The organism is Neobacillus niacini, from assembly GCF_031456445.1.
Classification (GTDB): domain Bacteria; phylum Bacillota; class Bacilli; order Bacillales; family Cytobacillaceae; genus Neobacillus; species Neobacillus niacini_I.
In genome coordinates this window covers 1-57671 of sequence record NZ_JAVDUQ010000022.1, presented here as the reverse complement: position 1 = coordinate 57671, position 57671 = coordinate 1, and the positions used below count along the sequence as shown (strand labels likewise).

The following is a 57671-nucleotide window of genomic DNA, read 5'->3' as shown; positions in this document are numbered from 1 at the left end:
ACTTAATGAATGAGATACCGAACAGTATTTATCCATGGAGAGCTGGATGGCTCGAAGGACCTTATCTTCAGGAAGTTCTCCTTCTAATGCATAATGAATATGAATTTCAGTAAATTTTTTCGGATGGTCATCTGCCCGCTGACCTTCGACTTCCATGTAAAATTTAGTGGGATTTAACCGCATTTTTGTCAAAATGGAGATAATATCAATCCCCGTACACCCGGCAACCGCATTTAACAGTAATTCTGTCGGTCTTGCTCCACTATTTGATCCTCCTACCTCTTCTGCAGCATCCATTTTGATTTGATGACCTGATGGTGTCGTACTGGAAAACGCCATTTTCTCTGTCCACTCGATTTTTGTCTTCATTAGTTGCTCTCCCTGTTTTCAAAATATTTAATCATTTACCATAATAGTACAATTCATATAATAATGTCCCAAACAAGCTTGGATTTTAATCTTTTTGTTCATAAAAAGAAAAAACAACTGCGAATGCACCGCAGCTGTTTAATCATTTTTAAGCCCAAACCAAAAGTTTGTCCAGATGTTTGTTATCCTTGGTTTCAACTTTTCTACACCGTAAAAGGATAATTCAATAAAAATCCCGTCAATTAAGCAATAGAAAGACATGATAAAATCCTCAATGTTCCCTTTGCGAATTTCCCCTTTTTCCATCCCTTCCTTAATAATCGACCGAAGAATATCAGACATTTCTTCTTCCGAACGGAAAAATTGATGATGTAATTGTTCCTTCAAGGCCACAGGTGGAAAAACCATTGCTCGGGTTATAGAGTGACAGTATCGAATAGTCAAACAATTCTTTAAAACATTTTCAACATTCCAATAGTCTTATAGGAGCAATATGTCAATTTTCCTAAAAAAATGAAGGAATTTGTAAATTTATGAGGAATATATTATAAGAATTTAAAAAAGGAGGAAATTATAATGAAGAAGTTTTTAACATTATTTATGGCTGGTTTTATGGTTCTATTAATGTTTGTTGTTCCGGGGAGTCCGGTGAAAGCGGAAGAACCAGATTGTCATTGTGAAGATGTCACACCTATTATCGGTGCCGAAAAGAATAAGATTGTTGCAGATTTAATCAGTAAGGATGAATTTAAGCATGTAAAATTGGAGGCTATACATAGCGGGTATACGTATCAAGGGGTTAGTAAAATTGAAGTTTTATCGAATTATTTTTATGGTGTAACTATAGTTGGAGTTCCTTTTGTTAATTCTGAAGGAAACGTAGAAATGTTTGTTTTTATTGATGGCCATTTTAAAGGAAATTCTCCTATGTAGAGTTTTTCCAAAAGGTGTAAAAGAACAAATCTTTTACACCTTTTTCTAGAACAAACTACCTTTTGATTTGTAAAAATAACTCATCATATTTTTTCGCCAAATCAAAATCTAAGTTCGTTAACCCCTTCGCATGCCAAGAGGTAATCCTTAACGTAACCATTTTATAGTCGATTGAAATAAACGGATGATGATTGACCTTCTCAGACAGGTTCGCCACTTGCTGAACAAATTCCAAACCATTTAAATATTCATTGAAACGATACTTTCGTTCAATCCACTTTGAGTCTGTCAGCTTCCAACTAGGCACAGTAGTTAATTTCTCTTGAATTTCCTGATCCATTAATTTCTCCATTTCCCTCTCCCCCTTAAAGATAAAAGACACTACCTTATAAAAAGAAAGCAGTGTCTTATTTTCTAGCTGATTTGTTCTTCATTATTTTCTAAATTTATTAATAACCGTTTATTTTGAATCTGCGTGAGATTCGCCTTTTTTAATAAATAGGATAAATGTTCGACCGGCATGGAACCTCGACCTTTGTTTTCTCCAAGACTAAATTGGACCGTAATTCCGTTATTACTGGTAATGGTCATCGTCTCTGCGTAATTGAAATTACCTTGGATTCCTTGAGAAATTTGATATTTTGTTCCTTCTTCTATTAGCATTTGATAACTCCTTTAGCTCATTTGCTAATAGTATGCCTCAGCCAAATTTATACATACATAATTTTACCATATTCGGACACAACCTTCTCCATATAATAAATTATCTTTTTCTGATAATTATGTTAGATTTTTTGAAAAACCTATCAATTCCCAGCTTTTCCTTTTAGGTTTCTGTGTTATAATGTTTTTCGGCATAAGTATAGAATTATACTAAATGCGGGTGGGAGAGGGAGAATACGAAAGTGTGATAAAAAATGAAGGGAGTTTTCAAGCTTAAAGAACACAAAACAAATTTGAAAAAGGAGGTTATGGCAGGGTTTACATCATTTTTTTCCATCGTCTATATTATTGCAGTAAATGGACATATTTTGCATGATTCAGGAATGCCTTTGGAAGCAGGAATCATTGCAACCATATTTGCCTCTCTTGCAGGATGCTTGCTCGCAGCTTTTGTTCCGAATGCACCATTAATGATTGTTCCTGGAATGGGAATTAATGCCTTATTCACGTATACCTTTGTTGGGTCGCTTGGATTAAGTTATCAGGAAGCCTTAGGGGCAGTTGTCGTTTCCGGAGTGTTATTTGCGATTATTGCTTTTTCCAAATTAGCTGCGATCATTTCAAGATCGATTCCGTCGTCATTAAAGGAAGCAATCACGGTAGGAATTGGCTTGTTTATCGCCTTTATCGGTCTGCAAAAAAGTGGCCTGATCGTCGAAAACCCAAATAATTTCGTAGCCTTGGGTGACTTGTCGTCTCCAATTGTGCTGGCTTCAATTATTAACTTGGTGATTACCTTGTTTTTATTTTTGAAAAAGGTGCCAGGGAATTTTTTGATTAGTATCATTTTGGGTACTTTGACGTCCTATTTTTTAGGTGTGATTGATTTTTCCCATATGGACAAAGGGTTCATTTCGTTAAACGACTATCGAAATGTATTTTTGAGCTTTGACTTTGGAAAAATTGCCACGATCCCATTTTGGACTGCAACCTTCTCATTAACACTGGTATTGGTGTTTGAGAACATTGGGATCCTGCATTCACAAGTGGATGGCATGCTTAAGGCACCCGAGAAAAATGGTAAAGCATTGCGTGCAGTCTCCATTTCTGCGATTTTGTGCGGACTTTTAGGTACCAGCCCTCCGGTTTCAACGGTTGAATCGGCTGCTGGAATTACTGCTGGTGGAAGAACAGGTTTAACCTCTGTAATAACAGGAATCCTTATTTTAATGTCCCTTTTCTTCCTGCCTTTGATCAAATTGGTTCCAAATGCGGCGATCGCACCCATTTTGATTATTTTGGGCGGATTAATGTTAACGAATATTGTAAACATCGATTTTACGGATTTCACGGAAGCATTTCCTGCTTTTTTAATCATCCTGATGATTCCGTTAACCTTCAGTATCGTGGACGGAATTGCCTTCGGGTTTATTGCCTATCCGTTAGTCAAGCTGTTTACAAATAAACACAAACAGCTTTCGATACCAATATTTATTATTTCTTTCTTATTTTTAACGAATTTTTTGCTTCATTCGGTTGGATAAGATAAATCGAAAAGAGAGGGTATGCCCCTCTCTTTTTATTCTTCTTCGTCCAATATTTCCTCAAAAGCATATGAGACTTTAGTAAATTCTTCATCGCTTTCAATTGCAGATAAATCACCGTCTTCATCCACTTTTAAGAAGAATATATCGATATCTTCATCGGTGTCCTGCCTTACATCTTCAACAAAACCGACGGCTACATAGTCCGTGCCTTCAATAGTTAAAACGCCAAGTACCTCTACTTCTTGCTCCTCGTCATTGGCATCACCAATTGTAAAAACTTCGCCTACTTCAACTTTTCCCATTCCAATATTCTCCTTTCATTTTCCAATTTGCACCTAGCAACAGTATCCCAAAATAGGAGATTTTTCATGCTAAAATTGTCCTTTTTTGTATTTTCTTTCACTAAAATTGTCAATTCTTGCGCTTTCCCAGGAAAATATTCGGGAAATTTTTTTAAAGGAAAGGAAAATAACTCCGTCGAATAGTTGAAATATGAAGTTTTTTATCTTGGAGGTGTTTTATGCCTTCATTGCAAAATAAAATCACAATATATTTTCACCAAACAATGACTTGGATTCCAAGTTATTTTTTATTCCTTCCAAACCACTCACCCTGCTCTAATTACATTCCATAATTATAGAAAACATAAGTAAAAAAACATTAATAATTAATATGCATCAATTTTATGCATATTAACAATTAGAAGTTATGTAAAAAGGGGAGTATGATATAAGAGTAAATAAAAACATATGAGGTATTCAGATGGAATGGGATCAAATCAATTATTTTCAAACCGTAGCAAAAGTCCAGCATTTTACAAAGGCTGCAAAACTACTATCCATATCCCAGCCGGCGCTCAGTCGCTCCATTGCCAATCTTGAAGAAGAACTAGGTGTTCAGCTTTTTGATCGGAAAGGCAGGAATATATATTTAAATCGATATGGAGAAATGTTCTTAAATCGCGTGGAGCAATCCATCAAGCAAATTGAAATAGGCAAACAAGAAATATGGGATGAAATCCACCCAGATCACGGATCTATTGCATTGTCCTTCTTACCTTCACTTGGCACGAGTGTGGTACCTGAGATTTTAAGTTCTTATCAAAATAAATTTGCCCATGTTAAATTTCAATTACATCAAGCATCTAATCAGCAAATTATTAATCAATTAAAATCGAGAAAAGTGGATCTCGCGCTCATCATGCATTTACATGATGATAATGAGCTAATCTACGAGCCGCTTTTAACCGAGGATTTATTCCTAATTGTTTCAAATGATCACTGGCTGGCTGACTATAAGGAAGTAGATTTAAAAATAATTGAAAACGAACCGATTATCTCCTTTAAAGATGGATATGAATTACAGGCAATTATTCATCATTTATGCCAGAATGCGGGTTTTTCACCCAATATTGTGTTTGAAGGAGAGGATGTGGGTACGGTTTCCGGATTAGTTGGTGCAAAATTAGGTGTTTCCCTAGTGCCAGATTTACAGGTTTTGGATAAGAGCAAAATCAGACTTATACGCGTAAATAACCCTATATGCAAGAGGGAAATAGGGATTGCGTGGTTAAAGGATTGTTACAAATCCCCTGTCGTCGAACGTTTTATTCCGTTTGTACAGCGTTTATTTAAAATCAAATAAAGGAGTATCCATAAAAAATGAGTTATATTCAGCGTGGGACACGAACTTTTAAAATGGTCAATTTGGCTTTATTTGCCGGTGGTTTTAGCACCTTTGCAATCCTTTGGGGCACGCAGCCTCTGCTACCTGATATCTCAAAGGAATTCCATGTTTCGCCAGCAGTATCTAGTTTAAGTCTTTCATCTACAACCATTGCGCTATCGATTAGTCTTTTAATTGCCGGCTCATTATCAGAAGTTTTTGGACGCAAATCAGTTATGACAATCTCTTTAGTTGTATCATCCATTCTTGCGCTTTTAACGGCCTTTACGCCAAATTTTCATCTATTACTGTTAGGAAGAATCATCCAAGGAATCTCACTTGCTGGTTTACCGGCTGTCGCCATGGCATATTTAGGCGAGGAAATCGAACCGAAAAGCTTAGGCATGGCGATGGGTTTATACATCAGCGGGAACTCGATTGGCGGTATGGCAGGCCGGATTATCAGCGGGATTTTAACCGATTATTTTAACTGGCATGTGGCATTAATTGGGATTGGAATCATCAGTTTATTGGCAAGTATGGTTTTTATATTGATTTTGCCGCAATCAACCCATTTCCAGCCGCAGAGGTTTGCAATGAGACCACTGGTTCACTCCTTGTTTAGCCAATTTAAGGAACCAGGACTCATTTATTTATTTCTTATTGGCTTTTTGTTAATGGGAAGTTTTGTTTCATTATACAACTATATTGGGTTTCAGTTAATTAAACCACCCTATTCCTTAAGTCAAACCTTGGTTGGATTTATTTTTATCGTGTATATCGTCGGAACCTTTAGTTCAACGTGGATGGGAATGCTTGCAGATCAGCATGGAAAAAGAAAAATTTTACAGTTATCCTTGTTAATATTATTAGTTGGGGTCTGCATCACATTAAACACCCATTTATGGGTGAAAATTTTCGGAATCGCCATCTTTACTTACGGCTTTTTTGCTGCTCATTCAATCGCAAGTGGCTGGGTCGGTAAGACGGCAACTCACGATAAAGCACAGGCTGCTTCCTTATATTTATTTTTCTACTATGCGGGATCAAGTATTGGTGGAACCCTAAGTGGGATTTTCTACAGTGATTTCGGCTGGATTGGGGTAGTCTCAATGATTGGAAGTCTTGCGATAATTTCTATTCTGGTATCGATTCGTTTGGGAAATATTTCAAAAAGAAATTACCGGTTTCGACTCCTAAACAATTGATGAAAAGCAGTTAACGGGCAAAACCACTTTTGGTTTACCCGCTTTTATTTTTATTAAATAACCGTAAATTGGCGCCATTCCTTCGGTAAAAGCATTTGGTACTGTGGCTGAATAAACCGGTCATCGACAAGAACAATTGTTCCTTGATCCTCCTCTGAGCGAATCAACCTGCCGCCAGCCTGCAGTACCTTGTTCATACCAGGAAATACATACGCGTATTCATAACCGTTTTTCTTTTTGTTAGAAAAATATTCCTTGATTAGATTTCGTTCAAAACATAGCTGCGGCAGCCCCACTCCAACTACTACCACACCATTTAATCGCTCACCTTTTAAATCAACACCTTCGGAAAAAATTCCGCCCAAAACAGCAAAGCCAATCAAGGGTTCTGGTTGGTTTGGCTGGAATGCCTCTAAAAAACCTTCTCTTTCTCCTTCCGTCATTCCTGTTTCTTGGAGAAGAGTTTTGTACCCCCCATCGATTTCTTTAAAGCGTTCGTAAACAGTAAGCAGGTATTGATACGAAGGGAAAAAAATTAAGTAGTTGCCGGGGCGTTTTTTGATTAAGGATTGCAGCATCGAAACAATTGCCTCTTTCGTTCTTTCTCGGTCTCGATATCGGGTTGATAATGGTTTTATAAAAACATCCACCTGCTCTACTGAAAATGGCGATGGAAGTAAAAGGCTGTAGTCACCCTCCCCGCCGCCAAGGATATCCTGATAATAGGTCATCGGCGAAAGTGTTGCAGAAAAGAATAATTTGGAGCGGAAGCCTTTTCCCATTTGGTTTAGAAGCTTAGATGGGTCGATACAAAATAATTTTACGGTAAGATCGTTTCTATTTTTTTCGCCATAAATCACATAATGTTCATCTAATACGTCAACGATTTTTAAGAAATTCAACACCTTAAAGTAAGCATCCAAAAGTGGTTGGCTGGCAATGGAACGTAAAAGAGCTTGCTCGGCAGCTTTTTCAAAAAGATGAAGTTGTTCTAAAAGTTGTGAATTAAGTACCTTTAAAACAAACTCATTTTGTTCTGGATATTCTTTTTTTATAAATATGAATGCTGAATTTATTTTTGAAGTTGCTTCATAAATTGCTTGGTCTTTCCCTTTGAATTCTTTCTTAAGCTGAGGAAGGATTCTTTATTGATCGCTGAAGAAAACATTTCCCGACCGCGGTCCACTAGATTATGTGCTTCATCAATTAAAAGTGCTGTTGATTTTTTTTGTTCTTCAAACAGCCGTTTTAGTGAAACACGCGGGTCAAATATGTAATTGTAATCACAAATGACCACATCAACGGCATAGGTCAAATCTAGCGAAAATTCAAATGGACAAACAGTATACTTACGGGCATAGGCTTCGATGACTTCACGGGTCAGACTTTTTTCATTTGTGAGGATATCGAGTACAGCATCATTGATTCGGTCATAATAGCCGCCCGCAAATTCACAATAATCCTTCTGACAATTGGTTTCGTCCTTAAAACAGACCTTATCTTTTGCAGTAATGGTGACCGATTTGAGGCAGGCGCCGCAGGTTCGCATGCGCTCAATCGCTTCTTCAGCGGTTGTTTTGGTTGTTGTTTTTGCGGTAAGATAAAAAACCTTTGCTAAGTGACCTTCTCCCATGGCTTTGATAGCTGGAAAAAGTGTGGAAATGGTTTTTCCAATTCCTGTGGGTGCATTCACAAATAAAGTTTTTCCCTCTGAAATCGTTTTATAGACAGCCCCGGCCAATTTCCGCTGTCCTTCCCGATAGGTTTCAAACGGGAAAGGAAGCTCCCTGCTGGTTTGATTCCGTTGGTTTAGATGATCATGATGGAGTTTTGCATAGGGAGCATAGCCTTTTACGACTTCTTGAACAAATGTTTCGAGATCTAAGAAAGTATATTTCTTTTTAAAAAATCTTTTAGCTTCCGTTTCAACATGGACATAGGTTAATTGTACGAATATCTCCTGCAAGCCATGATCCTTTGCGTAGATATAGGCATACATTTTTGCTTGCGCCCAGTGGACAGGATAGCCGTCTCCTTCTATATGTTCTAAAGGATGTTTGGATGACTTGATTTCGTCAATTAGGACTTCATCATCGCGAAACAAAAGACCGTCACATCTGCCATCAACCTTAAAAATAAAGAGATCAAAAGGAATTTCCGCACTCAGGTAAACTTCCTTTTGATCACACTCTTGGTAGGTTTTCTGGATTTTTTGATGGATCCGGCTGCCATCCAAAAGTGTGGATTGGGAACGAAAACGGTTATCGATACTGCCGCTGCTGAAAACGTATTCGACCAAGGAACGCACTGAAATTTGAACTTCATTCGACAAAAAATCACCAGCTTACTGATTAGGGAATGTATGTTTGTATTGATTATAGCAAATTTTGATAGTTTCAACTAGTTCCATCCCTATAAGCGTTGGATTTTTGTGTAAAATTACACTATGCCATTGAGTTGTAGCGGTTTATTTGCGAATCAAACCACTTTATTTGCGAATTGAGTCAATTTATTTGCGAATTATTCAAGTTTATTTGCGAATTGCACCAGTTTATCTGCGAATCGAAAAATTTAGACTCGAATCTGTCCCGTTCCCAGCACCAATGCTTTTGTTGTTGTAATCGCCTTCAGCCCCATTGGCCCGCGCGCATGAAGTTTTTGTGTACTAATGCCAATTTCTGCCCCATAGCCAAACTGTTCCCCATCGGTAAAACGTGTCGAGGCATTATGATATAAAACAGCTGCATCTACTTGCTTGAAAAATAATCCAACATTTTCATTGTTTTCACTGATGATCGCTTCCGAGTGCTTCGTTCCGTATTGATCAATATGGTCAATGGCTTCCCCCACATCTTTGACCAATTTTACAGATAAAACAGGACCTAAAAATTCTGTACCCCAATCTTCCTCCACGGCCTCCTTGACAAAAGAGTATTCGCTGCATAACCGCTCATCGCCTCTTAACTCAACACCTTTTGCATGTAAAACGTTCATAAGTTCGGATACAAATGGCCATTTTTCGTGAATTAATAGCGATTCTGCTGCATTACAGACAGATGGACGGTGCAGTTTCGCATTTACCGTAATTTCAATCGCCATGTTTTCTTGGGCTGTTTCATCCACAAACACATGGCAGTTACCAACGCCCGTTTCCAGCACAGGCACTGTAGCATTTTGAATGACAGTTTGAATTAATCCAGCCCCGCCACGCGGAATGAGGACATCCAAGTATTGATTAAGCTTAAACATTTGAGCAGCCGTTTCCCGGCTTGTGTCCTCTAATAATTGAACAGCATCTGCGGGAATCTTCGAGCCGGCAAGAGCCTTTTGCATGACCTCTACTAATGCCTTATTGGAATGAAGTGCCGAAGAACTACCGCGTAACAAGACCGCATTTCCAGCTTTTAGACAAAGGCTTCCAGCATCAACGGTCACATTCGGTCTTGCTTCATACACCATTCCTACGACGCCGAGTGGCACCCTCACTGTTTGAATCTGCAATCCGTTCGGACGCTCCCATGATTCAATCGTTTCCCCAATCGGATCCTCTAAATCGATTAACTGACGAATTCCGGCAACAATTCCATCAATTCGATCTCCTGTTAAAAGCAAACGATCCAACAAGGATGAGGACAATCCTTTTTTCCGGCCGTTCTCTATATCCTTCGCATTCTCCGCCAAAATGAACTCTTTATCGTTTGTTAAAAAATCAGCCATCCTTGCCAAGGCATCGTTTTTATCCTCAGTCGACAGCCCTCCTAAGGTTTTCGCAGCGTTTTTAAGTTTTCTAGCTTTTTCGATTAGTTCATTCATCGTTCTAATTCCTCCTTTAAAATTGCCACCCAATTATCGCGATGGATGACCTCTGCCCGTTTATTGATCGAAAAACTTTTAGAATAATCTCCTGACAAGCCTTTTACTTTTTGTAAAACTTCAGAAGAATAATAGATTTGCCCTTTGCCAACGATTTGCCCTTTAGGATTTCGGACAATAACTACATCAAAAGGGTTAAACTCACCTATGACCTTAGTCACTCCTACTGGGAGAAGGCTTTTTCCAAGCTGAACAATTGCTTTTTCCGCACCTTCATCGATTTCAATTGTGCCTTTGACTTGAGAATGATAGGCAATCCATTGTTTTCTCATTTGCATTTGCGTTTGGAACTGGCCGCCGATATAGGTTCCATCACCTTTTCCTGCTAAAATATCCACAAGCTTTTCTTTTCCTTTGCCAGTACCGACAAATACACTGACCCCGAGCGACAAAGCTTTTTTCGCAGCCAGGAGTTTGGATTTCATTCCGCCGGTTCCGACCGATGAGCCCGAGTCACCTGCTACCCCAAGCAGTTCGTCGGAGACTTCGGCAATAAAATGATATTTTTTTGCGTCCTTTGATTGCTTCGGATTTCCATCATAAAGGCCATCCACATCGGTTAAAATCATTAAGGCATTGGCATGTAAAAATCCACTGACGAGCGCTGACAACATGTCATTGTCACCGAAGGTTAATTCATCAATGGAAACCGAATCATTTTCATTGATGATTGGAACGGCACCTCTTTGCAGTAATTCGTGTATGGTTGAAAAAAGATTGTGGAAACGTTCTTGGCTGTAAAAATCTTCACGTGTGATGAGAATTTGTGCGGGTGTTATTTGAAACTCTTGAAATAATAAATGATAATGCTGCATTAATAATCCTTGCCCGACAGCGGCAGCAGCCTGTTTTCCAGCCGTATTTTTCGGGCGGACCGGATAGCCGAGGGATGAAAATCCAGCCGCAACTGCACCGGATGAAATAAGAATCACGTCATGACCTTGTTCTTTTAAAAAGGCGAGTGCCTGAACATGATCATACATTTTTTCTGTCGAAATCCCCCCGGATGTATCTGTAAGCGAGCTGCTCCCAATTTTCACAACAACGAGTTGTTTTTTCATACTTCTTCGACCTTTCTTTTTTAAAATAAAAAAACGATTCTTCCGCCCTTAGAAAAGGACGGAAAAATCGTTTCCGCGGTACCACCTTTATTGGTGCCAAGCACCCAACTTTAACCCCGTAACGAGGGACACGGCTTATGTTTGCATAAGCAGCCTACTAGGGCAGGTTCAATCCTTTTTCCGTGAGAAACCTTCCAGCCAGTGGGTTTCACTCTCTAACACGTTCCAAAGATTTACTAGTCCCATACTTTTCCGATTTCAAGATTTACTAGATATTATCCAAATGAAATCGCAATTTGTCAAGATATTTTTTTGAAAATTTTAATTTATCCTTTTCTTTTAAAAACTTCCTTGAGGATGTATCGCCTTTTTCCTTCTCCATTACTGGTCATCACTTTCCATTTCGAGTAATGATTTCGCTGTATACTGATCAGTAATAAGAGTATTAGCATAATGACCAGTAAGAGCCCCATAAATCCCGTCAATTTTGGATGCTCCCCCTGCCAGCAGAATTCCATATTCTTTCTCAGCTAAATCTGTGAGTTCAATTCCGATGGTGCGATCATTTAAGGTTTCATTGCATACTTGCCCGTTACGATCAATAAACCGTGAACAAATATCCCCAACCGTCTTGTTTTCCCTTAAAATTTCAATATCAGAATCGAAAAAATAGCCCGCATGCATCAGTGTCGATTGGTCACCCGGCTCACCAACTGTAAAAATGGCAATATTGGCTTTTTTACCTAACTCCAGCAATTTTTTCACATGCCGGTCTGCCACAATCGCTTGTCTGACAACCATTGAATCTACAATGGCCGGTACTGGTAAAAAATGTGGTGTTGTATTAAAAGCGTTGGCCAATCCATTAACAATTTCAGCTGCATACGTATTGGACTCTGAATAACTTACCCCGCCGTTTAACTGGACAATGGTAACATCCTTTACGTTCTTCGGCTGCATTTTTTTCACAAGCTGATAGATCGTGGTTCCCCAGGTAATCCCGATTGTATCGCCACTTTCAACAATCTTATAAAGATAATCAGCCGCTGCTTCACCCAGTTTTTCCTTTATTGTTGGATCTTCAAAGTTTGCTACGGGCGTAACAATGCAGTCTTTAAGCTGAAATTTTTCCTTCAATTGCCTTGCAATTTCTTCAACATCTTCAGCCGGATTAAAAATCTTGATTTGTACTATGCCTTCTTGTTTTGCCTGGACAAGAAGTCTGGAGACGGTTGGGCGGGAAATACCTAGTTTCTGTGCAATTTCCTGCTGGCTATAGTCTAATTGATAATACATTTTAGCCACTTCTACCAAGCGAGAAATTTTTTCATCCGCCATAAGCAATTCTCCTTAATTTTATTGGGAATTTTTCAAAGAAAATGTTTACATACAATCCAAAAAAATTCTTCATTTTAGAATTGAAATTATGTAAAATAAATTTTGAACTTTTGCTAATTTTATTATAACCTACCATTTTTTACTGTCAATTACATCTATCAAAAAATTCTGGCATTTTTTAAAATGAAGTGTTATGGACAAAATTCCTTCGTTTGTGGGTGAACAATTTATAAAATTGCGGTTTAGTTTTTGCACCAAAAAACACCCGTAATCTGAGGATTACGAGTGCAAGTTCATAACTTAAACTAATTTATTTAGAGCATCCGTTAACGTTTTAACGACAAACTCTAAATCTTCCACTTCAATATTCAATGGTGGTGAAAGAGTTAGAACGTTATTATATCCGGCAACTGTTGCCCCGTTTTTACCAATCAATAAACCTTTCTCCTTACACCTTGCAATGACCTGATTAACAAAAGCAACATCCAGTGGTTCCTTTGTTGCCTTATCCTTTACTAATTCAAGACCGATTAAAAGCCCTTTACCGCGGACATCTCCAACATATGGATGGTTTTGCAGCAGGTTCTTTAAGTCATTTAATACCTTAGCTCCTAAATCACGGGAACGGTCAAATAATTTTTCATTTTCCATGATTTCAAGATTTTTTAGTGCCAATGCACAAGCTGCAGGGTTACCGCCAAATGTGTTTACATGACGGAAATAATCATATTCTTCCGTGCCTTTAAACGCTTCGTAAATTTCCTTACGAACAGCTGTTGCAGACAATGGAAGATAGGCACTGGTAATACCTTTTGCCATCGTAATGATATCAGGTTTCACACCATAGTTCATAAATCCAAACGGTTTACCGGTGCGGCCGAATCCGCAAATGACTTCATCTGCAATTAATAGGGCACCATGCTTTTCACAGATTTCTTTTGCTGCTTTCATATATCCTTCCGGCGGAACAAGAATTCCTCCCCCAGTAATAATTGGCTCCATAATCATCGCCGCAATTGTTTCACTTAACTCCCATGTCATCACACGGTCAATATCCTTAACAGATTGCAATTCATGCGGATTTGATACATTTGTATCATCCCGATAAGAATCCGGTGGAGCAATATGAACAAAGCCAGCAGAAAGCGGCTCGTATTTGTATTTTCTTTGTGCCTGGCCAGTTGCTGCCAGTGCTGCACCCGAGTTACCATGGTACGCACGGTAGCGGGAAACAATTTTATAGCGATTGTGGTCGCCTTTTTGCTGGTGGTACTGGCGGACAATTTTGAATGCGGTTTCATTCGCTTCCGAACCGCTGTTGGAAAAAAAGATTACATACTCATCTCCAAGCATTTCATTAAGCTTTTCTGCTAGTTTAATAGCTGGTACATGGCTTTGGGAAAGCGGAAAATAGGCCATTTCCTTTAATTGTTCATAAGCTGCATCTGCAAGCTCCTGTCTTCCATAGCCAACATTCACACACCATAGCCCTGCCATGGCATCTAAATAGCGATTTCCGTCTGTATCGGTAACCCATGAACCCTCCGCCTTCTGTGCCACGATGGTTGCATTGGGATTATAAGGCTTCATCGCATGCCAAAGATAACGATCATCCTGTTCGAGTAATGTTTCCTGTGATCCACTAGTTTGAACCATTTTATCAACACTCCAATCATGCTTTATTAATAGTATATTCTTCCATATTAATGATGCGTCAAGTGGCCCCTGGTGAAAGCCCCAAATCAGCACGAAAGCTTATTAAAAACGGGAAGTAATCATTTTTTTACGAGTATAGAAGTTTAAGCCATCTTTTCCGTTAACATGAAGATCACCATAGAAGGAATCCTTCCAGCCTGAGAATGGGAAGAAGGCCATTGTTGCAGGAACACCTACATTAATCCCAAGCATACCAGCATCTGCTTCTTCACGGAATTGACGAACCGCTTTGGCATCATTCGTATAAATAGTTGCTCCATTACCAAATCTTGATTTGCGGATATATTCCAACCCTTCATCTAAGTCTTTTGCACGAAGAAGACTTAAAACAGGACCAAAAATTTCTTCTTTCGCAATCGTCATATCCGGTGTAACATGATCAAAAATAGTGGGTCCTAAGTAATTTCCTTCCGCAAGATCATTCATTTCTCTGCGCCCGTCTCGGATTAAATCAGCACCCTCTTGAAGCGCCTTTTCGATATAACCAAGAGCTTTTTCTCGTTGTTCTTTACGAATAACAGGAGTCAATAACACTTCGTCATCCATACCATTTCCAATGATTATTTCATCTGCTTCCTTCTTTAATGCCGCGATAAATGGTGCATTATCACCAACAACGACCACGGCACTACATGCCATACAACGTTGACCAGCACTTCCAAATGTGGAGCTGATAACATTTTGAACAGCCTTATCTAAATCAGCATCCGGCATTACAATATGATGATTTTTCGCACCGGATAATGCTTGAACTCTTTTGCCTTCTGCAGCTGCCCGCTCATAAACATATTTGGCAACCGGCTGAGAGCCAACAAAAGAAATAGCGGCAACATCTTTATGTTCAAGTAATCCATTTACAACATCGTGTGCACCGTGCACAACGTTTAAAATTCCTTTTGGGGCCCCTGCCTCAGTAAATAGTTCTGCCAAGCGATTGGCTAAAAGTGGTGTACGCTCTGATGGTTTTAAGACAAATGCATTTCCGCAGGCAACAGCCATTGGGAACATCCAAAGGGCAACCATCATTGGGAAGTTAAATGGCGTAATCCCGCCCACAACACCTACTGGATAACGGAACATTTCCGAATCAATATTTTCTGCAATTCCGGATAGTGTTTCTCCCATCATTAAAGTCGGTGCACCTGCAGCAAATTCAACACATTCAATCCCGCGCTGCACCTCACCATAGGCTTCCTTGTAGGCCTTACCATTTTCCTGAACAATCAATTTAGCAAGCTCTTCATGATTGTCAGATAAAAGAGTGTGGAATTTAAATAGAATACGAGCTCTTTTTGGAACCGGTACGTTTTTCCACTCTTTAAAGGCCGCTTTTGCAGCTGCTACTGCTTTTTCTACATCTTCCTTCGTTGAAACTGGAACTTTCGCCAAAACCTCATTTGTTGCTGGATTTAGCACATCAAGTGTTTGTTCACTGTTAGAGTTTATCCACTCACCGTTAATATAATTTTTTAAAACAACTGTATCATTTTTTGTCACGCTCATGTTTTGTCCTCCTTATTATTTAACCTAAGTTTTTTGAATATTGGAAATCCCTATGTGTTAATTATCGCTCATAATTAAAAGGCTTTCATTAGACAAAGTGTAAAATGGCTAGCATTATTTTTTCGACATTGTGAACACTCTTCTAAAATATTGATTAAATCTTGAAGACTAACGAGCCTTGAATTCCTTTTTTTGCCCCGAGGGAGCTAAATAATCATTTACGAGAATCATAAATTCAATGGCTACCCGTTTTTCATGCTCCATAAAATCATTTCCCAATAGGTTTTCAAGCTTTTGGAGACGATGATAAAGGGTCTGTCTTACGATAAAAAGTCTGTTTGAAGTTTCCTGTTTCGACCCATTACATTCTAAATAAGCTTTTAAGGTTTCAAGCAGCTTTCCATTATATTTTTGGTCATATTGTATAACGGGCTGTAAATATTCCGTAACAAGCTCCTGTAGATCAATATGTTTATTAATTTGGGAAATGAGTCGATACAAATGTAAATCCTCATAAAAGCTGTAGAGTTGCTTTTTGGTCATTTCCTGATGAATTCTTACCGTTTCTTTTGCGGTAAAATAGCTTTTATGGAGTTCGCTTAGTGACTCGACAAACTTGCCAGTTCCAATGAACATTTTGGCTGTACTTTGTTTTTTCATGAACTCAGACTCATGGATGGACTCAATTGCCTTTTTGATTCGTTCCTTTAAATTCTTTTTTGTTCGATTATTCAACAAAATAAACACCAGGGCATTTCGTTTTTCGACGGAAAAAACAGCAAAACCATTTTGTTCAAAAACAGAGCGGAATAATAGTTTTAAGTAGGTAACATCTTGACTGGATTTTTCCTTTACAGCTGAAACCTTTGCAATTAAAACAACGGCATCACTGGTTTTCGGCTTGATCCCCTGCTCAAGTAAATATTCGTTAATCCCTTCCTCTGAATGTTCGCCGTCGAGCCACCCCTGAAGCCATTCAAATTCTTCAACGCGTTTTTTTTCCTCCACATACAAATCCCTTAACAAATGCTGTGCCAATGCCGTTGCGGTCCGATCCAAAATCAATAAATCAAACTCACTGATGGGAAGTTCAGTTGAATACAGATAGAGCTCAGCGTATTCCTGTCCAAACAAATAAATCGGTGCATAAGCAAATTGATTGTTCGTGCCGGTTTTTCCAGCTTCCAGCTTTTTAATGAAAGACTTTTGTTCATCTCCATTGATTTCTGGAATAAACTCATATTCCTGATTTCTCAGGCGGAAAATAATTTGAACATCTAAAGACGAAAAAATAAATTGGAGGATATCCTCATACGTTTCAATGGATAGCAGCCGTTTATTCAAGCTTTGCGAATAGTTTTCTAAATCAGAAATCATCCGGTATTGTTGATTGATCATGACGGAATGGATATCCTGGGTAATCTCAACAAATGGAACTTCTTGTTGAAAAGCGATGATGGGAAATTGATGCAGATTGGCAATTTCAATGACTTCAGCCGGAATTTCAGTTAAATAGGTTCCAAGCTCGATGCATAGTCCTGCCGCCTGAATTTCAATTAATTGTTCAACCATTGTGAAAAATAGATGGTCTTCTTTCCAGGCAACACCTGTTGATAATATAAGTTCCTGACCACTCAGCAGGTTACGGATACTTTTTACTTCAACGACATGGACCCATTTGACGATTCGCTGCAGTCCCTCTGCTCCTGCCACAACCAAGGCATTTTCAAAGTGCTTACGCCGTAAAATATCGGAGACCTTAAGCTGGAAATTTTCTTTCATGTATCTGGCCCCTTTTTATGTAAAATTTAATTTCAAAAAGGATTGGCATAAAAACCAATCCTTATTTTATATCAGCCTTGATTCTGTTGAATAAGCAAACTTGAAAAGTATTTTCTTGCATTTGCATTTCCAATCAGAAGTGTTTCTGTTTTATTTTCTTCAGGATGAACAAAATCTACGGTTGAACCATTTAAATGTTCATTGACTCCATGTATCCGAAAACCTTTTTGAATAAGAAAATCGATTTTATCCCGTTCATCTAGAAACTGATGATATTCTGACATGGTATCCCCCCTTTATTTCATTCTACATATAACTTATTGTTTCCTTCCGAAAATATCGAATCAGCAATTGTTTAATAAAACAATTGCTGATTCGTAGATGTATTTTAGTTAATCGGTAATGATTCGCTTTGAATGACAGGCGTATTGTATTTTGCTCTCTTTAAAAATTGACCTGATCCTGGTTTTGCAACCAACTGCTTATCGCGGACAATAAATTCGCCACGAACCATTACGGAAACCGGTTCACCCGTAACCTTCATGCCCTCAAAGGCATTATAGTCAACAGCCAAATGATGGGTTTCAGCAGAAATCACGCGTTCAACAATTGGATCAAAAATGACAATATCGGCATCTGCCCCCACTGCGATGGTTCCTTTTTTCGGGAATAAACCAAAAAGTTTAGCAGCCCTTGTGGAAGTGAGTTCAACAAATTGGTTTAGGCTGATTCTGCCTTTCTTCACACCTTCAGAAAATAGGATGGAAAGACGGTCTTCAACGATTGGTCCACCGTTTGGAATTTTCGAGAAATCACCGCGGCCTAATTCTTTTTGCCCTTTAAAATCAAATGAGCATTGGTCAGAACCAAGTGTTTGCAGCTCGCCATTTTTCAAAGCATTCCAAAGCACATCCTGATTCCACTTTTCTCTTAGAGGCGGCGACCAAACATACTTTGCTCCCTCAAAATTTGGTTTTTCCATATAACTTTGATCAAGGACTAAGTATTGCGGGCAAGTTTCACCCCAAACATTAAAGCCCTTTCTGCGTGCTTCAGCAATTTGCTCTACTGCATCAGCACAAGTAACGTGCACGACATACAATTGAGAGTTTGCCAGTCCGGCTAACTTCGCCGCGCGCCCGGTAGCTTCACCTTCTAATTCTTGAGGTCTTGTTAACGCATGATAAATCGGATCGGTATTTCCATCAGCCAGCGCCTTTTTCGTTAAATAATCGATAACATCACCGTTCTCGGCATGAACCATAACAAGTGCGCCATGTTCTTTCGCGAAAGCAAGTGTCCTGAATAAAGTTTCATCATCTGCTTGTAAGACATTTTTATAAGCCATGAAAACCTTAAAGGAAGTAATTCCTTCTTCATTAATGACTTGTGGGAGCTGGGCAAGAACCTCGTCATTAATCTCGCCAATCATTAAGTGGAAGCCATAATCGATGACTGCTTTATCGTCCGCCTTTTCATGCCAGGTTTGGATAGCATTTTTTAATGGGACTCCTTTGTCTGTTAAGCAAAAATCAATAACGGTTGTCGTCCCGCCAAAAGCCGCACCAATTGTCCCTGTTTTAAAATCATCCTTTGTAACGGTACCGCCAAAAGGCATGTCGAAATGAGTATGAGGGTCCACCCCGCCAGGGAATACGTAACAGCCCTTTGCATCAATAACCTCAGCTCCAAGGGTTGGGAGGTTCGTCCCAATTTGTGCTACTTTTCCATCTTCGATTAAAATCTCCGCTTGAAAGATATCGGAAGCTGTGACAACTGTTCCATTTTTAATTAATTTTTTCATTGGAATAACCCTCCTATTTTATATCAACCTTACATTCAGTAGCTGCATTTAGTGCTGCTTGGCGCTGGTTCCATGTCATTGGCGGCAGTTCGTTTGGAACCTCAATCATGTCGATTGCTCCATCAACCGGGCAGACAATCGAACATAAATTACAACCGACACAATCCTCTTCACGTACTTTGAGATAGCCCTTTCCATTTGCATCAGTCAGCATATCGATACATTGGTGGGATGTATCTTCACACGCAATATGGCATTTATTACAGTTAATACAAACATCAGTATTAATTTTTGCTACAATATTATAGTTAAGGTCCAAATTACCCCAATCCGAATATTTTGGAACTGATTTACCAACAATTTCTGTGACGGAGGAAATACCCTTTTGATCTAGATAATGACTCAAGCCCTCAATCATGTCTTCAACAATTCGGAAGCCGTGATGCATGGCCGCTGTACATACCTGAACACCTGTTGCACCCATGAGCAAGAACTCTACAGCATCCTGCCAATTTGAAATTCCGCCGATTCCGGAGATTGGTACGTTGATTCGAGGATGGCGGGCACATTCCGCCACCATGTTGAGGGCAATTGGTTTAACAGCAGGACCGCAATAGCCGCCGTGAGCACCTTTACCGGCAACATGCGGAATCGTATTCCAAGTGTCGAGATCAACCCCAGCCAAGCTATTAATGGTGTTAATCATACTGATGGCATCAGCACCACCCTGAACAGCTGCTTCAGCCGTTGCCGTAATATCGGTAATATTCGGCGTTAATTTTACAATGACTGGTGTTTTTGCAACCTCTTTAACCCAGAAGGTTTGCTTTTCCACTAGGGCCGGTACCTGTCCGGAAGCAGCCCCCATTCCCCGCTCTGCCATACCGTGGGGACAGCCGAAGTTTAGCTCAAGACCGTCCACCCCAACATCCTCGACACGCTTGACAATTTCATGCCATTTTTCCTGTTTTGGCTCGACCATCAAGGAGGCGATGATCGCATGATTCGGGAAGCGTTTTTTTGTTTCATAGATTTCTTTTAAATTGACGTCCAATGGCCGGTCGGTAATTAATTCAATATTATTAAAGCCTGCGACTCTTTGCCCGTTAAAGCTAACAGCCGCAAACCTGGAAGATACATTCAAAATCGGGTCACCTAAGGTTTTCCAAACAGCTCCCCCCCAACCGGCTTCAAATGCCCGCTGTACCTGGTAGCCTGAATTCGTAGGAGGTGCCGAAGCAAGCCAGAACGGATTTGGAGACTTGATCCCCGCAAGATTAATTCGTAAATCTGCCATCCTTTTTACTCCCTTCCATTTCCAAATAATATCAACCTATTAAACTGTTTCTACTACAGTGAATTGTTTGTGAATGGCGTAAGCAACCTGTTTTCCTTGCTGGGCCGCTGTAACAACCATCGCATCGCCTTTTCCTTTACCGAACACAATATCACCGCAGGCAAAAATATTTGCTTCAGAGGTTTGGAAGGTTACCTGATTGACTTGAACGACTCCGCCTTTATGCTCAAGTCCAAGCGACTCAATTAACGGTAGATGTCTGGTTTGTCCAATAGCTTTTACTACCGCATCAACCGGCAGGATAAATTCAGAGCCTTCGATTGGAACAGGGCGGCGGCGCCCATCTTTTTCCGGTTCACCAAGCATCATTTTTATGCACTCAATACCGGTTACCTTCCCATTTTTTCCAAGAATCCGGTTCGGTGCTGTTAACCAGCGGAACTCGACTCCATCCTGTTTGGCAAATTCATATTCGAAGTCATAAGCGGTCATTTCCTCTTCCGTTCTCCGGTAGAGAATTTTTACATTTTCAGCGCCCAAACGAACGGAACAGGTTGCACCATCAATGGCGGTATTCCCCGCCCCAATGACCACTACACGCTTTCCAACAAAGTCATTTTTGAGCTGTCCGCCCTTAGTTGCCTTTACAAATTCGATTGCATCATGCACACCTTCGAGTTCCTCTCCTTCAATACCAAGGTTCGGAACATGCGCCATTCCCGCTGCTAAAACAATCAGATCAAAATTTTCCTTTAAATATTCTGGTGACACATCTCTGCCCACCATCGTATTCGTCTTGATTTTGACATTCAATTTTTCAACTTGATTGACTTCCCAGAAGGAAATGGATTGTGGCAAACGGAAGGAGACAATCCCAAAGGTATTCAATCCGCCCGCTTTTTCTGCTGATTCGAAAATCGTTACATCATACCCAAACCGGGCAAGTTCCCTGGCAGCTGATAATCCCGCAGGACCGCCGCCGATAATGGCAACTGATTTCCCGTTAGACTCACCAGGCTGGAAGAGAGTTTGTTCATTTTGAATCGCCCAATCGGTCGCATATCTTTGCAGGTTGCCAATCATAATCGGCTTTGTAGAATGATTTAAGACACACGCACCCTCACAAAGCTCCTCTGTAGGACATACCCTTGCACAGCTAGCGCCAACGGGGTTGGAGGACATAATCGTTTTCGCTGATCCAAGCAAATTTCCAGAGGCAATTTTTTTAATAAATGTTGGAATATCAATCCCGGTTGGGCAGGCCTTTATACACGGAGCATCATAACAATAAAGGCATCGGTTTGCCTCTTCAATTGCTTCACGGTTTGTTAGGGCTGATTCAACTTCTTGAAAGTTTTTTTCAAGATTGGTTAAGGAAATACGCTGCATGTTTTCACTTGCCAATGAGAAACCCTCCTTATATATGAATAGGATTCTAGTAAAAATGAAAGCGCTTTACAAAATAACGATTGGTTTACTAGATTTGAAAAATTCAGCCCCCTTTTCCAAAAAATACTACAGAAAATTCTGCATCTTAATTCTATTTTACAGACCTTAAAAATGCATTTCATTACACAATCTGTAAAATAATGTAAGCTTTTTATTAACCAATATGTAAAATGAATTTTCTGACTAAAATGAATGAAAAACGAGTAAATGATGTTAAATGTGCAGGTTTAGAAATGAAAAACAAAATTTGTGAGGTGATCGTACTTTGTACTCTTTCGAATACTATATCAATTTATCATAATCAAATTAAAAAAAATGTAAAAATATAGCGAATAAATTTATTTAATCTCTACTTTTGAGCAATAAACATTTCGACATCGTCTAAAAAAATGTCGAAAACAACAAAAAGTGCTCTAATCAACTCAGAGCACTTTTTGTAAAATTCCATTGATTTGCTTTTTTAACCCATTCCGCAACCGTAACGGTTCGTTTTGCTTGATGTTTTCCTGCGGCCAGTACATCTTCCAGCATGTTTCCGTTGTGGTCATGACTAAACAAGAAGTTTTCATTCTACAATTGAATTTGAAATTGATCCAGTAAATAATTTGCTAATTTCTCGGACTCCACGCGAGCAGCAACAAAAGGCGGTCGAACATCTATGGCTCCTTCAAATGGTACCCCCAGCCATAAAGTATGTTCATCGATCATCAAAAAAGGGAAGGAAGGACTGTTCATGAACCATTCATTAGGTTGTAGATTTGCCCACTGCCGGGGAGATAAAATCGTCAATCGAACATGGTTATTACGGTTCATTAATTTCTTCTGCCAATGTTCAGGCAGAACGGTATGCGCCGGTAGCGATAATATAATCGAGCTCTTTGCACTATCAAGATCCTGAAAAATCTTCTCCAGTTTTAATGCATGTACCCACTGTAGCCGGGGAAGCTGATGTTGAATCCATTTCCCAATCTCTCTTTGCGTTACAGTTTGATTTTGTTTTACCTGATATTCAACAAGCTGCCTTAAGGTTTTCCCATGATAAACATGTTTACGGATAAACATCTGATTACTCACATGTATGAATTTCCCTTTTGTCCTTGTTATCGCAACATTGATGAGCCGTTCACTATCCTTGCCAATTAACAGCATTCCAGACCGTTCCTGCGGTCCGCCATCAACGGTATCAAACACCATTACATCGCGCTCGCTTCCTTGAAACCGATGGACAGTGGCAGCGATAATATCAGCGGTCATCCGTTCATTTTGATACAAATCATCCAATAAAAGCTCCATTAAATTTGCCTGAGCGCGGTATGGAGTCACATAACCAATTGATTTTGCTCCTGCTAAATAGGATTCATGAATTAATTGGAAGGAAAGCAAAAGCTGCCATACGTTCATACGAGAATTTGAGGTCCGGTCCGTCATACAGTAGTCTCCTGTAAAGCTTGTGTCTACCATAAGCGATGCTTTTTGCGGGAATGGTGCTTTTTCAACAATTTGATTGCGGCTTTTCTGAACACTTACATGATCCCCGACCAGCGACTGATAAATATAGCGATTGGTAAATGCCGAAATATCCGGATGCATTCGTCTTTGTTCTTTTAGTAAAAATAAATGAGGATGAAGCTCCCCTTTTTTCACCCAATCCACGATACCTGCCCGATGAAACACATCCTCTCTCAGCCATTTCTCGACTAACGCATCACGGCTAGAGGCAATTGGCGGCAATTGTTTAAAATCACCGCAAATAATCACGCGTTTTCCGAGCGTTGCAGCAAATGCAGCTTGAGGAACATATGCCATACTTGCTTCATCCAGAATGACCACATCAAAATCTTTTTCATAAATAGAGGCATCACTGGCTGCTTTCGCAAGTGTCGTACCGACAATTAGTGCATCCTTGACAAATTGCAATTCTTTTTGACGAATCTTTTCTAATACCTTGGCAATTTTTGTTTCAAGCTCTAAAAGCTGATTGGAATCTCGTTTACTAAATGAACGAGCTAAGTCCTGTTTCAACATCCGTCGTTCTTCCAATAAGAAGTTTTTATTCTCAGCTAGTCCAGGGTCCTGCTTTTCAATTAACTGGCTAGTGGTCAGAACTTCCCCATCAGGCAGACCACCCCCTGCTTGGAATCCATAGCGAAGGACATCCCCCTCCTGAAAGAGCTGCTTTTTTTTAATAAAACGAGAAATTTCACTAATTAATACATTCACAGCTTGATTGCTGTGCGAAAGGATCAAGACTCTTTTTTTCTGAAAATATTTATTTGCCGCCACTCGAGCAAGCGTGTACGTTTTGCCAGTCCCAGGCGGTCCCCAAACAAATGTTACAGGATTGTATTTAGATCGTAACACCAATTCATGGACATTACTTTTGATTTTTTCAACTGGATGCTTGGCGGGCATTGAAGGGTCCATTAGCCTTCTTACTCTAATACGTTTTTGCTTGCTTTTTTTTATTCCATCCAAGCGTTGAATAAGCTGTTCCAATAGTTCCCACGGATCATGAAATAAAAAAGCCTCCGGAATCAAATCTCCCCAAGCTTGTTCTAGGGCAATGATGATTCCTCTGCCCTCTGATGATAAAATCCGCCCGTTTTGTTTTAACCCGCCCCACTCTATTTTTATAGATGACCCCACAGGAATTTTTAATGGGGTTGATGTATCAAAATAATAAGTAAAAACATGGTCGTTTGTTAAAAAACGCCCGTTTGAAACAATATGCTTATTACTGCCGAATTTTTTTAAATAATTGATCTCATTTTGCAGTGTTTGCTGCCATTCTTTTATTAATGTAATGGTTGAATTCATTAAATCCTTCCTTATAAATTATTATCTAAATACGAAAATTCCGAGGATTCCTGCCATGATAATCACAATCGACGGATGGAGTTTTAAAAATAGCAGAGAACATAAGGATACCGCAAAAATGATGAACATACGCAGCATCTTTGTTGAAAAATCAAAGGCAATAACCCCATTTGAGAGCGCAAAATTGATGGCTGCATAAATAATTAAACTGGTAACAATCGGACGCAGCCCATAAAAGGCTGAAGTAATGAGTGGATGATCTTTCACTTTTTCATAATTTTTAGCCATCACGAGAATGAAAATTAGGGATGGAAGCGTAATCGCCAGAGAAGAAATCAGCGCACCGTAAATCCCTCCAATATGATACCCTACGGATGTCGCACTATTTGAGGCAATCGAACCGGGAGCCATACCGGCTAATCCAACAAAATCGGTAAATTCAGAGGTGGTCAGCCAGCCGCGCTGTGTCACTTCCCGTTCAATAATAGGGATCATCGCATAACCGCCGCCAAAAGAAACAGCACCGATCACGAAAAATAATAAAAATAATTCCAGTAACATGCCATTCCCTCCTACCCTGCTTTTTTACCGTTTTGTGGATCCTTTATTTTTTCTAATCGAACAGCGATCCCTAACCATTTTTTCGCTTTGATAATCATCATTCCGGATAATGCTCCTAAAAAAAGCGCGATGATGGGATGTATTTGGAAAACCAACATCATCACAACCATGCCTGCACAGAGGATAAAAGTTGATTTATCCAATAAGGCTGTTTTTGATATTTCGATGGCAGCATAGACGATTAAAGCTACTACAGCGGCACGAATCCCCAGGAAAGCTGCCTCAAAATAGGAATGACCTTTAAATAAAATAAAAAAGATGCTGAGAAAACATACAATCAATACAGTTGGTAAAAGAATACCCGCCAATGCTGCGATGGCGCCCCATATCCCTCCAAACCGATAACCAATAAAGGTGGCACAATTCACGGCAATCGCCCCTGGTGCTGTACCGGACAAAGCAAAGATATCGGAAACTTCCTTCATTTTCAGCCATTGTTTTTTAAGAACAAATTGCCTTTCAATTAACGGAATCATTGCATACCCTCCGCCAAAGGTCACGGGGGCAATTTTAAAAAAGATCCAAAATAATTCAATTAATAATTTCCAATTTGGTTTCATCACAAGCCAACTTTCCTGAATAAGCATTGAGATTACTTTTCTATTATAATATAAAAAAGAAGATTCCTTTTGTTATCAGAAAATTGTCATTAGGTTCATAAAAAAAGCAGTCGTTTGTAATAACGACTGCTTTTTTCTTAGTTTAAATACTATGTTGTGCTAACTTTTCTTCTCTCTCAGCTTCCTGCCATCCTTTGCAAACATCTACCCAGCCTTTTGCAAAAGAATATTGGAATAATTCATCGATTGCTAATTCGATGGCCGAGTTGGAACTTCCGCAAGCCGGGAACAGCGTATGAAACCGTTTCATCGAAACATCCAAGCACACATCCAAATCATTAGCTAATCCGAAAGGGCATACCCCTCCAATCGCATGTCCCGTTTGTTCGAGCACTTCGTCGGGATTAAGCATCCTTGCTTTAAAGCCAAAAGTTTGGCGAAATTTTTTGTTATCAATTTTTGCATCTCCTGCCGCAACAATTAAAATTGCTTTTTCCTCATCGCCCCTAAAGGACAATGTCTTTGCTATTCGAGCGGGAATCACACCAATGGCTTCAGCAGCCAACTCTACTGTAGCGCTTGAAGTTTCGAATTCCATAATATCCTGCTCACGATTCCATTGTTTAAAATGGACCTTTACACTTTCAAAAGACAACGTATTTCATCCTTTCCCTATCACTTTTATGTTGAATAATATCACAATTTAAAAAATAAACATAAGAATAGGCACACGGTTCCATATAACCCATGTGTCTTTTTCGTTATTATTCTGCTAATTACAATTTAATCTTTGTAGTAATATTTTGGAATCGCCATCCATTTCCCCTGTGAATATAAATAAGAATACCAGTAATTTTTTCAATTTTCCTTGGACATACTTATGAAGTATCTTTGTGAAAAAATACGAAATTTATGACAAGGAGGTCCAAAATGAACCACGAAAATCAATTCAGTGATTTTATAAATGAGCTATCTTTACAAACCAAAATGGAAAATGTTTGGCTTAATACATGCGGTTCATGGCAAAACTGCACCGAATCAACCATTCAATCGTTTTTATCCCAATGCTTAGAATACAATATCGATCCACAGTTTTGCATGAGCTGGGTTGAACAGCATAAAAATGAAATCCCCAATTGGTCAGCCGTTTCCGAGATGTCTCTTGGCTGGGTAAATGAGCATACCTCGTCGGGGTCCCCATTTTCCATTCAAGATGAAGGACTTAGCTAAAGAAAAACAAGTCTTTGCGAATTGCGCAAAGACTTGTTTTTATAAATGAATGATTTTATAAAGCTTTTCAAGGCCATCCAATAATCGAGGTGACGGCCTGCAGTACAGTTCTTCTTCCAAAATTAGAATTTGGCTCTCACTCTTAAAATCTAGCTTTTCAAAGCCTTGACGCTTGGTGACCACACTTTTCTGCACCTTAGACTTGCGGACGCCAACCCAGGCAAGGCAAATAAAATCCGGTTTTCGAGTCAAAACATCTTCCCAATCCGTTTGAACACTGGCAAGTTCAACATCGTCAAAAATGTTTCTTGCTCCGGCTATTTCAGAAATCTCCGTCAGCCAATTGATTTTTCCCGGGGTAAAAATTGGTTTTGGCCACCATTCCCAATAAAGTGCCGGTCGATCTTGGGTCATCAAACCTCTTTCTTTAACCTTTTCTATTCTGTACCGAAATCTCTTGGCAGCTTCGATACCGCATTCTCTTTGTTGAAGAGCTTCAGCCGTTTTCATCAAATCTTCTTCAATATCGGATAAGGACTGCGGATTTAACACAATATGGGGGATTCCTCTTTCTTTAAGTGCCTCCACGTTTTTTTCCATCCCGGGTACACTTAAAGAGGCTAAAACCATATCCGGTTTCAATTCTTCAACCAGATCCATATTAATTGACAAATCCGGACCCAATCTCGGAAGATTGGCCATCGAAACCGGCCAATCAGAAAAATCATCAACTCCAACCAATAAATTTGATAATCCTAGGAATTCCATAATTTCTGTATTACTGGGGCACAAGGAAATAACTCGCACAGTTTCACCTCTCTCATGGTTTCTATAAATTTACCAGATCACTTGATTTTTTCAACCAGCTTAACTAAAAATTGATGGATGAGCTTATAGGCCTCACCAATAGATAAAGCCTCGTCGAATCCCTCTACATAGTTCAGAGCAAAATTCAAATCCCAAAGTCCGTCCTCATTGCTAAACAACAAATCGAATTTAGCGTCATTACCTTTTAAGTTATGATTTAACTCCTCTTTTAGAGCATTACCAAATTTCTTTTGAAGCCTTAATCCCAACATCACGTCATAGGTACCGAAAACATCATCCGCCTCTAAAGAAACCGCATCAACATGAATTTCTTCAAAGTGTTTGGACTCTATGTATAAAAATTCCTTGTTATTTTTTTTCAAGTAATCGAGGGGGTGGCTTAAAAATGAATGGGTTTCTTTAGCAATCAGTTCTTCTGTTTCTTTATTACAGCGTTCAATATAGGCATCTTCGAGTAGTAGTTGATTAGACATAAAAATCCTCCTCATTTCTTATAACTATATTATCCCAATAATAAGCCTTTAATAGCAACTTTTAAAATAACACAACCAGGGAGCAACGATTTAATATCGTTACTCCCTGGTTTCCTTCTAATTAATTTTCAGCTAATTTGGTGACAACCTTTTTGTCAGCTGCTCCCTGATGCGGATTCCCTGCCGGTTTAACCCTTTTAATAAAGAAGGCAAGAATCAGTGCAATACAGGCAATTCCAACAGAAACTAAGAAGGAGTCATTAATTCCTTCAAGCATCGCTTTCATAGCAATTTGTTGTTTCATTTCAGCTAATGCCTCTGGAGTTGGCTTTCCAGTCAAATGCTTCATCGCTGAAGCTGCCAAGTCTGTAGCATGCGTTTTTGTACGATTAGACATGATGGTAACTAATAATGCAGAGCCAATCGCACCGGAAACTTGCTGCAATGTACTGTTCATTGCTGTACCATGCGGATATTGATGGGCAGGCAATTGGTTTAATCCATTCGTCATAACCGGCATCATCACCATCGACATCCCGAACATCCTAGCTGAGTAAATAAGGATTAACTCCGTGTAAGATGTATGAAGTGTTAAGGTGCTTAAGAAGTAACTTGTGATAATCATAATGGATAAACCAATAATAGCTAATACACGTCCGCCATATTTATCAAATAATTTGCCGGTAATAGGTGACATAATCCCCATTAATATAGAACCAGGCAGCATAAGTAATCCAGATTTGATTGGCGAAATTCCGCGAATGGATTGAACATAGATTGGTAAAAGCAGCATCGCAGAAAACATGGCCATCGTGATGACAATTGAAATCGCCGATGATAATGTAAACATTGGATACTTGTAAATTCGGAAATTAAGCATTGGTACTTCAAGCTTTAATTGACGCCAAATGAATAGGACTAAAGAGATAGCTCCTACGATAATCGTTATATACACCTGCGGACTGTCCCAGCCTTTATTCCCCGCAGAACTAAAGCCGTACAATAAACCGCCAAAACCTATACTTGATAATAAAAAGGAAAGAAAATCAAGACGAATTTCCATATCTTTCTTTTTATCTTTTAGTAAGAAAATAGCAATCAAAACGACAATTGCAGCAATCGGTGTGACGAAATGGAAGAGCATTCTCCAGTCATAGTGTTCAATTAACCAACCTGATAAAGTAGGTCCAACTGCCGGAGCGAAGATGAAGACTAAACCGAAAAGCCCCATCGCTGCTCCCCTTTTTTCAGGAGGAAAGCTTGTTAACATGACGTTCATTAATAACGGCATCATAATCGCAGAGCCAGAGGCTTGAATCATCCTTGCCACTAATAAAATTGGAAAGGATGTTGCGAAACCTGCAAGAATCGTCCCTAATAAAAATAAACTCATGGCTGTTAAAAATAACCGCCTTGCCGTATACTTTTGAATTAAAAAGGCTGTTGCTGGAATCATGACTCCATTTACGAGCATATATCCGGTTGAAAGCCATTGAACCGTTGATGCGGAAACATCCAGGTCTTTCATAATGGACGGTAATGCTACATTTAAAAGTGTTTCATTTAACATGGAAATGAAAGCCCCAATCATCAGGATGGCAAGAATCCCGTATGGCGGGCGATTTGTCTGTTGAACAGATTGCTCCAAGGTAATACCCCCTATAAACTAATAGTTCATTTTTTTGAACTGTTATTTCACATAGACAATATCATATACCAGCAGTTCAATTTTTGCAATAAGAAAATTCCATGTTTTTCACAGGGTTTGTTTTAACAAAGAAAATAATGTACTATAGAATTATACAAGGGGTATAAAGTGAAACTTCAATCAGTGGGGGTTTTTTCCATCTCCCACTGATTGTTAGTTGAACCAATTGGGCTTTTACGAGCAGTTACCCCTCACTTATATCTTCAAATTTTAAAGCTTCGAAGAAGGGGTCATACTGCCCGTTAAAGCGGGATAAATTGAATTCAAGGTGATATTAATGAAAGATCGAAAGCAGCACGTGATTGAAAAAGCACATCAATTATTTATTGAGAAGGGATTCCAAGCAACGTCTATTCAGGATATTTTAGATTTTAGCGGAATTTCAAAAGGAACCTTCTATAATTATTTTTCTTCGAAGAACGAATTATTAATAGCCATTTTTAAATCCATTTTTAAAAACATGGACAGGGAGCGGAATGAGTTACTGATCGGACAAGACCCGTCTGATATTGAAATTTTTATTAAACAAATGGAAATACAAATGCGGTCTAATAAAAAGAATCGGCTTTTCACGCTTTTTGAAGAAGTAATGTTCTCGAATGATGCTGAAATGAAGGAATTTCTCAAAAGAGGACAATTTTTCATGCTCCGCTGGCTCTATAACCGATTTATTGACTTATTTGGCGAAGATAAAAAAGCCTATTTAATGGATTGCGCTATCATGTTTATGGGAATTTTGCAGCAAAACATCCATTTCGATCACCTTGCTAATGGCACAATTACAAATATCAGCAAGGTCGTCCGATACAGTGTTGAGAGGATGGTAGGCATAGTTGGTGAGGTTTTCGAATCAGGAAATTATTTAATCGGACCAGAACTGCTAGCAAACTGGATTCCTGAGTGTAAAGAAAATGGACGGGAGCTAAAAGACCAGTTGATTCAAATTAGGTCTGATTTAAAGAAAATGATTACAAAAAACAGCCCGAATGAAGAGGATCAAGAAAAATATCTCGAATTATTAAATTTTATTCAAGAAGAACTCATGCATATTAGATCACCACGGAAATATCTAATTGAGAGTGCCCTCGCGACCCTAAAATCGGAAATATCATATTATGCCGAAAAAGAACTCAACCAACTGGAAAAATTAATTTCCGATTACCGGTGACAGGTACCGCCCGTGGAATTTTTTTCTTTTTGTACGTGTGGGGTGGACACTTTAACCAATAAAAATGCAGTGGAATTTCAACTTAATTGATATCCACTGCTTTTTTTATATGCACTTATTTGGTTATAAATGAACTAGGCATAACAACAGCGATGACTTCGCCGCGGGCACAAAGTTCATCGTTTGCAAAGACTTCTGCATCCACTTTCCACTTTTTCGGATGAATTTCAGTAACCGTACCGACTGCTTTTAACGGGATCCCATGCGGTGTAGGTTTAAGAAAGTCTACCTTTAAGGAAGCGGTTACAAATCGAGGCGGCTCCGCTCCATCTCCAGCCTCATGGCCATTTTTTCGATGTAAAGCTAATGCAGCCGAACCAGTCCCGTGACAGTCAATCAGAGAAGCAATAATCCCTCCATAGACAAATCCAGGCAGGGCTAATTGGGCTGCTTCTGGTGAATAAATTGTTACAGTCTGATCACCTTGCCAACCGGTGCGAAAATGATGCCCCTCCTCATTCAAGCGGCCACAACCATAACACCAGGCAAAGTCATCTGGATATTCATCTTGAATCGCTTTGACAATTAGTTCTTCCACATACTCTCCCCCTTTTTCAAAAAAATTATATCATAATTTTTACCAAAAGGCTTTTTGGAAGCTTTTTCAGTTTCGACCTTCACCTCAACCAGCCAATAATCGCAGGTGTAATAAAAGGCTCGCCCATTTTAATATTAGCGAGCCAAAACCTATACATCTATACCCACCACATAGATGATGGTCTTTCCTCAATCAATACCGCTTTCAAATTACGAACTGCCCGCCTGAATCCTTCCTCAATTGACATTAACGGATCCTCATGTTCAATGCTGACCACATAATCATAGCCATAGGTACGTAAAGCACTCATCATATCAGACCAATCCTGAAGACTATGTCCGCAGCCAACGGAGCGAAAGGACCAGGCTCTAGTCTGCACACTTCCATACGGCTGCATATCAGTGAGACCATACATATTGACATTCTCCTGATCAATATACGTGTCTTTTGCATGAAAATGATGAATAGCCTGCTCTCTGCCAAGAATTTTAATCGCAGCAACCGGATCAATCCCCTGCCACCATAAATGGCTAGGATCAAGATTGGCACCAATCGCTTTAGAGGTTTCCTCCCTTAGCTTTAAAAGCGTATAGGGGGTATGAACGAGAAAACCGCCATGGAGCTCTAGACCAATTTTTACATTGCGGTCTTCAGCATATTTCCCCCATTCCTTCCAATATGGAATGAGCTTTTCTTCCCACTGCCATTTTAATACCTCACCATATTCATTTGGCCATGGGGCAACAGGCCAGTTTGGATATTTTGCTCCTTCATGGTCGCCCGCAGTTCCGGAAAAACAGTTTATAACGGGAACCTCCATCAATTCCGCTAGTTGTACGGTCTTTACATAGGTTTCATGTGATGTCCTTGCTAATTCTTTATCTGGAGAGAGTGGATTTCCGTGGCAACTAAAGGCACTTATAGTCAATCCACGCTTTTCTAACTGTTGCAGATAAACTGCACGTTTCTCCTTATTTTCAAGCAGCCCATCAAGGTCACAGTGTGCATCCCCCGGATAGTTCCCCGTACCAATTTCAACAGCAGTAAGACCGGATTCTTGGACATAATCGAGCATTTCTTCAAACTTCTTATCGGAAAACAACACCGTAAATACTCCAAGCTGCATAAATGATCACTACCTTTCTATTAAAATTTAATTCCGTTGCCAGATAGGCTGCTTTGATAAATCGCTTCAATAATTTGAGAAACCCTAACCGCTTCCTCTGGATTCACCACCAACTCAGCATGACCGAGACAAGCTTGGATAAAATTTTCTGCTTGTGGCACGTCCGGCTTATCCTCCCCTGGGATCCACGCAGCTTGGCTATTAAACAACATGCCATGTTTTGCATAGTTCAAGGTAAGCGGAAAAACCTCTAATCCACCTTTTTCACCGGAGATACTGACATTTTCAACCACATCTTCTTTAATATTATTGGACCATGATGTTTCAAAAAGCATCGATGCACCGTTTGAAAATTTGATATAGGCAGTAACATGATCATCGACATCAAAGGTTTGATGATCAAAAGACCCCCACTGGTTTACCTCTCCTTCTGTTTTGCTTAAGGCATTGTAGGTAGACCCGGAAACCTCAATCGGTTCCGCATTCCCCATTAACCAAAGGGCCAAATCGAGAAGATGACAACCATAATCGATTAAACTGCCGCCACCCTGTAATTCTTTATTGGTAAATACACCCCAACCTGGCACCTTGCGCCGGCGCAAGGCCTGCACGCGGACCACAAGCGGGTTCCCGATGTCCCCGGCTAAGAGGACTTTTTTAGCGGCTCTGGCCTCTTTCATAAAACGATAATGATAGGCAACAGCTAGAACTTTTCCTGACCTTTTTGCCGCCTCTGCCATTTGCCGGCATTCTGAAGCGGTCAGTGCCATTGGTTTTTCACATAGGACATGGATTCCGGCTTCAAGGGCAGCAACGGTAATTTCAGCATGGAACTTATTTGGTGTACAAATAACAATAGCATCGACATTTCTGAACATTTCTTGGTAAGATGGATAAACTTTTAAAATATTAAACTGGGAGGCAACCTGTTCGGCACGTACCTGATCAATGTCATAAACTCCCTCAATCGAGGCCATCACATTTAATTGTAAAAAGGTTGGGATATGGCGGTTGATAGCAATTCCTCCGGTACCGACAATCCCAATCCGCAGTTTACTCATAAAAACACCTCATTTAATCAATGCCTTTGTATCCAAATTCACAATTTGTTTCGTTTCATTGGATTCAAGAGCAGCTAAAATAACGTTTAAGGACTTCATTCCTTCTTCCCCGGTAATTAGCGGTTCAGTATCATTTAGAATGCAATCGACAAAATGCTCAATTACATGGGAGCTTTGCTGCCCCCCTTCTTCATTTGACTGAATTTTCCCCAGTTCATATTTTACGGTTTCACCATTTTTATAGTGAACAATCAATGAGCATTGCGGGTCTTCCTCCAGCCGAAGGATCGAATTTTCTCCGTAAATAATGGTAGAATTATCCTCCTTTGATACATAGGACCAGCTTGCCGCAAGAGTACCGACAATACCGGATTCAGTTTTCAGAATGCATACCGCGTTGTCATCGACATCACTATTGGTTTTTGCACTTGTTTCAACAAACGAGGCAACCTCAACAACTTCCTCCCCAAGTAAATAGCGGATTAAATCCGTTTTGTGTACACCGAGATCTCCCATTGCGCCAATAAATGCTTGCTCTTTTTTGAAAAACCAGCTCCGTGGTCCATCAGCACTCCATGTTTCTGGACCGGGATGGCCAAATGCCGTTCTAAAACTGTAGATTTTCCCTACTTCCCCGGTTTCAATTAGCTTTTTTGCCTTTTCATGGGAACGAACAAAGCGTTGATTGTGGGCAATCATCAGTTTTTTCCCGTTCGATTTTGCAGCAGCAATCATTGCTAACGCTTCCTCTTTTGATGTCGCCATTGGCTTTTCACAAAGCACATGTTTGCCTGCCTTTAATGCCGCAATGGAAATCGGTGCATGCAAATAATTGGGGGTACAAACGGAAACAGCATCAATATCTGCATCTGTAAGTAATTCCTCAAATTTCGTGAAAACTTTCGCCCCATACTTATGGGCAAACTCTTCTGCTCTTTCCTTCACAATGTCACAAACGGCGGCAATTTCAACATGTGGATTTGCTGCATATTCAGGGAGGTGACGGTGTTTTGCGATACTCCCACAGCCGATTACGGCAATTTTTAATTTACTCATCTCTTCGTTTCCCCCTTTTTCGTTATTTCACAGAAATCGCTTCTAATGGCTTAGCATTCCCATAAACTGGTCGGTTTCGTTTCACCGGTTGTGCCCATTTCACCGCATTCGTGATGACCTTTTGAATATCAGGATGATAATAGGTTGGATAGGTTTCATGACCAGGACGGAAATAGAAAATCCGCCCGTTTCCACGCTGATAGGTGCAGCCGCTGCGGAATACCTCTCCGCCTTCAAACCAGCTGACGAAAACTAATTGGTCTGGAGCCGGAATATCAAAATGCTCCCCATACATTTCTTCCTTTTCTAGTTCAATTGTTTCCCCAAGACCATCTACAATCGGATGACTTGGGTCGACCACCCAGATTCGTTCCTTATCATCCGCTTCCCGCCACTTTAAATCACACGAGGTCCCCATTAATTTTTTAAAAATCTTCGAAAAATGACCGGAATGAAGAATAATTAAGCCCATTCCATCCAAAACCCGTTGATGCACCTTATCAACAATTTCATCCGCTACTTCATGATGTGCGAGATGTCCCCACCAAACGAGAACATCCGTATTGCTGAGAACTTCGTCGGATAATCCATGTTCCGGCTCATCTAATGTCGCGGTTTTCACATCAAGTCCTTTATCCCCCAAGAATCCGGCAATGGCACCATGAATTCCCTGCGGATAAATTTCTTTGACAACAGGATTTTTTTGTTCATGGCGATTTTCATTCCAAACAGTAACCTTTACCATTGTTGTTCATCTCCAAATCTATTATTCTTTTACAGAACCAGACGTAAGTCCGGAAACAATTCTTCGTTGAAAAATAAGAACCATAATTACGAGCGGGATCGTCACAATCACTGTTGCTGCCGCAATTTCACCCCATGGAATCGTGAACTGCCCTTGGAACATGGCGATTCCAATCGGCACCGTTTTATATTTTTCATCCGTATTGATGGTCAGAGCAAACAAAAACTCATTCCAAGCCGCAATGAAGACAAGGATGGCGGTTGTAAAGATTCCCGGAACGGCAAGCGGCATGATCACCTTCCAAAAGGTTTGCATTAAGGAAGCTCCATCAATTTTAGCCGCTTCTTCCAAATCCAGGGGTATCTTTCTAAAGAAAGTCACCAGAATCCAAATAGAAAGTGGCAGTGTAAAGGTCGTATACGGAATAATTAACCCTAAATATGAGTTCGTAAGACCGACGTTTTTTAAGAAGATATAAATCGGTGAAATCGTCGCAATTTGCGGAAACATCGATACAGACAAAACGATTCCAAGGATAACGGTTTTTCCTTTAAACTGAAGCCTGGCAATTGCATATGCGGCAAACGAAGCCACAATAATGGTATAAACAGTTGTAACAGCAGCAACCACGGTACTGTTCCATAAATAATGTAAAAACGGATGCTTGGTAAAAACAGATATGTAATTCTCCAATGTCGGATGGGTCGTATAGGGAGTAAATGCCCTGTCTCCAAATAACTCTGAAGGAGGCTTTACAGAACTGATGAGCATCCATAAAAATGGAAACATGACAACAAATACAAACCCAACTAGAAACACATAAAAGAATGGACTCGCTTTTTTCTCCATGTTATCTTTCCTCCCCTAAAATTTGCTGTTCAATGAAATCTCCCTTATCTATCATTTAAAAGATCCCTGCCTAAAAACTTGATATAAATCATCGATATGATCACGACAAAGATAAACACAATGACAGAGAGAGCTGAACCGTGACCAAAATTCGTCTGAGAGAACATGACCTTATAAGCAAGAATTGAAATTGTCTCCGTAGAGTTGGCAGGTCCTCCACCGGTGAGAACATACACCAAGTCAAAAACACGGAAGGCATCAAGCGTTCTGAACAAAAGAGCAACTAGAATACTAGACTTTAAAAGTGGTAAGGTAATTTTAAAAAACTGCTTCCATTTTCCGGCTCCATCAATCGAGGCTGCTTCATAGAGGGAGGACGGTATCGTCTGCAAACCGGCCAATAGCAACAAGGCCATATAAGGAGTCGTCTTCCAAACATCCGAAAAAATCACGGAAAACATCGCCCCTGTATCTGTTACAAGCAGCTTTTCCATTTTATCTACCAACCCGAAGGTTTCAAAGAGCTTGGCAACGACACCATTTTGGCCATCATATAAAAATTTCCACATGAGAGCCGAAACGGCTGTTGGAATCGCCCATGGAATCAAAATACTTGCCCGAATGAGTCCTCTTCCAATAAATGCTTTGTTGATTAAAAGGGCAATGGCCAGTCCTAAGACTAATTCCACAAAAACGGAAATAACGGTAAAGGTGGTCGTATTCCCAATAGCCCTCCACATGCGCGAGCTTGTTAAATCATCCTTATAATGTTTTAACCCGATATAATTCGGTTCAATGATTGCATCACTATACCCGGAGGCTAAACCAAGGAGCTTTTTTTCTTGGGTAAATGTCACCGTTTTAGAGATTTGGAGTAGGTCACTACTCACAGATTTAGCTGTTTTCTTCAATTCTTCAGCAGTATTTTTGTCAATCTTTGCAAAACTAAGATCATCAGGCACCTGTTCAAAATTCATCAGTTTATCATTTACAGCTTCATATTTCTTTTTGAGGTTGGAATCACTTTCGAGTTTTTGGTCTAGTTTTTGCAGTTTTTCTTTGATGGTTGTAAGTTTGTCCGGAGCATTCCCTTTTTTAATTTCAGTGTCAATGGCCCCAATAAAGAATGGATAATTATTCAGATACCGTTCAAGATCCACCTGGTAACTTAAATGTACTTCCGATTTAGCCGGATTGTTTAACTTTAAATCAAACAAACTAAAATAAAAGGATTGGATAACAGGCCAGATGGCAATCAAGAAAATTAAGATCATAGCAGGTGCTACCAGATAATAGCCTGCTGTTTTTTCTGTAAACATGCCTTTTCGTTTTTTGGTAGTGGTAGCAGATGTTGTGATTTGGTTTTTTTGGGGTTCAGTATCAATTCTCAGGGCTTATCCCTCCCTCAGTTTTCTTTGAAGAAATGGATTAGCCTTCAAATATAAAGGCTAATCTCTATTTTGCCTTATTTATTGTCCAAGCTTTTCCTTCATTTCTTTTTCCATATTTTGCGCTGCCTGTTCAACCGTTTGCTGTCCGGCAATTGCTTTTGAAACGTTTACTTGAATAATTTCTGAAATTTCAGGATAGTTTGGTGCAACAGGACGGGAAATCGCTGCACTTAAGCCATCAACAAAACCTTTGTCTGCAAACGTTGGATTGGCTTTAAGAATTTCCGGATCTTGATAAAGCTTTGTGATGGTTGGTGCATGTCCTCCGTAAATCGCGTCGATTTTTTGTCCTTCCGCACCTGCCATAAACTTTAAGAATTCCCATGCTTCTTTCGGATGCTTGGAATACTTGTTGATTCCAGCCATCCACCCGCCTAATGCTGCTGCAGAACCTTTGTCACCTGCCGGAAGCGGTGCTACGCCGACCTTACCGGCAATTTTTGAATTCGTTTTATCGTTTGCACTGGCATACTCATATGGCCAGTTACGTAAAAATACGGTTTGACCTTCAATAAACGCTTGGTCAGATTCAATTTCTGTAAAGGTTGTAACGTTCCCAGGTACAACCTCTGATTTCGCAATCTCAACCATTTTCTTAAGACCTTTAATGGCTTGAGGACTATTTACGGCTACTTTACCGTCTTTATCAATAAAGGCGCCGCCGTATGCACCAACGAATTCTACAGCGTTACATACAAGCCCTTCATACTGTTTGGATTGGAGCACATATCCAAATTTAGTATTGCCTTGTCCCTTTTTCGCCTTCGCTTGTTTCAAGAGGTCATCCCACGTTTTCGGTACTTCATTTGGCTTTACTAAATCTTTTCGATAGAATAGTAGACCCGCATCGACAAATTTAGGCAATGCCCACTGCTTCCCATTAAACTGGGCTGCACCTAATGCCCCCTGATTGTATTCACTTAAATCAATTCCATCCTGCTGGATAAAGCGGTCAAGGGGAAGGACATAGCCTGCTTGGGCAAATTCGGCAGGCCAAATAACGTCCATATCAATGACATCAATATCAGAAGATTTTGCGTTAAAAGCCGTAATATAGGCATCATGCTGCTGTCCGGTATCGGAAGGCATTTCCCGGAACTCTACATCAATATTTGGATGTGATTTTTCAAATGCTTCGACCATTTTTGTTGTTCCTTGTGTAACATCTTTTCCACGGGCATAAACAAGTTTTACTTTTTGCTCTGCAGCTGGCTTATTTTTATCGGTTGCCGGCTTTTCTTTGGTGGTAGAGGCTGAGTCTGAACTACAAGCAGCAAGTGCTAATGATAATGTGGCAAATACAGCTAAAAGTTTGGCCTTTTTCGACTTTTTCATTGTTTTCCCCCTATTTTGAAATCGATTTCAATTTCGACATGGTTGAATCTCTGATTACCAAATCAAACGGTAATAGAATTTCTAGGTGGTTTTCTTCATGTTTATGGGCAATGGCATCCATCATCACATCCATTGCGGTCTTTCCCATCTCTTCAATCGGCTGTTTAATCGTTGTCAGCGCCGGTTTTACAACACGTGCAATCGGCTGATCATCAAAACCAATAACGGCAAAATCTTCAGGGACTTTTTTTCCGAAAGCTTGAGCAGCCATAATCATTCCGGTTGCGACTTGGTCACTTCCTGTAAAAACGGCTGTAGGTGCATCTTTCAAATTCATGATGGTCCTTAACACCCTTTTACCATCCTCCAAGTCGAATACATTCGAATACAACCATTCATCACGACAAGGTAATCCATATTCTTCCAACGCTTTGCGATAGCCTGCCTGTCGATCCTTTGATAAATTACTTTTATCACCGCAAGTACAAGCGATTTGTTTATGACCTTGTTCAATCAAATGCCGTGTCCCTATGTAGCTAGCCTCAAATTGATCCATTCGGACGACCGGCACCTTTGTTTGTCTTTCATATTCATTGCATAAAACCATGGGACCAAGTTCTGCATAAGGCTCAATTTTTTTCCACTCATTTTCATATGAGGTTAAGATTAATCCATCCACCTGCTTTGTTCGCAATAACTCGAGAAAATCCAGTTCCTTCTGTTTGCTATATCTCGTTTGGCAGATGAGTAACTGAAGATGATTCTGAGTTGCTACCATATCCATTGCTTCCAGTAAATACGCAAAAAACGGATTGGTCAGGACTGGAACTAAAATGGCAATGGTATCTGTTTTTTGATTCCGCAGCCGTTGAGCGGTTGTGTTTGGGACATAGTTTAATGCCTCCATTGCCTCACGAACCAATCTCTTTTTGTCCTCCGTTACATTTGGATGATTGTTGAGCACCCTAGAAACGGTGGCTCGTGAAAGCCCTGCTCTCTTTGCTACATCTGCAATTGTTGCCAAACAAATCCCCCCTTCTCCCCCCTTTATTCAAGTTGGTTTGAGTTTTGAAATCGATTTCAATCAATCGATACAATTACACTTTAGCCCATTTTGAAATCGATTTCAATATATTTTTCAGAAAAATTTTTAAATTAAGAATTGTTTTGAATTGCTAAATAAAAGTCTGGAGCAGAATTTTTTCACATGGTGCCAGGCACTTTGTTGATTAGCCAAATGGTTTCATGATTCTTTTTCTCTTTTCGATGGTGGCAATTTCGCTTATCCCTTTTGCCAGTAGGATGGACTAACACTGGTTTTAAACGATAAAACATTTCTTTATCTTTCAACATATATTGGAGTAAAAGGAGAATTCAAAACAGCTCTTAAAAGTTAATCAAGTAATTCTATAATTCATATATAATTGCTTGGATATATTAGGGGGATTAAATGATGGGTATTGGTATAGCGGTTATGGGATTGTTTATTGGCTTTTTAGTTGGTTTAACAGGTGTAGGGGGAGCTGCCCTTTTAACCCCTGTACTTATAATCGTAGGGATTCATCCTTCTATTGCAGTAGGAACGGATCTAGTTTATAACTCCATTACGAAATTATTTGGGATCTTTCAACATTGGAAACAAAAAACGATCAATTTCAAATTAGCAAAATATCTTGCAATAGGAAGCGTCCCAAGTGCAACTGTGGCAATAGTAATCCTGCAGTTTCTTAATTCTTATTATCATAATCAAGAACAAATTATTAAACAAACACTTGGTTACGTTCTTATTTTGGTCGCCGTAGCTATCTTGATTCGAACCTTTATGGATGAAAAAATAAAACCGAACCGCTGGCAATTAAAATCGGTTGAAGAAAAACGCGGTTTAACTATATTGATTGGTGTTGTTTTTGGTTTTATAGTAGGACTCACATCCATTGGATCTGGTTCTTTATTTGCTCTAGCCATGTTATATCTATTCCGTATGAGTGGATCCGAATTAGTTGGAACAGATATTGCCCATGCTTTTTTATTAGTAACCGTTGCAGGATTGCTCCATGCAACTGCTGGAAGTGTAAACTTTGTCCTTGTTGGAAACCTTTTAATTGGATCGATTCCGGGCGTTCTTTTGGGGAGCGCTTTATCAGCGAAAGTTCCTACTAAACCTCTTCGTATAGTGGTCGCTGCAATTATTATTATTAGTGGAATTAAACTTATTGGTTAGCCAAAAAAATAATTTAAAAAATTTGCGAACAGATAATTGAAGTTTACTTGATGAGAATAACTAAAGATAAAATTAAGGTATCGGACCCTCCTCTATCAATCGAGAGGAGTTTTTTAATTTAATTATATATTCCGTTACGTCATGATTTTCATCCTAAGCAACTTTTGCAATATCCTGGTTCATAATTCAAAAGGGCATCCCTATAAATCAGTAAATTGCACTGAAAAAATTGAAACCTCGGCTTGTGGTTTGCCGAGGTTTTATTAAAGGGCTTATCTTAGTATCGTCAGAGTTCAAATCCAGCCAACTTTAAAAGGAGTAATTGTATTCACAAATTTTGTGTATACAATAAAAATCATTTTATATGGCAGCCTAAGTTAAATTTTCGATTCAAGTATCGCTGCAGCCCCAGCAACAGCCAAAATTAGAAAAATTGGAAATGTAATAGGAAAATAGAAATAGATAATCACAACAAATGTGGTGCTCCAAATTCCTGTACACCAATAACAGCTTAAAAGTGAACCAATAAAATGACGGATACCCGTACCTTTTATTTCAATATGTTCCTCTAATTGTCCATTAGGATTCTCAACGACTGTAACTGATAAAAACGGTCTTCTAATAAAAGTAGCGATTTGGTCATAAACAATCAAATGTGTTAATCGAAAGGATGCTAAAGTAATTATAAAAATGTCGATCCAATTCATATTAAACATCTTAAACACCTCATCCCTTCAAAAAATTCAATACATTGTATGTAAAGGGATGAAAAAATGTGTTTGCCCTAATGAGATTCGTTTAAACATATAAAGTAACATCTATTTTATGTTACCACCAAGAAATATGAACATATGGTATATTACATATTTTAAAAAGGAGGAAATCCTATGACACATACAAAATACCAGAAGGATAAGCCGTTAGTCTGTTCCGTAGTCACTGAACTTCAAGCAGCACAAGTGGGCAAAATTTGTCAGGATTATGGAATCCAAGCCGTTATCAAAATGAAACCGTTTGTGGACGTATCACAGTTAAAAAAAGCTGTAAGGGCCAAAATGCGTGAAAAAATATATGATCCATGCCATTGTGGCAGTGGAAAAAAATTTAAATTTTGCTGTTATCAAGATGAAGCAGAAATTAATCTATAATCCTAGCTAGCAAGGATTATAATATCAGAATGTCCGGCGCCAATTTTATTGGCGCCGAATTTTATCATTTTAGGAAGAAAGTTTGTCGGCACTTTGAAGTAAAGATATGCGACAATGTGGAATTGAGCGGAAAGGAAGGCATAAAAAATGCCCTGGGAGATGGCAGTCTCTTCAGGGCGTTTGTAACATCAAAAACACAATGATTATATTAGAATATTTGGCTCGTACTATCAAGGGGTATATGGCCTTATACCAAATGTACCTCATCTGTATCTAATACCTTCCTCATCTTACCATATAAAATTCAGAATAATTTCAAATTCTTATTAACCTTCCAAGTTTGCTCAATAATCCTTACTCTATTAAATGGCCCGTTTATTTTTTAAAAAAGCCTTTTGCTTTTGATAATTTTTTTGACAAGTTTCTTCTATTGTATTTTGATACTTTTCGATTCTCTTTAGTATTCCTTAACAGCTTATAAAATATACCATCACGCTGCCTTTTTCGAATTCGGTTGCGTTCGTCTTCTGCCATCCAAGAAAGAATTTTTAAATTATTTAAGCAGGAAAAAGGTAATGTAAGCCAATCTAGTAAGACCATTGCAACATTAATTAACCTTTGAATTTTTATTGGCATAAAATTAACATCCTTTTACATAGACCTTTCCTTTTTATTAATATATCTGACAATTCAAGCTTTATGTGAAAGCTATTCTTTAACTGCCACGCTAGGGTAATCCCAGCGTCGTTGGTTTTTGCTATACCTTTTTTATTATATTATATTCATAAAAAGGGAAATTTTAACTTTAATAATCTACCTGAACAAGAAAGGGAGTTTAAGGTGTGAATTATTGCCTTACTCCGATATAATTTAAAAAGGTTTTTACAAAATAGGCTTATGCATAAGACTAATAACCCAAATGCAATAATATATATACTGACCTTCAACCATTATGTTTCGTACCTTCACAATTACATTGTGACTAAGCCAGGAGAGATCCTGGCATTTTTATTTTGTAAAATTAGTTCATTTTAATATTTGTCCCTTCCAAGGTTCAACATTTATAATATATAAGGTAAAACTAAGTATTCCAAATTCCCCCAATTCTACTTAAATTAAAGGTGGAGTACGACGAGGCCACTTCCCGTTGAAAGCGTCATTTTTGGCGCTTTTTGTTTGTAATTTACAGCATTAAATAATCCAATTTTAATTAATTACATACCTGTACATTTCGACATATATCACTTTGCATAAAATATAATACCTCTAGATAAAGGTGGTGATTCATAGTATATGGTTACGGTGGATCAAGTTTTGTATTAATTATTTTACACTATATACAAACGAACGTTCCGTATGAATATAAAAAATAGCTCCATTCATGGAGCCCAATTATTAGATTTAAATGATTATGTTTTTTTGCTGTCTTTTATTTCTAGAACTTTTACCATCACCTTGGTGAATTGTTTATCGTATCCTTTTGGAACTGGAATAGGTTTACCATTAAATAGTTGCCGAGGAGTTTGTATTTTTTTACAAGAACACATAATAACACCTCACTTTCTTTATTATCCTATGAAATGGATTTTTTGGTGCTTGTACTATGTATTAAAACAGGCAAAATAAAAAACGCCACCGGTTAAGTGACACCATAGTTATCTTTTTATCTTCCGTGGCTTATAAAGCTTCCCAGTTATCTGATTTAATGCGGAATACTTCTCATGTTGATTTATTAGCTATTCCTTCGATAAGTGCGTATACAGTAAAACCATCCGTAAATCAAAGCCCGAACAAGAACACTGTAAATGCCGAATATCTCCGCCTGATTCAAGGAACATTGTCGCAGCAGTATGCCGGAATAAGCGCGGATGAACATCTTTGTAATGCCGGCTATCTTTGCGTATTCATTTAATTTATTGCGGAAGAGATCCCGTGAAACTCGCTCTCCATAGTTAGTGAGGAATATATATTCGCTATCAAATTCCGCCCTGTTCTCCGCAATCAGTTCCATCAATAATCTTGCCGTTACCGGTTGCAAAGGGATTGTCCTCGCTTTTCTACTCTTCGCAATAGTGGCCGGAATTGTCACAATCTTTGCGTCTAAGTCTACATCTGAATGACGCAATCCTAGCGTTTCACTAATGCGGCTCATTGAATCGATTAAATAGTACATTAATACATAGATAGTCACGAAACTCTGCGTAATGTCGCTGATTAGGTAAGTTCAGCAACCGTTTTAATTCATTCGCAGTAAGTACAACGATTTATTCTTCTGGCTCGCTTACGTTTTTAATTCCTTCCATCGGATTGCGGTCGATTATCGCCTTAAACGTCTGAAATAAAGTATCGAGATTTTTTTAGGATTTTCGCAATGTCTCTCACTTCAGCAAAAATACATTTGAAGCATTTTTCTAATAAAAATAAAATTAGTGGCGATTATAAAAAATCGGAGGGGCGCGCAGTCGGCACGCTGACTTAATACGAGGATAATTACGAGTATTTTATCGAATACTTTGACCGCAACAATAGAAAGCGAGCTATGAAGGAGATTATAAAGGAAACTACTCGCGATTATTTAGTCTACATGCGAGATAACATTGCGGGTCGTTTAAGTGTTTGAGCATAGGCACTTTCACTTAAGACAGACTCTCTCACTAATAAGAAATCAGCAAACTCAATGCGCAAGATACTATTAAAGTCCGGCATAACTCCGCCCTCCTTTCAGAAAAGCTTCAAACACACCGGAAGGTGCTGGTACCGCTATTGCGTATTCCCGTAAACGCTCTATATCAACTTTTGCATAATGCTTTATTGCGTTTGGATCCGTATGTCCAAGCACTTTACGTACAACATCATATGGTACTTGATCATTAACCATGGAGCTAGCGAGAGATGACCGGAATGTGTGTAAACCATGCTTTTTATCAGAAATGTCAATACCGGCTTTTCGAAAATATTTTGTTGTTGCAAATCGAATGGCCGAAGTGGTTATTCCCTGATAAGGAGCATTCTGGCGGAGAAATATACGATATTCATCATTAACTGTCGGACGTGCATTTTCAATGTAATTCATAATTGCATCTTTTATTTCTGGGAGTAGTGGTAATTCTAGCATTTGAAGGGTCTTTTCCTGAACTAGGTGAATAGAATTTCCCTCAAAATCTATTTCATCAAAAGCCAAGCCTGCGATATCTCCAGAGCGCATTCCAAGCCGAGTAGCAAGAAGCAGCATCGCATAATCACTTATTCCAATTTTACTTGACCGATCTATAGCGTTTTCAACCTTGAGGATTTCATCCTCCGAGTAGGTGGTAGGGATGATAAATGGTCTTGTATAATGGGGGACAATGGTGGAATAATCGTATCCAACTATGCTTTCTTTGTAAAGGTATTTAAGAAACATTCGAATAGCAGCCCATGCATCCTTATTATCAATGATCACATGCTTTACATATTTGCGTGGAACCTATATTTCCTATGGAATTAATCCCAACGACATCAAGAAAATCAGAAAGTCCACAAAATTTCCTTTTTCCTTTAATGGTCAATGCTTCAATTGGTTGATTCCACTTTTCCATAAGATTACCTCCTATACAATATTGTGTATGGTTACACTTTCATTGTATAAGAGAAATATGATTATTCGAGAAAAAAGACATGGAATAAAGTAATTAAACAACTTTTCGTATTTCTTCTCGGATAATCGATCTTCTTGGATAATGCGCCTTATCCGAGAACTTAGATAAGGCGCATGTTCGTCGTTATTGGCTGAAAGCGGACAGCAAAATGGTCGAATTGGTGTGAAATATTGTGATGATTTATACCGACTCGAAAGGAAATTTAAACATTTGTCTCTAAGTAGGCGCAGAAAAAAACCCCAAAAATACTCGAAGCCAATCGTGGAGAAATTCCTTAACTGGGTTGAAACATCACCATTCTACGGAAAAAATGCCCTCGTAAAGGCAGCTGAATACACTTTGAACCGAGCGAATGGACTAAAAGTATTTTTAAACGATGGTCGTATTGAGATTGATAATAACCAGCCGAAAACGCTATCCGTCCCAATGTCATTGGTCGAAAAAATTGGCTTTTTTCGGTTAGCGAAGCGGGTGCAATAGCAAACGCCATTTGTTTGAGTATCGCAGAAACCGCCAAAAGTAACAGTGTGGATTTCTACGAATACATAAAGAAACTTTTGGCGGACCTACCGAATCTCGGCATCCATCAAAACCCTGAAATTTTAAGTCAATACATGCCCTGGTCAAAAATGATCCAGGTCGCATGTAGAAAAAAATAAAATAAGCGGAATATTCGATCAAAAAAATCGTGATATACGACTATTGGCATGCATACCAGGAAGGTGCGCTTTTTGTTTATAATTCGTGCTTACGGTCTATCCAATCGGACGGAACTTTAGAATATATATTCTACAGATGGGAGTATCAATAGTCCTGTTTTTGTGTAATTTCTAAACTTTACTCGGTATTTTGTTCTCGGTTCTAGAAAGATAAACTTCTTATTTACTTCTTTTATTAGAACCTGTTACTCCTTAACTCAAAGCCTTAAGAGTTATGATTAGGTTGGATGCAGGTACATCAATGTGTTTCAAAACTAGTATGAGTCTTTCACTCCATTTTAAAAAGTGGGAAAAGGGATGGTTTATGCGTCCACTAATCAGGGTTCATCAACTTGGATGATCAAAAATATCATGGATCATAAAAACGGGATATTTTATTTATATTAAAAGGTGCCTGGAAAAATGATGTGGAAAAAGACAAAAAGTAGGCCATCAGGATTCTTTCAATAACATGTGTAATTGGTAAACTAATCACTTTATTAGTCCAGGATTGAGGTTACATCTGCATAATTATACGATTTGTGCACAAATGACAAAACCGGATAGTGTGAACTGTAGATTACCTTGTCCTTCTGCTCGAAAAATCCATTGATTAGGCGGAGACCCAACAGGTTGCATTTGAGTAATTCTTACTTGAGTGCCTCCAGTTATAGTAAATCCAGCAGAAATCGCAATATTATTAACTGGACAGGTAATAGTAAGAGTCGCTACACCAGCTGTTGATGTTACACTTTGTGTCACGATTTGAAAACCAGTTAATCCAGGTCCTTGTGGTCCTTGTGGTCCTTGTGGTCCTTGTGGTCCTTGCGCACCTTGTGGTCCTTGTGGTCCTTCAGGTCCTTGTGGTCCTTCAGGTCCTTGTGGTCCCTGTGGTCCTTCTGGTCCTTGTGGTCCTTGTGGTCCTTCAGGTCCTTGTGGTCCCTGTGGTCCTTCAGGTCCTTGTGGTCCTTGTGGTCCTTGTGGTCCTTGTGGTCCAGGAGGACAATCGCATGTTTGCAATTTTGGAATACAGCATCCAGTTGAAACAGAATTAGGCCAAGAAGGCGGGACAATATAATGTTTCATCTTACCATCCTTTCTAAATAATCTATAAATGATCTATAAATAATATTCAAAACGAATTAAAGTGCTTGAGCAATCCAACCATATATAATTTCTTAGTAAAAAAAATCCGGTTACCATGTCCACCCGTTTACATGGAAGCGTCCCCGGGCTTTACATAATAATCTAGCCGTGGTATTGGCTGGTTTTTGTGTATATAATCCTCATATTTATTAAGCCTTTAATTACTCATGAAGGATGATTTATGAGTGTAGAAGATAGCACAGCAGCAAATTTTATCCTTCTTTTTGAGGTTTACGGCAACATAACTACTTTTTTCGAACAGGAAGCGCAAAGCTTGGCATACTGGATACACGTATCTAATGAATCATCTGGTTCCATTGGCCACCATCGGATCACTCCCATGGGCGCCATCGATGCAAAGATTTCGATTTCTGCTGGAACACAGCCTACAACTACCACTTCAATTTCTTTAAAGTTGGTTTCTACTCCCTTTTGAAGAGCCTTAAATAATTCGGTATGCTCTATTGTAGAACAGGAGTGGGGTATCGGGAACAGGAGCGAAACTTTGGAAAGATCTTCATGAATATTATGAGCTACTTTCCGAGCGGGATCATCTGTTGTTCTCTCCCATACACGACTATATTCTACATCCTCAGGTAAATCCAGTTCTTTCACTCTCGTACGGATTCTCTGATGATAATAATTGCTTAATTCTCTACATAGGATCTGAATCTGCTGATTTCTCTGAATGGTGGAGTTATCTCCATTTTCATTCCGATATTGAATATAAAGTAAATTGGGAATCGCTAAAAATTTAGTAGAAAGAAAAGTCCGAACCAGCAAGTCGTAATCGTCTGAAACCAATAACTCTTCCCGGTGACCACCAATCAGATGGTAACAATCCCTTGCCCACGCACGAGGATGATTCGGTAACCCTACCAAATGACGAATGGTAGTCCCATTGATTGCCGTTTGTTTCAGCACGTTTTGCCATCGGTTCATTTCATGGACCCAAACCCGATAATACATACTGTATCCAAAACCACAATCCCAACCATACCAATGAGCATGATGACTTCCTATATAAACTTCAGCATTCTCCCCATAAGCAAAGCCGCACTCAGGGTGTCTTTGAAATGCATCGACAATCTTCTCAAGACAATCAGAGGTTAGCTCATCATCGTGATCTAATTCGACCAAAATTTCCCCTGCACATAGACCTGCTGCATACCGTTTGACTGCTCCAATGTAACCATTACGGGAATCTTGGCGATATCTCCTCACCCGGAGATCGTCTAGAGGGAGTAAATCTTTGTGGTATGTCTCATCTTCATCACCGGAGTCATCAATAATCACCCATTCCCAATGGGGATAAGTTTGATTTAATAAAGAGCGATAAGGTCGCTGTATTTTTTCTTTGGATTTGTAACTTGCTGTGAACACGGATACTAAGGGAGTATCTGAAGAAAACCGAGTCAAGGGAATAGTTCTATTTTCAGGTAGAGGATCGGTACTGCTGAGCCAACAATTAAATAAATTAGATGGTTGAATCTCTGCTGGTGAATGAAAGTGTAACCAACGTTTTCTCTCATGAAAAGGTAAAGCATTCAGCGTACGAAATTCTTCCCACTCCGTTCCCAATGAAAGATAGACACGGGGATATCTGGGGTTAATATCCATTAACGCATCATGAGGCCCATAAAACTTCAATGTTATGCCGTTTTCAGCAAGTCTAATCATCATTTCTTCCAATCCATCCCATGCATTCGTCGTTGAAACAAACAGATGAGCTGTTAACAGCGGAGTATGAACCGATGACATATCCTTCCCCCTTTTTAGGATATCCTCCCAACTATAGATTCGAGTTGATTCATATATAACTCCTACTTTTTTTCTTTTTCCTTCTTAAATGTTTATGATGAAAAAAACATGTTGTTTGGACTAATGCCTAAAGGGATTTTTTTACTCTTCATAAAAGATACCAATTTAGTTCTGCTTCAAAGTGATAAGCCTTACGAACGTTTTGGATTTAAGGTTGAAGCTGATCAGTAGATTTATAATTGATCTGTTTGGCGAAATGTTTCATCGGCAATATAGAGCGAATTAAGAGCTGTAAAAGCCGACATAGCCTGTCATTTGTAGAATAGTCTCAAGGAACTCAATAGGGCAAACGCTATTTATCAATGGGAATAAAAAATTTTTTTGCACTGAAGCTAGCTTTGTGCAGATCCTTTCGAACTTGATCCATATGGGGATTCCATTTTCTTATTTTCAGGGTGGAATAAAGATCGGTATAAATATTTGTATTTTGATGGTGATGGATTCGCCATGCTTTATAAGTGATTGGATAGCGGGAAACTTCAATGGCCAAAAGATGAAAATGAAGTACGCAATCTTTCGCAACAGGAACTTCGATGGCTGCTTATCTTGAATTATGGATAAGCAGCCTTATATGGAACCTTTGAACATTTTTCCCGTGCTTGTTTAGCATATTTACTTATGAATTTAGCAACATTATCATCTGACATCTTCATCTTTTCGCCATGATGTATTACATAGAATAAATAATCGTCTGGGTTATAACTACTATGAAATTCCTTTACATATATCCGGTAAATATCCATAGTTTTTTGCATCAGCGGAATGGTTCGTTTCTTACGTCCTTTCCCATTAACAAAGACATAGGGAGTTATTTTGTTGTCTATAACATCTTTCATTTTGATTGATAGCATTTCACTGTTACGAGCAGCAGAATCATACATTAGTGACATGTAAAAGCAGTCCCTAAGTCCATTTTTTTTGGATTTGGTGTCAGGACAAGATAATATTGCTTTAAGTGTATCTTCCGACATGTAGCTGCAAATGGAATCAACAATTTTAATGAAATATTCATTGATCATGATGGATGTCCATTCAAAACTATTATGTTTCCATACTATATATGTAAAAATATTTTATTCGAATGTAGGAATATTGATGAAAATCTATTTAGATCCTGGTCATGGAGGTTCTGATCCTGGGGTAGGGGGAAACGGCCTGAAAGAAAAAGATATTACTATAGATAATTCCGCTAAAATTACGTGAAATTTTAATAAATGATTATGAAAATGTTGAAGTTAGGATGAGCCGGACAAGGCTATGAAGATTTTATTCAAACTAGTCAATCAGACTCTTCGGTAACAGCAAAATATCAGGATATTATTCACGCTGAAGTAATAAAGGTAAATCAGCTTAAAGACCGTGGTCGAAAAAAGGCAAACTTTCATGTTCTGCGTGAGTCATCTATGCCCGGTACTCCTATCGGAAAACGGTTTTATTGACAATTCGCATGATGCCGAACTAATGAAACAATCATCATGGCAGCAAAAAGTTGCACAAGGTCGTGCGAACGGTTTGGCAAAAGCTTTCAATTTAAAACGTAAATCATTTGATCCTGATACAATTCCCAATACACTATACAAAGTCATAGCAGGAGCGTTTAAGTTAAAAGATAATGCCAACGAAAGAGTAGACTATCTGCGCTTAAAGGGCATTGAATCAAAAAGGACTGCAGGCAAACCCGTTTTTTCTTTTGATTTGTCTACAGTCTGAAGGCTTGCTTATGCAAGCCTCTTCTACAATTCAAAACCGAATTGACCAAGGTTATCTTCGTCTTTATGAAAATCAGATCCCCCTGTCATAATTAAGCCATTCTCCATAGCGATTTGCCGATATTTTTTAACATCCTCAGTATTATGTTTACGGTGCCATACCTCGATACCGTCAAACGGGAGCTTAACTAATTCCTGGACTAACTTATCATCCATAATTAACTTTGGATGTGCAAGTACAGCCTTCCCTTTTGCATTTTGAATAAGATCGATTCCTTTATTCGGAGAAAGAATGAGTTTTTCCACATCACATGGTTTTCCATCTGCCAAATAATGATCAAAAACTTCTTGAAGATTTGAGAGGTATCCTTTTTCAACAATTGCCCTTGCAATATGCGGCCGGGCAATTACATTTCCTTTGCTGTATTTTTTTACATCCTCAAATGTAATTCCCATGCCAAGGTCAGTGAATTTTTCAATAATCCGAATGGCGCGCGTTTTCCTTTCTTCAACCATCCGGGTTAAAACATTTCTCAATTCAGCATCCATTTTAATTCCATATCCAAGGATATCAACCGTCTTTCCTTTATACTTTGTAGTGATTTCAACACTGGAGATTACATCGATGCCAAACTCTCGTCCAGCATTAATCGCTTCTTCTACTCCATCAAGCGTATCATGGTCGGTAATGGCAATTGTTATTAAACCTGCCTGACTGGCTTTCTTAACAAGTTCACGCGGAGAATAAATCCCATCTGAAGCGGTTGTATGAAGATGTAGATCAAATCTCCCTCTTTCCACAATATTCGTTAAATCCACGATATCCCTCCATCCCATATTCTAAATTATATAATTTATTTAATTTTGTTAAGATTTTTTTCTCTTTATTATTCTTCTGGCATTTTGTGAGTTCCTTGTCCATTTATTAGCGGGCAATCTTTTGGACTAATTCATAAGAAAAAACGGCGTTCCCACTAATCCGCCGTTTCATCTAGTATAACTAAATTTATGGGAATGGCCGAATCTTCGGTCGTTTTAAAACAACGAACTTCTACTTTTCCCTTATAAAAGGAAACAATTAAATAGGCTAACTGAGGGTAGGCATTATTTCTAATATCTTTTATGGAAGGAAAAGCAGGTGTACTCGGATGCGAATGAAAAATGCCAGTAAGTTGTTCACCAAGTACCTCCATTTCTATAAAAGCCTGTTGGATTGATTCTTTCGACATGTAAAATCGATTGGGACTTTTATATTCATTCTTTATTTTCCATAATGTCAATCCTGTTCCTTCTTCTCCCGAAAGCAACCCGCATGCTTCATTCGGAAGGTTACTTCGACAGTATTCAATCATATCCTTATAAACTGATTTTTTTATTATAAAATTTTCAACACCAAATACTTCATCACTATAACTGATTCCACTCATTTCCATAAGTAGACCCATTCACTTGCTGATTTGTTGTTTTATTCCTTAGTGTAAAAAAGTCCATTCCTGATGAAGGTGAATTTTTAGTTTTTTGAGTGACGGGTTGATATGAACCCTTCTGTTGAGATACCATACGCATAAACCATTCCGAAGGTTGTTGGCCTGGTTGTGGTGCTTGTTGTTTTACTTGTTGTGTTGCTTGTTGTGTTGCTTGTTGTGTTGCTTGTTGTGTTGCTTGTTGTGGTGCTTGTTGTATTGCTTGTTGTGGTGCTTGTTGTATTGCTTGTTGGTTCTTTAATGGCTGTTGCTCTTCCATTTTATTTGATATTTCGGCAGTCTGCAGTGTAAAGGGTTGAGCCTCGGTTCTCAATTGAGATGGAGGCTGCTTTATAAACTGCTTAATAAAATTCTCCTTTTCTTCTAAGCTGGATTCTAGCGCGGCAAATTGCCCTTTCATTTGTTTCATTTGTTTTTCCCAAATCTCCCTGTCTTTCTCATATTGGGTAATTTTGTCTTGGTACAATTTCATTTCTGCCTTAAACTGCTCAAGTTGCTGGTTAAGGGTCCGTTCATTTTCTTTTTTTATTTTGTAAATTTCGACTTCTTTCGCTTGTAATTCTGAGGTTAGCTGAGCATTTTTTTGTTCAAGCTCATCCATTCTGACTAGAGTTGCTTTTGTTTGCATTAATTCTGTTTTCAATTCGTCAATTTGTTTATTCCAAGATCCTTTTTCTGCATCAAACCTTTGCGATTTTTCTTTGTAAATATTAACCTGGCCTTGAACATGTTCAAGTACATTAAGGTAAGATTCCTTTTCTTCCTGATAGTTTTCCGTTAACATATTGAATTCTTCAATTTTTATTTCTAATTCTTCTTTTAACCGGACTTTCTCTGTTTCGAATTGTTCCAATCTTGATAAGGAATTCTGTGCATTCAGTAATTCCGTTCTCATTATGTCAATTTGATTTTCCAGCTCATACTTTCTTGCTTCAGACTTCTCAAAGTCTTCATTGAGTTCAATTAAGTCTTCCATAAGCATCTCCTTCTCCTCCAGTTTCTCTTTTAAACTTTAAAAATACCTCCAATTGTTGTTTATATACTTACACTTAAAATTAGATTATTATTAATTTTATTTTACGAATTATCTTCAGAATAAAGCAAAACGTAGATTTCTACTCTGAAACCAATTGGAGAAACTTCTGTAGATAAGATACGTTATTTATGTGTATTTGTTCCACTTTTCCTGTAATTTTTTCCACTTTTCATTGCTGCTGTCCTTTAATCGTGCTAGGAAATTTTTTTAGACCTATAGATGTATTTTGGATTAAATTAATTTGTCTCCTAAAGCTCGGTGTTTTATTTTTTTAGAACCTTCTTATCGGTTAGGAATATATTATTTATGGGCCAACTGTTTGTAAGCATTTTTATCATTTCTAAGGTCAGTCTATTAAGGAATTACACAAATGCCTAAGCACAGGATTAAAATAAACGCATATCATACAGTAGGCTACAGCCAATATTATAAAAATAGATTGAGAGGATGGTTTTATTCATGGATGTTAGATCAGTGAATGGCGGCCAAGAAACACTTTGTATAAAGGTAAACAAAGTATATGACTGGGTTACCCGCCAATCCGATGTTCCCCTAATCGCTTTCAATGCAAGCGACTTGGGTGCTACTTTATTCTTTGATTGCCCTGGAGGAGTTACCCCTACCCCCGGATCAGATGATCCTTGTGCTGTTCTAGGCAATGTCTTTACTGTTGATTGTTTCGTGACAGATGAGGAAGGCAACCCTGTTGATCCGCTTGCACCGGGTTCCATTCTTTGTACTGAAATTGCACAGCCTGAAGGCCGGCAGACTGGAACATTTACTCTCCCAACTGGCGAAACTGTTACTTTACAAAAAGTAAAAGTATTGAAAAAAGGTTTTGTTGTGGTTCGTGTGACTAACCCTCAAGGGTTATCCTGTTCAACACTGCCCATCCCGTTTGCAGTTGCTGAAAAATTCTTTCTATGTGCACCTCCAGGAACATTCTTACAATGCGAAATCACCGATTTTGAATGTGACGCAAACCTAATTTGCCGTCCTGGTGCATCACCTGGAACTTTCACATTCCAGCAGCTTGATATTTCCATCAATATGTGTCAAAACATTCAAATGGAAGCGTTGGTAAAGCTGGAAATCACAGCGGAATTTTGTGCACCACGCCCAGAAATACCGTTTGTCTGCCCGCCGTTGGCGTTCCCGCCGCAATGTCCGACTATTTTCCCTCCAGCGGCTCCAACTCCGACTCCTTAACGGATATAAAAAGACGGAATCAACCAATAACAGAGAGGGGATACATTCTCCTCTCTATTTTAATTATATAAAAAAGGAAAATAACTATATCATTAGAACAACAATTTCAATCATTTAACCGCTCTTAGCCACATACATTGTAAGGAAGAAAAAGGGAAATGGAAAGGAGGATCGGACCTTGTTCTGGAGAAAAAAGGTGGAAGAACGAATTGAATGCCAGTCTTGGTTCAGCTATTCTGTAATGCTTCCAAATATTGAAGAAGACGAACAGGAAGTAATGATCATAGGTAACTATATCATAAAAAATACAGGAACTGAAACATTGAACAAACCGATCATCTGTATTCGAATAACCCCTCCGAAGGATGTGCGTCTGGGAGGTAAAATAGGTTCCATTACACATACAGCCTTAATGGTAGACGGATCAAACAGTGCAGCATGGGAATATATTCATAATGATTGGAGAGAAAAATCATTAGAAACTGGAGAACACTGGTTAAAACCAAAAGTAAACGCCCCACTTTTGAGCAATGAGAGCATCGCATTTGCCTATGAACTGCAGTTTCCTTTAACCCAAAAGGAAAAATATGTAAATGTAGAAGGCTTCATCTATTTTGATGAAATAAATCAGGGGTTGGCATCCTTAAATAAAATGACGATTAATTTTTAGGAGATTCCATGATGAAAATTCTGTTTATCCCCTCAGCATACAAAGGAATTTATGAGTGGTTTGAGAAATCCATCATTACTGCATTAAGAAAAAACCATGAGATTAGAATGTTCCATATTCACTCAGGATTCAATGAATTAAAGATAATCACTCAAAGATTTAAACCTGATTTAGTCCTGACACTTGTAGGTTTCAAATTCCCTCTTGCTATGGTGCAATGGTTAAAAAAACAAGAGATTCTAACGGCAGTATGGTTTACAGAAGATCCTTATTATATGGACCGAACAGTTGTTCTTTCGCGTTATTACGATTATGTTTTTTCAATTGATTCTGCAGCAGTCGATTATTATAAAAATAGAGGCCACGACCATGCCTATCTATTATCGCTTGCCACTTCCCCAGAGGTATTCTTTCCAAAGCAAATTGAGCCAAAATATAAGAGTGATATTTGTATGGTTGGTTTTCCCTATCCTGAAAGGGTAAGAGATGTCCAACGGCTATTAAAAAATACACCATACAAAATTCAGGTAGTTGGGAAATGGATAAATCCTTTATATAAATTCCGTCAGAATCCAAATTTAAAAATTCATGAGGGCTGGGTGGAGCCAAAAATTGTCTCCGATTTTTATAATGGTGCAAAAATTGTTTTAAACACCCATCGGCCATATAATCTTCAGCAAAACATGAACCAACTGGGGATAGTGGGAAAAAGTATTAACAACCGGGCATTCGATGTTGCCTCTAGTGCTGCATTCCAATTAATTGAATCAAAAGTAGATTTAAATGAACATTTTATTGAAAACGAGGAGATTGTATCCTTTAATAACTTCAGCGAACTTTCGGAAAAAATCCATTATTATATGAATGCAGATGATGAAAGAAAACTTATTGCAAATAAAGCAAGAGAACGAGTATTAAAAGAACATACATTTGAAAAACGTTTGAATAAAATGATGTCCCTACTGAACCTCTCATGACTGAAGTCACGAGGTTCTAAGGTACTTTCATTCAGCTTTCGTCTGAATGACCGAAAACGAGTTTTCGGCTAACATCAGCC

At 38.9% G+C, this 57671-nt stretch carries 57 protein-coding genes and 5 pseudogenes (1 of these 62 running past the window's edge); 17 read left to right on the top strand and 45 right to left on the bottom strand.

All coding sequences use genetic code 11. The annotated features are described in order from the left end of the window. A protein-coding gene (locus J2Y67_RS17385; RefSeq protein WP_310176099.1) for an OsmC family protein crosses the window boundary here: on the bottom strand, positions 1–369 show its 5' portion. The gene continues 54 nt to the left of window position 1, outside the view; only the first 369 of its 423 coding nucleotides appear in the window; its start codon is at positions 367–369; the stop codon falls past the left edge of the window. A 138-nt stretch (positions 370–507) separates the two neighbouring features. Next, positions 508–756: a hypothetical protein gene (locus J2Y67_RS17380; RefSeq protein ID WP_310176098.1), complete on the bottom strand. Its 249-nt coding sequence runs from the start codon at positions 754–756 to the stop codon at positions 508–510. A gap of 189 nt (positions 757–945) precedes the next feature. Between J2Y67_RS17380 and J2Y67_RS17375 the strand changes: the two genes are divergently transcribed. Continuing rightward, on the top strand, positions 946–1302 hold the full coding sequence (locus J2Y67_RS17375) for a hypothetical protein (RefSeq protein ID WP_310176097.1): 357 nt from the start codon (positions 946–948) through the stop codon (positions 1300–1302). 55 nt (positions 1303–1357) lie between these two features. Here J2Y67_RS17375 and J2Y67_RS17370 read toward each other — a convergent pair whose 3' ends face one another. Together J2Y67_RS17370 and J2Y67_RS17365 are read right to left on the bottom strand one after the other, a co-directional pair. Then, positions 1358–1654, bottom strand: a complete 297-nt coding sequence (locus tag J2Y67_RS17370; RefSeq protein WP_310176096.1) for a 4a-hydroxytetrahydrobiopterin dehydratase — start codon at positions 1652–1654, stop codon at positions 1358–1360. A 62-nt stretch (positions 1655–1716) separates the two neighbouring features. Further along, entirely contained in the window at positions 1717–1965 is a 249-nt protein-coding gene (locus tag J2Y67_RS17365; protein WP_310176095.1) for a hypothetical protein, read from the bottom strand. 254 nt (positions 1966–2219) lie between these two features. On the opposite strand from J2Y67_RS17365, the gene J2Y67_RS17360 reads away from it, so the two are divergent. Beyond that, positions 2220–3509 (top strand): NCS2 family permease, encoded by a 1290-nt coding sequence (locus tag J2Y67_RS17360; protein ID WP_310176094.1) that lies wholly within the window; start codon positions 2220–2222, stop codon positions 3507–3509. Between the two features lie 35 nt (positions 3510–3544). On the opposite strand, the gene J2Y67_RS17355 is transcribed toward J2Y67_RS17360, so the two are convergent. Beyond that, positions 3545–3814 carry a DUF1292 domain-containing protein gene (locus J2Y67_RS17355; protein ID WP_310176093.1) on the bottom strand — a complete coding sequence of 90 codons (270 nt, stop codon included), beginning with the start codon at positions 3812–3814 and terminating at the stop codon, positions 3545–3547. A 460-nt stretch (positions 3815–4274) separates the two neighbouring features. On the opposite strand from J2Y67_RS17355, the gene J2Y67_RS17350 reads away from it, so the two are divergent. Together J2Y67_RS17350 and J2Y67_RS17345 are read left to right on the top strand one after the other, a co-directional pair. Next, the gene (locus tag J2Y67_RS17350; protein WP_310176092.1) at positions 4275–5156 is read left to right on the top strand and encodes a LysR family transcriptional regulator; all 882 of its coding nucleotides are present in this window, start codon (positions 4275–4277) and stop codon (positions 5154–5156) included. 17 nt (positions 5157–5173) lie between these two features. After that, complete coding sequence (locus J2Y67_RS17345) at positions 5174–6385, top strand: MFS transporter (protein ID WP_310176091.1); 1212 nt, start codon at positions 5174–5176, stop codon at positions 6383–6385. A 53-nt stretch (positions 6386–6438) separates the two neighbouring features. Here J2Y67_RS17345 and J2Y67_RS17340 read toward each other — a convergent pair. The 16 genes and pseudogenes from J2Y67_RS17340 to J2Y67_RS17265 form a co-directional block, all read right to left on the bottom strand. Continuing rightward, a pseudogene (locus J2Y67_RS17340) lies at positions 6439–8717 on the bottom strand (ATP-dependent DNA helicase). 239 nt (positions 8718–8956) lie between these two features. Next, complete coding sequence (locus J2Y67_RS17335; protein ID WP_310176090.1) at positions 8957–10198, bottom strand: glutamate-5-semialdehyde dehydrogenase; 1242 nt, start codon at positions 10196–10198, stop codon at positions 8957–8959. After that, a complete protein-coding gene (gene proB / locus J2Y67_RS17330; protein WP_310176089.1) occupies positions 10195–11319 on the bottom strand; it encodes a glutamate 5-kinase in 1125 nt (374 codons plus the stop codon). Before proB ends, J2Y67_RS17335 begins: the two co-directional genes overlap by 4 nt. 381 nt (positions 11320–11700) lie before the next feature. Further along, the gene (locus J2Y67_RS17325) at positions 11701–12657 is read right to left on the bottom strand and encodes a sugar-binding transcriptional regulator (RefSeq protein WP_310176088.1); all 957 of its coding nucleotides are present in this window, start codon (positions 12655–12657) and stop codon (positions 11701–11703) included. Positions 12658–12957: 300 nt separating this feature from the next. Continuing rightward, complete coding sequence (locus J2Y67_RS17320; protein ID WP_310176087.1) at positions 12958–14313, bottom strand: aspartate aminotransferase family protein; 1356 nt, start codon at positions 14311–14313, stop codon at positions 12958–12960. 102 nt (positions 14314–14415) lie between these two features. Next, entirely contained in the window at positions 14416–15876 is a 1461-nt protein-coding gene (locus J2Y67_RS17315) for a CoA-acylating methylmalonate-semialdehyde dehydrogenase (protein WP_310176086.1), read from the bottom strand. 168 nt (positions 15877–16044) lie between these two features. Beyond that, entirely contained in the window at positions 16045–17658 is a 1614-nt protein-coding gene (locus J2Y67_RS17310) for a PucR family transcriptional regulator (RefSeq protein WP_310176085.1), read from the bottom strand. 71 nt (positions 17659–17729) lie between these two features. Beyond that, positions 17730–17942, bottom strand: coding sequence for a hypothetical protein (locus J2Y67_RS17305; RefSeq protein WP_310176084.1), 213 nt, complete (start codon positions 17940–17942; stop codon positions 17730–17732). 104 nt (positions 17943–18046) lie between these two features. After that, entirely contained in the window at positions 18047–19462 is a 1416-nt protein-coding gene (gene hydA / locus J2Y67_RS17300) for a dihydropyrimidinase (protein ID WP_310176083.1), read from the bottom strand. A 13-nt stretch (positions 19463–19475) separates the two neighbouring features. Further along, positions 19476–20759, bottom strand: a complete 1284-nt coding sequence (gene preA, locus J2Y67_RS17295; protein WP_310176081.1) for an NAD-dependent dihydropyrimidine dehydrogenase subunit PreA — start codon at positions 20757–20759, stop codon at positions 19476–19478. 39 nt (positions 20760–20798) lie between these two features. Beyond that, positions 20799–22148: an NAD(P)-dependent oxidoreductase gene (locus J2Y67_RS17290; RefSeq protein ID WP_310176131.1), complete on the bottom strand. Its 1350-nt coding sequence runs from the start codon at positions 22146–22148 to the stop codon at positions 20799–20801. 477 nt (positions 22149–22625) lie between these two features. Continuing rightward, positions 22626–22766, bottom strand: a complete 141-nt coding sequence (locus J2Y67_RS17285; protein ID WP_310176137.1) for a hypothetical protein — start codon at positions 22764–22766, stop codon at positions 22626–22628. Between the two features lie 12 nt (positions 22767–22778). After that, a complete protein-coding gene (locus tag J2Y67_RS17280; RefSeq protein WP_310176080.1) occupies positions 22779–25025 on the bottom strand; it encodes a DEAD/DEAH box helicase in 2247 nt (748 codons plus the stop codon). A 21-nt stretch (positions 25026–25046) separates the two neighbouring features. Beyond that, complete coding sequence (locus J2Y67_RS17275) at positions 25047–25586, bottom strand: chromate transporter (protein WP_310176079.1); 540 nt, start codon at positions 25584–25586, stop codon at positions 25047–25049. A gap of 11 nt (positions 25587–25597) precedes the next feature. Then, positions 25598–26206, bottom strand: coding sequence for a chromate transporter (locus J2Y67_RS17270; RefSeq protein ID WP_310176130.1), 609 nt, complete (start codon positions 26204–26206; stop codon positions 25598–25600). A gap of 142 nt (positions 26207–26348) precedes the next feature. After that, complete coding sequence (locus J2Y67_RS17265) at positions 26349–26861, bottom strand: YbaK/EbsC family protein (protein ID WP_310176078.1); 513 nt, start codon at positions 26859–26861, stop codon at positions 26349–26351. Positions 26862–27136: 275 nt separating this feature from the next. Here J2Y67_RS17265 and J2Y67_RS17260 point away from each other — a divergent pair, with 275 nt between their 5' ends. Continuing rightward, positions 27137–27436, top strand: a complete 300-nt coding sequence (locus J2Y67_RS17260; protein WP_310176077.1) for a hypothetical protein — start codon at positions 27137–27139, stop codon at positions 27434–27436. 39 nt (positions 27437–27475) lie between these two features. Here J2Y67_RS17260 and J2Y67_RS17255 read toward each other — a convergent pair whose 3' ends face one another. From J2Y67_RS17255 to J2Y67_RS17245, 3 genes are all read right to left on the bottom strand, one after another. Next, entirely contained in the window at positions 27476–28243 is a 768-nt protein-coding gene (locus tag J2Y67_RS17255; protein WP_310176076.1) for a cobalamin-binding protein, read from the bottom strand. Between the two features lie 38 nt (positions 28244–28281). Then, positions 28282–28737: a branched-chain amino acid aminotransferase gene (locus J2Y67_RS17250; RefSeq protein WP_310176075.1), complete on the bottom strand. Its 456-nt coding sequence runs from the start codon at positions 28735–28737 to the stop codon at positions 28282–28284. Positions 28738–28858: 121 nt separating this feature from the next. Further along, on the bottom strand, positions 28859–30385 hold the full coding sequence (locus tag J2Y67_RS17245; protein WP_310176074.1) for a DHA2 family efflux MFS transporter permease subunit: 1527 nt from the start codon (positions 30383–30385) through the stop codon (positions 28859–28861). 337 nt (positions 30386–30722) lie between these two features. On the opposite strand from J2Y67_RS17245, the gene J2Y67_RS17240 reads away from it, so the two are divergent. Beyond that, complete coding sequence (locus J2Y67_RS17240) at positions 30723–31613, top strand: TetR/AcrR family transcriptional regulator (protein ID WP_310176073.1); 891 nt, start codon at positions 30723–30725, stop codon at positions 31611–31613. A gap of 115 nt (positions 31614–31728) precedes the next feature. Here J2Y67_RS17240 and J2Y67_RS17235 read toward each other — a convergent pair whose 3' ends face one another. The 10 genes from J2Y67_RS17235 to J2Y67_RS17190 all read right to left on the bottom strand — a co-directional run bounded on the left by J2Y67_RS17235 (position 31729) and on the right by J2Y67_RS17190 (position 41187). Next, the gene (locus tag J2Y67_RS17235) at positions 31729–32211 is read right to left on the bottom strand and encodes a PaaI family thioesterase (protein WP_310176072.1); all 483 of its coding nucleotides are present in this window, start codon (positions 32209–32211) and stop codon (positions 31729–31731) included. Between the two features lie 157 nt (positions 32212–32368). Further along, a complete protein-coding gene (locus J2Y67_RS17230; RefSeq protein WP_310176071.1) occupies positions 32369–33337 on the bottom strand; it encodes a sugar phosphate isomerase/epimerase family protein in 969 nt (322 codons plus the stop codon). Positions 33338–33357: 20 nt separating this feature from the next. After that, positions 33358–34398, bottom strand: coding sequence for a Gfo/Idh/MocA family protein (locus J2Y67_RS17225; protein WP_310176070.1), 1041 nt, complete (start codon positions 34396–34398; stop codon positions 33358–33360). 9 nt (positions 34399–34407) lie between these two features. After that, positions 34408–35454, bottom strand: coding sequence for a Gfo/Idh/MocA family protein (locus J2Y67_RS17220; protein ID WP_310176069.1), 1047 nt, complete (start codon positions 35452–35454; stop codon positions 34408–34410). Between the two features lie 22 nt (positions 35455–35476). Beyond that, a complete protein-coding gene (locus tag J2Y67_RS17215) occupies positions 35477–36199 on the bottom strand; it encodes a ThuA domain-containing protein (RefSeq protein ID WP_310176068.1) in 723 nt (240 codons plus the stop codon). 21 nt (positions 36200–36220) lie between these two features. After that, positions 36221–37048 carry a carbohydrate ABC transporter permease gene (locus tag J2Y67_RS17210; protein ID WP_310176067.1) on the bottom strand — a complete coding sequence of 276 codons (828 nt, stop codon included), beginning with the start codon at positions 37046–37048 and terminating at the stop codon, positions 36221–36223. Between the two features lie 44 nt (positions 37049–37092). Continuing rightward, complete coding sequence (locus tag J2Y67_RS17205) at positions 37093–38367, bottom strand: carbohydrate ABC transporter permease (protein WP_310176066.1); 1275 nt, start codon at positions 38365–38367, stop codon at positions 37093–37095. A 150-nt stretch (positions 38368–38517) separates the two neighbouring features. Further along, entirely contained in the window at positions 38518–39834 is a 1317-nt protein-coding gene (locus J2Y67_RS17200; protein ID WP_310176065.1) for an ABC transporter substrate-binding protein, read from the bottom strand. Positions 39835–39844: 10 nt separating this feature from the next. Next, the gene (locus J2Y67_RS17195) at positions 39845–40858 is read right to left on the bottom strand and encodes a LacI family DNA-binding transcriptional regulator (protein ID WP_310176063.1); all 1014 of its coding nucleotides are present in this window, start codon (positions 40856–40858) and stop codon (positions 39845–39847) included. Between the two features lie 179 nt (positions 40859–41037). Beyond that, on the bottom strand, positions 41038–41187 hold the full coding sequence (locus J2Y67_RS17190) for a hypothetical protein (protein WP_310176062.1): 150 nt from the start codon (positions 41185–41187) through the stop codon (positions 41038–41040). 100 nt (positions 41188–41287) lie between these two features. Between J2Y67_RS17190 and J2Y67_RS17185 the strand changes: the two genes are divergently transcribed. Continuing rightward, complete coding sequence (locus J2Y67_RS17185; protein WP_310176061.1) at positions 41288–42055, top strand: sulfite exporter TauE/SafE family protein; 768 nt, start codon at positions 41288–41290, stop codon at positions 42053–42055. A gap of 377 nt (positions 42056–42432) precedes the next feature. On the opposite strand, the gene J2Y67_RS17180 is transcribed toward J2Y67_RS17185, so the two are convergent. Further along, positions 42433–42771, bottom strand: coding sequence for a DUF1360 domain-containing protein (locus J2Y67_RS17180; protein WP_310176060.1), 339 nt, complete (start codon positions 42769–42771; stop codon positions 42433–42435). Positions 42772–42942: 171 nt separating this feature from the next. Here J2Y67_RS17180 and J2Y67_RS17175 point away from each other — a divergent pair, with 171 nt between their 5' ends. Further along, entirely contained in the window at positions 42943–43203 is a 261-nt protein-coding gene (locus J2Y67_RS17175) for an SEC-C metal-binding domain-containing protein (protein ID WP_310176059.1), read from the top strand. Between the two features lie 375 nt (positions 43204–43578). Here J2Y67_RS17175 and J2Y67_RS17170 read toward each other — a convergent pair whose 3' ends face one another. Continuing rightward, entirely contained in the window at positions 43579–43839 is a 261-nt protein-coding gene (locus J2Y67_RS17170; RefSeq protein WP_310176058.1) for a hypothetical protein, read from the bottom strand. 1036 nt (positions 43840–44875) lie between these two features. On the opposite strand from J2Y67_RS17170, the gene J2Y67_RS17165 reads away from it, so the two are divergent. Then, complete coding sequence (locus tag J2Y67_RS17165) at positions 44876–45115, top strand: hypothetical protein (RefSeq protein WP_310176135.1); 240 nt, start codon at positions 44876–44878, stop codon at positions 45113–45115. 24 nt (positions 45116–45139) lie between these two features. Here J2Y67_RS17165 and J2Y67_RS17160 read toward each other — a convergent pair. From J2Y67_RS17160 to J2Y67_RS17150, 3 genes and pseudogenes are all read right to left on the bottom strand, one after another. Then, positions 45140–45355, bottom strand: a pseudogene (locus J2Y67_RS17160) (tyrosine-type recombinase/integrase); the annotation flags it as partial. Positions 45356–45895: 540 nt separating this feature from the next. After that, a complete protein-coding gene (locus tag J2Y67_RS17155; protein ID WP_310176057.1) occupies positions 45896–46606 on the bottom strand; it encodes a tyrosine-type recombinase/integrase in 711 nt (236 codons plus the stop codon). A gap of 28 nt (positions 46607–46634) precedes the next feature. Then, positions 46635–46781 (bottom strand): hypothetical protein, encoded by a 147-nt coding sequence (locus J2Y67_RS17150; RefSeq protein ID WP_310176056.1) that lies wholly within the window; start codon positions 46779–46781, stop codon positions 46635–46637. 169 nt (positions 46782–46950) lie between these two features. On the opposite strand from J2Y67_RS17150, the pseudogene J2Y67_RS17145 reads away from it, so the two are divergent. Next, positions 46951–47500: pseudogene (locus J2Y67_RS17145) on the top strand (IS66 family transposase); the annotation flags it as partial. A 570-nt stretch (positions 47501–48070) separates the two neighbouring features. Here J2Y67_RS17145 and J2Y67_RS17140 read toward each other — a convergent pair. Together J2Y67_RS17140 and J2Y67_RS17135 are read right to left on the bottom strand one after the other, a co-directional pair. Beyond that, positions 48071–48625, bottom strand: a complete 555-nt coding sequence (locus tag J2Y67_RS17140; RefSeq protein ID WP_310176055.1) for a hypothetical protein — start codon at positions 48623–48625, stop codon at positions 48071–48073. 291 nt (positions 48626–48916) lie between these two features. Continuing rightward, positions 48917–50446: a glycosyltransferase gene (locus J2Y67_RS17135; protein ID WP_310176054.1), complete on the bottom strand. Its 1530-nt coding sequence runs from the start codon at positions 50444–50446 to the stop codon at positions 48917–48919. 420 nt (positions 50447–50866) lie between these two features. Here J2Y67_RS17135 and tnpB point away from each other — a divergent pair. Beyond that, positions 50867–50968: pseudogene (gene tnpB, locus J2Y67_RS28025) on the top strand (IS66 family insertion sequence element accessory protein TnpB); the annotation flags it as partial. Between the two features lie 89 nt (positions 50969–51057). Here tnpB and J2Y67_RS17130 read toward each other — a convergent pair. After that, complete coding sequence (locus J2Y67_RS17130) at positions 51058–51477, bottom strand: tyrosine-type recombinase/integrase (RefSeq protein ID WP_310176053.1); 420 nt, start codon at positions 51475–51477, stop codon at positions 51058–51060. Between the two features lie 10 nt (positions 51478–51487). Here J2Y67_RS17130 and J2Y67_RS17125 point away from each other — a divergent pair, with 10 nt between their 5' ends. The 3 genes and pseudogenes from J2Y67_RS17125 (at position 51488) to J2Y67_RS17120 (ending at position 52216) form a co-directional block, all read left to right on the top strand. Then, positions 51488–51709: an N-acetylmuramoyl-L-alanine amidase gene (locus J2Y67_RS17125; RefSeq protein WP_310176051.1), complete on the top strand. Its 222-nt coding sequence runs from the start codon at positions 51488–51490 to the stop codon at positions 51707–51709. A gap of 180 nt (positions 51710–51889) precedes the next feature. Continuing rightward, positions 51890–51964: pseudogene (locus J2Y67_RS28020) on the top strand (hypothetical protein); the annotation flags it as partial. Between the two features lie 3 nt (positions 51965–51967). Next, a complete protein-coding gene (locus J2Y67_RS17120) occupies positions 51968–52216 on the top strand; it encodes a hypothetical protein (protein ID WP_396954097.1) in 249 nt (82 codons plus the stop codon). 23 nt (positions 52217–52239) lie between these two features. Here the strand turns inward: J2Y67_RS17120 and J2Y67_RS17115 are convergent, their stop codons facing one another. The 3 genes from J2Y67_RS17115 to J2Y67_RS17105 form a co-directional block, all read right to left on the bottom strand. Continuing rightward, entirely contained in the window at positions 52240–53034 is a 795-nt protein-coding gene (locus tag J2Y67_RS17115) for a PHP domain-containing protein (protein WP_310176050.1), read from the bottom strand. A 155-nt stretch (positions 53035–53189) separates the two neighbouring features. Beyond that, positions 53190–53660 (bottom strand): M67 family metallopeptidase, encoded by a 471-nt coding sequence (locus J2Y67_RS17110; protein WP_310176049.1) that lies wholly within the window; start codon positions 53658–53660, stop codon positions 53190–53192. Continuing rightward, entirely contained in the window at positions 53623–54681 is a 1059-nt protein-coding gene (locus J2Y67_RS17105; RefSeq protein ID WP_310176048.1) for a hypothetical protein, read from the bottom strand. Before J2Y67_RS17105 ends, J2Y67_RS17110 begins: the two co-directional genes overlap by 38 nt. A gap of 513 nt (positions 54682–55194) precedes the next feature. Between J2Y67_RS17105 and J2Y67_RS17100 the strand changes: the two genes are divergently transcribed. From J2Y67_RS17100 to J2Y67_RS17090, 3 genes are all read left to right on the top strand, one after another. After that, positions 55195–55944, top strand: coding sequence for a BMQ_0737 family morphogenetic spore coat protein (locus tag J2Y67_RS17100; protein ID WP_310176047.1), 750 nt, complete (start codon positions 55195–55197; stop codon positions 55942–55944). 178 nt (positions 55945–56122) lie between these two features. Next, positions 56123–56614, top strand: coding sequence for a hypothetical protein (locus J2Y67_RS17095; RefSeq protein WP_310176046.1), 492 nt, complete (start codon positions 56123–56125; stop codon positions 56612–56614). Positions 56615–56625: 11 nt separating this feature from the next. After that, positions 56626–57591: a CgeB family protein gene (locus tag J2Y67_RS17090; RefSeq protein ID WP_310176045.1), complete on the top strand. Its 966-nt coding sequence runs from the start codon at positions 56626–56628 to the stop codon at positions 57589–57591. The last annotated feature ends 80 nt before the right edge of the window (positions 57592–57671 follow it).

Excerpts from the sequence above, each read along its gene's own strand:
- J2Y67_RS17150 (WP_310176056.1), bottom strand. The coding sequence starts at position 46,781 with ATGGAAAAGTGGAATCAACCAATTGAAGCATTGACCATTAAAGGAAAA.
- J2Y67_RS17155 (WP_310176057.1), bottom strand. The coding sequence starts at position 46,606 with ATGTTTCTTAAATACCTTTACAAAGAAAGCATAGTTGGATACGATTAT.
- J2Y67_RS17280 (WP_310176080.1), bottom strand. The coding sequence starts at position 25,025 with ATGAATTCAACCATTACATTAATAAAAGAATGGCAGCAAACACTGCAA.
- J2Y67_RS17250 (WP_310176075.1), bottom strand. The coding sequence starts at position 28,737 with ATGTCTAATCAACTACTACTCGAAGATGCCTATATTGAACGCTGTAAT.
- J2Y67_RS17130 (WP_310176053.1), bottom strand. The coding sequence starts at position 51,477 with ATGTCGGAAGATACACTTAAAGCAATATTATCTTGTCCTGACACCAAA.
- J2Y67_RS17215 (WP_310176068.1), bottom strand. The coding sequence starts at position 36,199 with ATGGTAAAGGTTACTGTTTGGAATGAAAATCGCCATGAACAAAAAAAT.
- J2Y67_RS17230 (WP_310176071.1), bottom strand. The coding sequence starts at position 33,337 with ATGCAGCTTGGAGTATTTACGGTGTTGTTTTCCGATAAGAAGTTTGAA.
- J2Y67_RS17110 (WP_310176049.1), bottom strand. The coding sequence starts at position 53,660 with ATGGGTCTACTTATGGAAATGAGTGGAATCAGTTATAGTGATGAAGTA.
- J2Y67_RS17135 (WP_310176054.1), bottom strand. The coding sequence starts at position 50,446 with ATGTCATCGGTTCATACTCCGCTGTTAACAGCTCATCTGTTTGTTTCA.
- J2Y67_RS17365 (WP_310176095.1), bottom strand. The coding sequence starts at position 1,965 with ATGCTAATAGAAGAAGGAACAAAATATCAAATTTCTCAAGGAATCCAA.
- J2Y67_RS17140 (WP_310176055.1), bottom strand. The coding sequence starts at position 48,625 with ATGAAACATTATATTGTCCCGCCTTCTTGGCCTAATTCTGTTTCAACT.
- J2Y67_RS17185 (WP_310176061.1), top strand. The coding sequence starts at position 41,288 with ATGGGTATTGGTATAGCGGTTATGGGATTGTTTATTGGCTTTTTAGTT.
- J2Y67_RS17190 (WP_310176062.1), bottom strand. The coding sequence starts at position 41,187 with ATGTTGAAAGATAAAGAAATGTTTTATCGTTTAAAACCAGTGTTAGTC.
- proB (WP_310176089.1), bottom strand. The coding sequence starts at position 11,319 with ATGAAAAAACAACTCGTTGTTGTGAAAATTGGGAGCAGCTCGCTTACA.
- J2Y67_RS17200 (WP_310176065.1), bottom strand. The coding sequence starts at position 39,834 with ATGAAAAAGTCGAAAAAGGCCAAACTTTTAGCTGTATTTGCCACATTA.
- J2Y67_RS17310 (WP_310176085.1), bottom strand. The coding sequence starts at position 17,658 with ATGAAAGAAAATTTCCAGCTTAAGGTCTCCGATATTTTACGGCGTAAG.
- J2Y67_RS17220 (WP_310176069.1), bottom strand. The coding sequence starts at position 35,454 with ATGAGTAAATTAAAAATTGCCGTAATCGGCTGTGGGAGTATCGCAAAA.
- preA (WP_310176081.1), bottom strand. The coding sequence starts at position 20,759 with ATGGCAGATTTACGAATTAATCTTGCGGGGATCAAGTCTCCAAATCCG.
- J2Y67_RS17100 (WP_310176047.1), top strand. The coding sequence starts at position 55,195 with ATGGATGTTAGATCAGTGAATGGCGGCCAAGAAACACTTTGTATAAAG.
- J2Y67_RS17325 (WP_310176088.1), bottom strand. The coding sequence starts at position 12,657 with ATGGCGGATGAAAAAATTTCTCGCTTGGTAGAAGTGGCTAAAATGTAT.
- J2Y67_RS17370 (WP_310176096.1), bottom strand. The coding sequence starts at position 1,654 with ATGGAGAAATTAATGGATCAGGAAATTCAAGAGAAATTAACTACTGTG.
- J2Y67_RS17275 (WP_310176079.1), bottom strand. The coding sequence starts at position 25,586 with ATGTTACTGGAATTATTTTTATTATTTTTCGTGATCGGTGCTGTTTCT.
- J2Y67_RS17225 (WP_310176070.1), bottom strand. The coding sequence starts at position 34,398 with ATGAGTAAACTGCGGATTGGGATTGTCGGTACCGGAGGAATTGCTATC.
- J2Y67_RS17210 (WP_310176067.1), bottom strand. The coding sequence starts at position 37,048 with ATGGAGAAAAAAGCGAGTCCATTCTTTTATGTGTTTCTAGTTGGGTTT.
- J2Y67_RS17260 (WP_310176077.1), top strand. The coding sequence starts at position 27,137 with ATGAACCACGAAAATCAATTCAGTGATTTTATAAATGAGCTATCTTTA.
- J2Y67_RS17180 (WP_310176060.1), bottom strand. The coding sequence starts at position 42,771 with ATGTTTAATATGAATTGGATCGACATTTTTATAATTACTTTAGCATCC.
- J2Y67_RS17270 (WP_310176130.1), bottom strand. The coding sequence starts at position 26,206 with ATGAAACCAAATTGGAAATTATTAATTGAATTATTTTGGATCTTTTTT.
- J2Y67_RS17335 (WP_310176090.1), bottom strand. The coding sequence starts at position 10,198 with ATGAATGAACTAATCGAAAAAGCTAGAAAACTTAAAAACGCTGCGAAA.
- J2Y67_RS17120 (WP_396954097.1), top strand. The coding sequence starts at position 51,968 with ATGAAACAATCATCATGGCAGCAAAAAGTTGCACAAGGTCGTGCGAAC.
- hydA (WP_310176083.1), bottom strand. The coding sequence starts at position 19,462 with ATGAAAAAATTAATTAAAAATGGAACAGTTGTCACAGCTTCCGATATC.
- J2Y67_RS17345 (WP_310176091.1), top strand. The coding sequence starts at position 5,174 with ATGAGTTATATTCAGCGTGGGACACGAACTTTTAAAATGGTCAATTTG.
- J2Y67_RS17360 (WP_310176094.1), top strand. The coding sequence starts at position 2,220 with ATGAAGGGAGTTTTCAAGCTTAAAGAACACAAAACAAATTTGAAAAAG.
- J2Y67_RS17205 (WP_310176066.1), bottom strand. The coding sequence starts at position 38,367 with ATGTTTACAGAAAAAACAGCAGGCTATTATCTGGTAGCACCTGCTATG.
- J2Y67_RS17175 (WP_310176059.1), top strand. The coding sequence starts at position 42,943 with ATGACACATACAAAATACCAGAAGGATAAGCCGTTAGTCTGTTCCGTA.
- J2Y67_RS17350 (WP_310176092.1), top strand. The coding sequence starts at position 4,275 with ATGGAATGGGATCAAATCAATTATTTTCAAACCGTAGCAAAAGTCCAG.
- J2Y67_RS17125 (WP_310176051.1), top strand. The coding sequence starts at position 51,488 with ATGGAATCAACAATTTTAATGAAATATTCATTGATCATGATGGATGTC.
- J2Y67_RS17170 (WP_310176058.1), bottom strand. The coding sequence starts at position 43,839 with ATGCCAATAAAAATTCAAAGGTTAATTAATGTTGCAATGGTCTTACTA.
- J2Y67_RS17305 (WP_310176084.1), bottom strand. The coding sequence starts at position 17,942 with ATGTCAGAATATCATCAGTTTCTAGATGAACGGGATAAAATCGATTTT.
- J2Y67_RS17375 (WP_310176097.1), top strand. The coding sequence starts at position 946 with ATGAAGAAGTTTTTAACATTATTTATGGCTGGTTTTATGGTTCTATTA.
- J2Y67_RS17290 (WP_310176131.1), bottom strand. The coding sequence starts at position 22,148 with ATGCAGCGTATTTCCTTAACCAATCTTGAAAAAAACTTTCAAGAAGTT.
- J2Y67_RS17320 (WP_310176087.1), bottom strand. The coding sequence starts at position 14,313 with ATGGTTCAAACTAGTGGATCACAGGAAACATTACTCGAACAGGATGAT.
- J2Y67_RS17240 (WP_310176073.1), top strand. The coding sequence starts at position 30,723 with ATGAAAGATCGAAAGCAGCACGTGATTGAAAAAGCACATCAATTATTT.
- J2Y67_RS17090 (WP_310176045.1), top strand. The coding sequence starts at position 56,626 with ATGAAAATTCTGTTTATCCCCTCAGCATACAAAGGAATTTATGAGTGG.
- J2Y67_RS17105 (WP_310176048.1), bottom strand. The coding sequence starts at position 54,681 with ATGCTTATGGAAGACTTAATTGAACTCAATGAAGACTTTGAGAAGTCT.
- J2Y67_RS17315 (WP_310176086.1), bottom strand. The coding sequence starts at position 15,876 with ATGAGCGTGACAAAAAATGATACAGTTGTTTTAAAAAATTATATTAAC.
- J2Y67_RS17355 (WP_310176093.1), bottom strand. The coding sequence starts at position 3,814 with ATGGGAAAAGTTGAAGTAGGCGAAGTTTTTACAATTGGTGATGCCAAT.